Raw genomic sequence first — 57,671 nt, forward strand, 5'->3', positions numbered from 1 at the left:
ATTATGCATTAATAGTGAGTTATAAGTTATTAATCAAGGTAAATAGTGACTTAAGTGATATAAATCACCTTTGCAGTCATTAGAATTACTAATGTTTATGGGCAATTTTTCTCGTTTGTTTTACAACAGGTTTCCCAATAGAATGTGCTTGTTTTCAGGAGATAACTGCTTGCAGATATCGAAAACAAAGAACTTTTAAACTGGTGTGTTCCCAACACTTCAGTTTCTTTTCTGGTTCTTATGCTTGACTTCCTTCCTTCAATTTGTTGATTGCAAATGCATTATTTTTGCGGCCCGCTTAGTTTAAGCGGGCTTTTTTTAGCATTTCAAACACAATCCTGATTATTGCAACGGCCAAGTTTTATACATCATCGATATTACTCGTACTTATCCCACTCTCGCTTTCTGCAGTACTTGTTGAGGTGGATATGTCATCACTACAAATTAAAAAATCTCATTATTTTTACCCATACGCGCAAATTGAGCGAATCATTCGATTAAAGTGGCATACTGCCTGAACTCTCCTTCTTTTAAAAACGACAATGCCAAGTCATAAACTTGGCATTGGAAAACACTTAAAACCTAGGTAAAAAAATCACTAAAAAGGTTTACTGATCCGTATAACAACACGACGGTTACGCGCCCTTTCATCCATATCATCATTGGAAGCCACATGACGACGCTCACCATGCCCGAATGTGACAATACGATCTTGAGGAATACCACTGGCAACAAAGAACTCTTTTACCGACGCAGCTCGTGTATCCGACACTTTCTGGTTTACTGAACGGCCACCATAGCTGTCGGTATATGCATCCACCAGCACTAACTCTACCAAGGGATCATAGGCTAAATATTCTTGCACCCGAGACAGTTGTTGCTGGGAGAAACGAGTTAAATCGGTTCCGCCTTCATCGTAATTTAATACAGTAAAAGCGATATCTTCAAAGCTATAGGGCAATAAATGCGCTAGACAAGCTTTAAACTCAGTATATTTACGGCCAAAATTAGCTGATGACAAACCCACAGCTATCTTATTCGACTCGTTATACCAATCAGCATAGTAAAACGTTGGTTCCATACCGCGACTCAACTCTGCCAACATAGACCAAGCTGCACGCTTAGGCACTTCACCGTTAAAGTACTTTTGATAATGTAATGACGTGATCTCTTTCGATACCACACCAGGACGCCACTGCGGCGCGCGGCTAATTAATTTAGCCTGCGTCACTTGATCAGGTTTTACCCACATATCTAAGGTAAAAGTCATATTCTGCTGTTTACCCGCTTCACTGGTAAAAATTGCTTTACCGTATGAAGGAATATCATGCTCAAGGCGACAGACGATGGGCGTATTTTCACTCACTCGCCACTGGGAATCACTTAAAGAGGCGACATAATGGCGCAACTCTGCCATTGCAGTTGCTGGAACGCATAAAATTGATACTAATATCAGTTTTCGCCACATAGCCTTTACTCATGTTTAATCGGTTACATGGCTTTATCGGCAAACTATTTAGTTCCTTTAGCTCATAAAACCACCAATCAAGCATGACACACCCCAACACATTTAGCATAATAGCGCCCTGTGAATTTTCTTGAGTACTTTATGAGTGACATTTGCGACGCGAACAAATTGAAATACCGATTTCGAGGCTACTTTCCCGTAGTCATTGATGTCGAAACTGCGGGCTTCAACTCTCAAACCGATGCGTTGCTAGAAATTGCCGTCACCCTACTAAAAATGGACAATGAAGGTGTGATAGGAATCGATAAAACCCTACACTTCCACATTGAGCCCTTTGAAGGTGCAAATTTAGAACCCGAAGCGTTAGCATTCAACGGTATTGATCCCACTAATCCGTTACGGGGAGCGGTGAGCGAGAAAGAAGCCTTTTTAGAAATCTTTAAAGCCGTGAAGAAAGCCCAAAAAGCCTCCGACTGCCATCGCAGTATCATAGTGGCGCACAATGCGGCATTCGATCATGGTTTTGTGAGTAAGGCGATAGAACGTTGCGACTTAAAACGCTCGCCGTTTCATCCTTTTGCCACCTTTGACACAGCTACGCTTGCCGGACTCGCCATTGGTCATACCGTACTTGCCAAGGCATGCATTATGGCGGGTATTCCCTTCGATAATAAAGAAGCCCATTCGGCGCTATATGATACCGAACGTACCGCGGAGCTTTTTTGTCACATAGTGAATCGTTGGAAATCATTAGGTGGCTGGCCGTTACTGGCCGTGGATGCGCAGGATGCAGAAAGCGGTACTGTGGAATAAATTGAACAGTTAACAATAGATCTTCAGCAATGAAAAAACAAAAAAGCTGCCATTGGCAGCTTTTTTCATTTAACAGGCGACTGTGATTAGAAAAGGACTAATTACAGTGAGCTTGCGTTTTCAGACAGGTAAGCAGCAACACCTTCAGTGCTTGCATTCATACCTTTATCGCCTTTTTCCCAGCCAGCAGGACAAACATCACCGTGCTCTTCATGGAATTGCAGTGCATCGATCATACGTAGCATTTCATCAACGTTACGGCCTAATGGCAGATCGTTAACAACTTGGTGACGAACCATGCCTTCTTTGTCGATCAAGAATGAACCACGGAAAGCCACACCCGCTTCTGGATGCTCAACATCGTATGCTTTGCAGATTTCATGTTTAACATCAGCCACTAGCGTGTATTTAACTTGGCCAATACCGCCTTTTTCAACTGGGGTGTTACGCCATGCATTGTGGGTAAACTGAGAATCGATAGACACACCAATCACTTCTACGCCACGCTTAGTGAACTCTTCCATACGGTGATCAAAAGCGATCAACTCTGATGGGCAAACGAAAGTGAAGTCAAGTGGATAGAAGAATACGACGGCTGGTTTGCCTTTGATGGCTGCAGTCAAGTTAAAGCTATCAACGATTTCGCCAGAACCTAATACAGCTGCAGCAGTAAAATCAGGAGCCTGACGGCCTACTAATACGCTCATTTTATATCTCCATCTATGAGTTGAACTAAGTGTAAGGCAAGATGCCTTCTAGCCAGTATGTTCTCAACCTAGGTCAAGTTAAATCCTTACTGATTAAAAGGTGTTCTTACCAATCAAATCCTTAGGCATTATAAGTCGTGTGCTGTGCCTTACAACCTATTTAAGACCAATATCACATTTTTCAAGGGTATTTCCGTTTTGCCTGACTAAGGATAGAGCAATCTGTGTATCCAGTGTGCGGAGCAATCCACATTCAGCTAACAGACAAAAACCAGCATGATCACATTTTCAGATATTTTTCAGATAAGCCCTCAGCAAACTGGACATCCACTGCCTTTGCAGTCGAAAATAGCTCCTTTGGCTTAAAGAATTAAGAAAATTGATAATGAATGCAGTCGTAATTGCAGTGTGCTTAATGTTAGCACTCAGTTTAGCTAGGGTGAATGTGGTTATTGCCCTGACCGTGAGCGCCCTCGTGGCGGGATTGGTAGGCGGAATGGATCTGCACCAAACTATAGATGCCTTTAATACAGGCTTAGGTGGCGGCGCACAAATTGCGCTCAGTTATGCATTATTAGGCGCCTTCGCTGTCGCACTATCGCATTCAGGCTTAACGACGCTGATTTCTAGAAGCATCATTAGTAGCCTTGGACAAGATCCTAATCCCACTAACACTAACTGGGTACGCTGGTTACTGCTGTTATCGCTACTCGTTATGTCGATGGCTTCACAGAATATTTTACCGATCCATATCGCCTTCATTCCGATTTTAGTGCCACCACTCTTACATGTGATGACCAAACTGAACATCGACCGCCGCCTTGTGGCTTGTGTTCTCACCTTCGGCCTAGTCACCACCTATATGATTTTACCGATTGGTTTTGGTGGCATTTTCTTAAATGATATTCTGCTTTCCAACTTAACCAGCAATGGCTTAGCCGCTGCTCGCGAGCAAATTCCGCCAGCCATGTTAATCCCTGCCGCGGGTATGGTCGTAGGGTTACTCACTGCAGTATTCATCAGTTACCGTAAACCTCGGACTTACGACGAGGCAAAAGTGTTGGTCGCTGAACCTGAAGAAAATCTCAACAAACGCAATATCATCATTGCTGCACTGGCGATATTAGCCACTCTCATCGTACAACTTGAAACTGACTCTATGATTTTTGGTGCCTTAGTCGGCTTCATGATTTTCAGTTTTTCGGGTGCCTTGAAGCATGTCGCCGACCAAGATATCTTCAACCAAGGTGTGCGAATGATGGCCAATATCGGCTTTATCATGATTTCAGCCGCAGGCTTTGCCGCTGTAGTGAAAGAAACCGGTGAAGTGGGTACGCTTGTGGCCTCGCTTAGCGACATCATTGGGGATAATAAAGCCCTCGCAGCCTTTTTGATGCTACTGGTTGGGCTACTGATCACTATGGGAATTGGGTCGTCTTTCTCCACCATTCCAATTATCGCGACGATATATGTACCATTGGCATTGAGTTTTGGTTTTTCAGTAGCGGCCACAATCGCGTTAGTTGGCACTGCAGCCGCGCTGGGTGATGCGGGCTCGCCAGCATCAGATTCCACCTTAGGTCCCACTGCAGGTTTGAATGCCGATGGTCAACACGACCACATTCGTGACAGCGTGATCCCAACATTTATCCACTACAATATTCCACTATTAGTGTTTGGGTGGATTGCGGCCATGGTGTTGTAAGTGTTATCGCAGATGTTTACATTACCGGATTAGAAAGTAACAACAGCGCGGCATTCTCCGCGCTGTTTTTTATCTCGGGTATTCACTTTATTGCGGGCAGCTGGTTAACTCACTGATTCACTCGATAACTCACGTACTAATTAACGTAATAATTAAGATGTCGGGTCAAGTTTGCGACTCCCTTGCCTATTCTTTTTATCTTCATATAACGCTTTATCCGCCGCTTGTAGCACTGCCTCAAAGGAAGCATAATCTTGCGAATCAGCCACACCGCAGGAGACTGTCAGCACATTTAAAAACTGCCGCTCTGCGACCGCCTGACGTAAATGTTCAGCCAACAATAAGGCCCGTTCAAAAGTACAATTGGCTAAGATAACGACAAACTCATCACCGCCGGTTCTGATTAACAAATCATTTTCTCGAAATACACTGCGCATCGCATCAACAATTTGCATGATCGCCATATCCCCGAGTTTATGCCCATAGGTATCATTAATGGTTTTGATTTTGTCGCCGTCCACGCAAATCACCGCGTAATGCCCCTTAGTTGCGACATCAAACAGTGTGGTCTCATAGACTTTCTTATTATAGGTTCGAGTAAAAGCATCCAATAACATCGCTTCACTAAACCGTTGACGCTCAGTACGAAGTTTCCTAAAACGATTGATATTAATTTGAACGAAGAAGATCACGATAGATAACAAAAACCACAGGGGCAAATTCCACACAATGAAACGAAATATACTGATTTTATATGTCAGTGAAGTCATGTTATCTAAATGATTTGTCATCGAATAAAACAAGAACTCCGGCGTCAGTTCAGCCCAAAGGCTATCTGTCGTGATCACCAACTCAGTACCATAATCCGTTTTCTGCAATTCAACATGTTTATTACGCATAAAAACCGACGTCATTAAGGCCGTGTCGGCAATAACATCACCGATGAAATGATTAGGATCATTAGATGATGAAATCGGTGATGCCATCGATAAAATGACTTTCCCACTGACTTCATCTTGATAAGGAATGGATAATACGATTCCATCGGCTAAGGACTCTGGGGTCGCGTCTTTCGCGCAATAGTGCAGACTCTGACAAAACTCATTCGTTGAAGTACGGTCTTTAATCAGCCGCGCTTTTACGTCCTCAGGAATTGGGGAGGCAAAATACATGGCATCACTGCGATAAAGTCCCACATACAGGAATATATCTTCGACATTGGTCTTTTTACTGGTTTTACTGGAATAGAGATAATCAAAATAGCGTAATACTTGCTCTTCTTCTGCGGAAAGCACTCCCCCTTGCGGCAGCATTAATCTAGAAGGGTCAAGCTGAAAAAGCGCTAAAGAGGATTTATTGAAATCAATAATATCGTGCAGAGATAAGCTTTTACCAAGCAGTTCAATATAACTCGGTGTAAGTTGCTCGTTTTTTACAAAAGACACAAAGGATTTATGCTCTCTATCGATTTTAAACGGTAATAAAATAAGTAGGAGTACGACAAACAAGAGGGTCGCAAATTCAAATGATCGACGCAATAATAACCAGTTGAGAGCCGAATTTCCCATAATTCCTCTTAATCCCTGTTCTACCGACAATGTACCTTGCACAAAACGTAAACTGCGATCAATAAAATTGCAAAATAAGCCAATAAAAACAACTTCAATAGATAATTATTATTTACCTTATCCTAAACTTTAGCAGCTTAAGATAAAGTTGTTATTACTGTATTGAACAAAAACAAAAAGGGAGCCTAGGCTCCCTTACTGACCACATCCGCTCAATTGAGCATCAGCAACTCTAATTCTTTAGCAACTTTGGCTATTTAGTACCAAAGATTTTATCGCCCGCATCACCCAGACCTGGCAGGATATAACCTTTCTCGTTTAAGCATCTATCGATAGCAGCAGTATATAATTCGATATCCGGATGCGCCGCTTCTAAGGCTTTAATGCCTTCAGGCGCAGCCACTAGCACTAAGGCCTTAATTGAAGTACAACCGCGCTTTTTCAATAAATCGACGGTCGCAATCATAGAACCACCTGTCGCCAACATAGGGTCGACAACTAAGGCGATACGCTCGTTCATGTCGCTGGCCAGCTTCTCAAAATAAGGCACAGGCTCAAGAGTCTCTTCGTCACGGTAAATACCGACAACTGAGATACGCGCACTTGGAATGTGCTCGAGTACGCCGTCCATCATACCCAAACCCGCACGTAAAATTGGCACGACAGTGACTTTTTTACCTTTGATTTGATCGACTTCAACCGGACCGTTCCAGCCTTCAATCGTCACCGTTTCAGTTTCGAAATCTGCGGTAGCTTCATAGGTTAATAAACTACCCACTTCGGCGGCTAGTTCACGGAAACGTTTAGTGCTAATGTCACCTTCGCGCATTAAACCGATTTTGTGACGCACTAAAGGATGTTTAACCTCGACAACTTTCATTTTTCTCTCCTGCTTATTTTTCGGCGTATTATTTTAGGCAAATTTTTCAGATTCTAGTTGATTTGTTTACTAGGTAAAACAGAAAGTTTTGCCATTCGGTCTAATCGTGAGCTATCTCCCAAGAATAATCCCCAATCGTCTAAGATACCTACTGTGATTTACTATTTTGTGACCAAACTCAAGACCTCTAAAAATAGAATATCTCGCATTCAGACCAAAAAAACTCCGCCGAGGGGCATAAATCCAAATCATGACTTTCGACCCCTAGCACAAGCTGGTAGAATACCGCCGCATAAAATCCAATAACGATGTACCCGAGAGGATCCCTCCGTGAGCACACCTACCCCACTGAGCTATAAAGATGCCGGCGTTGATATTGATGCAGGTAATGCACTGGTAAGTAACATTAAAGCAGCCGTTAAACGTACCCGTCGTCCAGAAGTTATGGGCAACTTAGGTGGTTTTGGCGCCCTGTGTGAAATCCCCACTAAATACAAACAACCGGTTTTAGTGTCTGGCACCGATGGTGTTGGGACTAAATTACGTTTAGCTATCGACTATAAAAAACATGACACTGTCGGCATAGACTTAGTCGCCATGTGTGTGAACGATCTGATCGTTCAAGGCGCTGAGCCACTGTTTTTCCTCGATTACTACGCAACAGGCAAGCTCGATGTAGAAACGGCAACGTCCGTCGTCAACGGCATCGGCGAAGGTTGTTTCCAATCTGGTTGTGCGTTAATTGGCGGTGAAACCGCTGAAATGCCAGGCATGTATGAAGGTGAAGATTACGACCTAGCGGGTTTCTGCGTGGGTGTAGTTGAAAAAGCCGACATTATTGACGGTAGCAAAGTGGCAGCGGGTGATGCGCTTATTGCATTAGCCTCAAGCGGCCCTCATTCAAATGGTTACTCTTTAGTACGTAAAGTATTAGAAGTGAGCCAAGCAGACCCTCAACAAGATCTCAACGGCAAACCGCTGATTGAACATCTACTTGAGCCAACCAAAATTTACGTAAAATCATTGCTCAAACTGATTGAAGCATCTGATGTCCATGCGATGGCGCACATTACTGGCGGCGGCTTCTGGGAAAACATCCCACGCGTACTGCCAGATAATTTAAAAGCGGTTATCCAAGGCGATTCATGGCAATGGCCCGCTGTTTTCAGTTGGTTAATGGAAAATGGCAACATTGCAGAATACGAAATGTATCGCACCTTCAACTGTGGCGTCGGCATGTTAGTTGCGCTGCCAGCCGATAAAGTGGATGAAGCACTTGCATTACTGGCTGCAGAAGGCGAACAAGCATGGCTTATCGGTGCTATCGCACATCGTGAAGGCAATGAAGAGCAAGTGGAGATCCTGTAATGCCCCAGAGCTGTCGTGTAGTTGTATTAATTTCCGGAAATGGCAGTAACCTGCAAGCGGTTATCGACGGTTGCGACGATAATCTGCAGGCCGAAGTTGTCGGAGTCATCAGTAATAAACCCGATGCCTATGGCCTAGTGCGCGCCCATCATGGCGAAATTGATACCAGCTGCGTGATAGCTCACCAAGGTGAATCTCGCTCTGAATACGATGCACGTTTAATGACAGTGATTGAAAAGTATCAGCCCGATTTAATCGTGTTGGCGGGATTTATGCGGATCTTAACCGATGATTTCGTGAATCATTACCTAGGTCGCATGATCAATATTCATCCTTCGCTGCTACCGAAATACACTGGCTTAAACACCCATCAACGTGCCATAGACGCGAACGACAGCGAACATGGTGCCAGCGTGCATTTTGTCACGCCAGAGCTGGATGCGGGCCCAGTGATATTACAGGCCAAAGTGCCTGTTTATGAAGACGATACGGCTGATATTCTCGCCGCCCGCGTGCATGAGCAAGAACATGCTATTTATCCGCTCGTGGTGAAATGGTTTAGTCAGCAACGTCTTAACATGCAAAATGGCCAAGCCTATCTCGATGGCAACCTTATCGGCCCAAGCGGTTACGCGCCCGATTAGTTCCACTTGACCGTAAGTTGTACCAATCAAAAAAATAGAGACCTTCGGGTCTCTATTTTTTTAACTATTTTCAACAAAAGCATTGTTTTCTTAGGCAATGTGGCATTAGATAACTTAACGAAAAAGTGATTTTTGATCGGCATGACAAGAGACTATTAGATGAAAAATATTATCTGCGATATCGATGGTGTACTACTGCACGACAATAAACTGATCCCCGGCAGCGACAAATTTATCCAGCGAATTTTAGAGCAAGGCAATCCGTTAGTAATATTGACTAACTATCCCGTACAAACGGGTAAGGATCTGCAAAACCGTTTAAGTGCCGCCGGTATTGATATTCCTGAAGAATGCTTTTACACCTCCGCCATGGCCACCGCCGACTTTTTAAAACACCAAGAAGGCAGCAAGGCCTATGTCATTGGCGAAGGCGCCCTCACCCACGAACTCTACAAAGCAGGCTTTACCATTACAGTGGTCTAATACGTATTGCACTTATAGTAATGCCTCTCGCACTACTTCACAAACCTCATTTTAAAACAGCTAGTTACCTCCCTAATTCTTGCCATATCTACATAACGCGATAGAATGCTTCTAATAACATTTTGCACAGTAATAGGAGCACACATGGAAGTAATTAATAACATGAACGAAGAAAGCTTTCTAAAAAAGAATAATATCTCAACTGAAGATTGGGAAAAATCCAAAATTGACTGGCCTACGTTGCAAAAAATAGGCGCAGACCATCAAGCAAAGCTTGAGGAAAGGAAAGAAAGTGCTGAACTATTTGCACGAATGATCCAGAGATGCCCAAAGGTTCATTCTGTTAGGTGGCGAGTTAAAGATCCTGAACACTTGATGGAAAAAATTGTTAGAAAAACTATTGAAGGCAGCGACACATACAATAAAATTTACTTGGAGATTAATGCAGATAATTATCATGAAATAGTTACTGATTTAGTCGGAGTGAGAGCTCTTCATTTATTTAAAGATGATTGTTTTGGAATTGATGAATATCTTCGTAATCTTTGGACAACAAAAGAGCAACCAGTCTACTACGTAAGAAACGGAGACGACGAGACTACTGACCTTGAGAGATTTGAAGTTAAGCAGCATCCAGCAGGATATCGTTCTATTCATTATGTTTTTGAATCTACGCCATTAAAACAAAAGATATATACAGAAGTTCAAGTAAGAACAATCTTCGAAGAAGGTTGGAGTGAAATAGACCATAAAGTTAGATACCCTAATTTCTCAGATAATGAACAAGTTTCATACTTTCTGAGAATTTTTAATAGGCTTGCTGGTAGCGCAGACGAAATGGGCACTTTCGTTAAAGAATTAGTTACTGAGCTTAAAGCAACTGCATCACAACTCAATGATATTGCAAATGAAAACGCTAAAATAAAAGAAGAAAATGAAAAAAATATAGCTAAAATTGATAACTTGTTTATTAAACTTGAAGCTTCAAATGGACAAAATCGTTCGCAAAACACACTGGTTAGTCAGTTAAAAGCAGAAGTTGACAAATTAAAATCGCAATCGCATAAGGAGGTTTTTACATCAAATAGTAAGTCTAAATTATACAAATCCGAGGATATTATTACTTTGCTAAATGTCGTGAATTCAAACGTGAAAACGTTTGATTATGGGACCGTAAAAACTTCTCCACAAAATATCCATACCATCATAGGTAATAAGAAACCGCGAGAAAAGTAGGGCTATCAATTTAAGCCCTTACTAAACACATCATAAAATTGTTGTTATAGTAAGGGTAAAGCCTTCAAGTCAGGTGTCAATATCAAAGTGGTCTAATACAATCTGCACTTATAGTAATACCTCTCGCACTACTTCACAAACCTCATTTTAAAACAGCTAGTTACCTCCCTACTTCTTGCCATATCTTGCTAACGCGATAGAATGCTTCTAATAACATTGTTTTGTGAGGCATAGATGGAAAAGCAAGAAATCATTGAAAAGTTAGTTGAACTTAAAAATAGGCTTATAGAGGATGTTTATCAGGCGTATGAGCAGCAATCTTCTAGTTATGGTCGCCCACGTTTTGAATCTTGGCAGAAGATTGTTATTAAGTTTTTTACACAACACATGCCTAACGAAGTCCAACATTTTAATGAAAAAGCAAACCCAACATATGTTGTCTTTCCTCGTAAAAATGGCATGACTGATGCTGGCTACTTTTGGAAAGTAACAGGGCAGCGAATGGATGCTTATATGGGCAACTTAATCACTGACATTACCAATGATGAATATGATTTCACCCCAATCAACAAGGAAGTTCAAGACGTGAAAACAACGCCTAAAGAAAAATCAAAAAATGTGTTTATCGTCCACGGCCACAACAACGAAGTTAAAGAACGAACCGCCCGCTTCATCCATAAGTTAGGTTTTGAACCAATCATTCTTCACGAACAAGCTAGTGGCGGCAGCACTACAATCATCGAAAAAATCTTGGAGTATGCTAAGACAACTGGCTTCGCGATTGTCCTCTACACCGCTGATGATGTAGGTGGAATAAAGAATACAGAACCGAACGGTCTTAAACCAAGAGCACGACAAAATGTTGTCTTTGAACATGGCTTATTGATTGGTCTACTTGGGCGAGAAAATGTTGTGCCATTAGTTGCGGATAACATTGAGATACCAAACGATATTAGTGGTGTCGTTTACGTCAGAGATGACTGGCAAACAGCTATAGCTAAAGAAATGAAGAAAGCAGGTTACGAGATCGACTTCAACAAGCTTTTCTAAGTTTTGATTGAAAGCCCTTACTAAACACATCATAAAATTGTTGTTATAGTAAGGGTTAAGCCTTCAAGTCAGGTGCTAACATTACCGATATTAATCCCGATTTTGTGATTGTCGGTGAAACCCGCTCCTACAACTGGGAGATGATCCATAAAGCCGCAGGCTTCATCGCACGCGGCGCGCGCTTTATTGCCACCAATCCCGATACTCATGGTCCAGCCTACAGCCCTGCTTGTGGCGCACTCTGCTCGCCCATCGAACGTATTACCGGTAAAAAACCTTTCTACGTGGGCAAACCGAGTGCTTGGATTATTCGCTCAGCGCTTAATCATATTGATGGACACTCGGAAGACACTGTCATCATAGGTGACAATATGCGTACCGATATTTTGGCGGGCTTCCAAGCAGGGCTTGAAACCATTCTGGTCACCAGTGGCGTGAGTAAGCTTGAAGATATCGACAAAGAACCCTTCCGCCCGAACCATGTGTTTGCCTGCGCTGGCGATATCGACGTTGTTTAAACAATGGTCTAAACCTTTGTCTAATCCTACGTCTAGCAATTCATCCTTGCCAGACCTTTAAACATTACCTATGTAACACGCCTCGCCCAAAGGCGTATTGCATAGGGTAAAGCAACATTAAGTAACATATTCGCCTTCTTCTCAGCCTTGTGGCTCACAGCGGCTTGCTTCATGATAAGCCTCGCTTCTGATTGATTAACATAAATCTAAAATACCTTAATTAAAACAACAGTAGGATTAACCTATGCGACGTCTGTATCCACTCTGTGCGTTGGCCATGCTCAGTGCCTGTAGTCCTAATGCACCAGAGCCTGATGGCAACAACACTTTGGCTGAACTCAAACCAGTGCAGTTTAATGAAGCGCGCTTTAGAAATGATATTAAAGCCCTGTCATCCGATGAATTTGAAGGCCGCGCGCCCACCACTCACGGTGAAAAACTCACCTTGGATTATTTGACCAAAGCCTTTACAGAGATGGGACTCAAGGGCGCGTACCAAGGCAGCTTTTTACAACCTGTGCCTATGGTGAGCTATACCGCAGATGAAGCGCAGCAAGTCACGCTGGCAGGATTACCCTTTAAGTACCGAAAAGATCTGGTGCTCAGCAGTCGCCACGATAACGGTGGTATTAGTATTGAGAACGCACCATTAGTCTTCGTCGGCTATGGGGTGAACGCCCCTGAATATGGTTGGAATGATTACCAAGATCTCGACATGAAAGGCAAAATCGCGGTGATCTTAGTGAACGATCCCGGCTTTGCTCGCCCTGACTCGGGTAAATTCAACGGCAAAGCCATGACCTATTACGGCCGTTGGAGCTACAAATTTGAAGAAGCCAGTCGTCAAGGCGCACTCGGCGCACTGATTATCCATGATACCGAGCCCGCCTCTTACCCTTGGTCCGTGATAGAAAATAGTTGGACTGGACCACAGCAAGATCTGGTCCTCAGTAAAGCAGAAAAAGATAGCCGTATCCAAGTCGAAGGCTGGCTTACATTGGACGCGGCTACACAACTGTTCGATAAAGCCGGTTTATCACTGCCTAATTTAATGGCACGCGCCGCCGACAGCTCAATCAATTTACCCCTTGAGCAAACGGCCAACATCGCCTTTAAAAATAAAGCCGAATACGCGAATAGCTACAATGTGGTCGCCACACTTCCCGGCAGCACACAAGCCGACGAGCAAATCTTGTTTACCGCTCATTGGGATCACATAGGTAAAGACGAGACGAAAACAGGCGATCAAATTTATAACGGTGCCATGGATAATGCCTCGGGCACTGCTGGCATTCTCGAAATCGCCAGACAATTAGCCGACAATGCCAAACAAGGCCATGGTTTAGCGCGCTCGGTCACCTTTATCGCTACCACTGGTGAAGAACAGGGCTTACTCGGTTCACGCTATTACGCCGCTAATCCACTTTATCCTATCGACAAAACCGTGGCAGTGTTAAACCTCGACAGCACTAATATCTATGGCAAAACCAAAGACTTTACCATCGTCGGCAAAGGTAAATCTGAGTTAGAAACTTATCTTATCGATGCGGCTAAACAACAAAACCGCATCGCCATGGGTGAGAAAAATCCCGCTTCGGGCGGTTTCTTCCGTTCAGATCATTTCAGCTTTGCCAAACTTGGCGTGCCAGCGGTATTTGCTGGCGGCGGTAGCAACCCCGTTGACGAAGCCACGGCTGCTTATAAAACTCAAATGCAAGCCACGATGAAAGGCTGTTATCACAATGTCTGCGATGAATACCGTGAAGACTGGGATTTGAGCGGCGCGCTGCAAGACTTGCAAATCTACTACCAAGTCACACGCATATTGGGCAACAGTAAAGATTGGCCGGGATACTATCAAGGCGCAGAATTCAATAGCCTGCGCCCAGCCAAAACGACGCTTGTAACGGACACAAAATAACAGGCTAAGTCAGTGGCTTCTTACGAGAGACAGCTTAGTTAGTCGTCTCTTACTTGGCGCCTGCTAGTCGCACCGGTGAAATAAAGCGCCTCCTCCGCCAGCCAAAGCGCCAAACAAGACCTACAAGCACGTGAACCATTCACGTGCTTTTTTGTTTTCAGCCCACAAAAAATGCCGTTATCGCGAAATATCCATCCTGCCACACAATTCTGAATAGTCTTATGCCATTGGTTGATGTCAAACTCGGCGCATTAATTGATTAAAAATAAAACACTTAAACGGGGCAACTCATTGTTTAAGGTCTTTTTTAGCGGTTTTTCTATCATCGATACTTTTTTAAAACACATTGTGAATTCCCCAAAACCCCTCATGCCAAATCAGATAATAAAAACAAATCATCAAAAATAATGCAAATTAAATGAATTATTCTCAAATAAAATCATTAAACATAAACATCTAAATCAACAAAAACACCAATAAACAGATAAAACTTCAAAAATAGTGTTTGGCAAATACCTAAATTGCTGGCACATTAAACCTCAATTGAGACATCCTCAAATGACAGACAGTGTGGGAGTTGTACTATGTGTTCAATCTTTTCGATTTTAGATATCCAATCTGATGCCAAAGAACTGCGCCAAGTCGCGCTAGAAATGTCTAAGCTAATGCGCCACCGTGGCCCTGACTGGTCAGGTATTTATGCCAGTGATAAGGCAATTCTTGCCCACGAACGTTTAGCGATTGTTGACATTGAACACGGTGCTCAGCCGCTGCTGACTGAAGATGGCAGTTTGATCCTCGCGGTCAACGGCGAAATCTATAACCACAAAGAATTGAAAGCCCAGCTAGGCGATAAGTACAGCTATCAAACCAACTCTGACTGCGAAGTAATCTTGGCGCTGTATCAAGAATACGGCACTGAATTTCTTGATAAATTAAACGGTATCTTCGCCTTTGTGTTATATGACAAAGCCCAAGACAGATACCTTATCGGCCGCGATCACATGGGTATTATCCCGCTATACACAGGCCGTGACGCTGCGGGTAACTTCTATGTTGCCTCCGAAATGAAAGCCTTGATGCCAGTGTGTAAAACGGTAGAGGAATTCTTACCGGGCCAATATTTGTACTCAAGCGATGCCGCCGCGGTGAAATACTACACTCGCGATTGGCAAAGCTATGATGCGGTTAAAGATAACCCAGCCAGCCAAGAAGAATTGCGTGACGCATTAGAAGCAGCGGTCAAACGTCAATTAATGTCAGACGTGCCCTATGGTGTGTTGCTGTCGGGCGGCTTAGATTCATCGATCATTTCCGCCGTGACGCAAACCTTTGCTAAACGCCGGATTGAAGACGATGGCGAAACCAACGCTTGGTGGCCACAGTTACATTCCTTTGCCGTCGGCCTTGAAGGTGCGCCGGATTTAATCGCCGCCAAAAAGGTCGCCGAAGCGATTGGTACGATTCACCATGAGATCCATTTCACCTTCCAAGAAGGCTTAGATGCGATTAAAGAAGTGATTTATCACTTAGAAACCTACGATGTCACCACCATACGTGCTGCCACGCCAATGTATTTAATGGCGCGTAAAATCAAAGCGATGGGCATTAAGATGGTGTTATCGGGTGAAGGTGCTGACGAACTATTTGGCGGCTATTTATACTTCCATAAAGCGCCAAACGCACAGGCATTCCACGAGGAGTTAGTCCGCAAACTCGATAAGCTGCATCTGTTCGATTGTCTGCGAGCCAACAAAGCCATGGCCGCTTGGGGATTAGAAGCTCGCGTGCCCTTCCTCGATAAAGAGTTTATGGATGTGGCGATGCGCATCAACCCTGAAGCGAAAATGTCTAAGGATGGCCGTATTGAGAAACATATTCTGCGTAAAGCCTTTGAGCACAAATTGCCAAAAGAAGTAGCGTGGCGTCAGAAGGAACAATTCAGTGACGGCGTTGGCTACTCTTGGATTGACGGTTTGAAAGAACAAGCTGCAGCGCGTGTGGATGATTTACAATTGGCGAACGCGAAATTCCGTTTCCCATACAACACGCCAGAAACCAAAGAAGCTTATTTCTATCGCTGCTTCTTTGAGGAACATTATCCACTGAGCGGCGCTGCAGAAACGGTTCCAGGCGGTAAATCCGTCGCCTGTTCAACGCCAGAAGCATTGGCTTGGGACGAAAGCTTACGCGGCATTATCGACCCATCAGGCCGAGCAGTACGCTCTGTACACACCTCAAGTTATTAATAGCCTAACGTTGAAGGACTAAGTTCATAAATTAGGTTAATGAGCTAGATTGATGAACTGGTTAATACAGCCAACCACAAGCGCCACCCTAGGGTGGCGCTTGTATTTTAATGCTTTTTACTTTTATTGCTTACTCGCGTACAAAATGGTGACTTAGCTAAAATACCAAACTAGGCCGACAACGCACTGAATGGCTTGATTTGAGAGTGAGTTTGAGTGTGGGTTTGAGTGTGAGCGTTGGTTTGCACTTGAGTTTGAAAATAAGCATTACTCTGCGTCAACGCCATCGGATCTAAGCTTAAAAACTGCTTTCCAGCACTCAGCCCCGCATGATAATCATGGCGTAAATCCGCATCGGTACTGCCCAGCAATTTACTTTGCAAATTTTCAGCAGCAAAAATCTGCACTATCTCCACATCCTCTGGCGGATTAGCGATGAAATCCAATTCATCCTGATAGGCTTGTTCGTGCTGCACTAAGTAATCTATGGTTTTCGGACAAAAGCCAGAAACACAAATCCAAGATTTGAGTTTATGCACCCAAGCCGATTGCGCCTGAAAATCCTCGCTCACAGTACGGATCACCACAATTTTGTGGGCACCACGACGATAGGCCTCACGCACAGGTAAAGGCGCAGCTAAGCCGCCATCGAGATAAAAATCACTATCAATACCTTCGCTTAATGCTGTGCCGTGACCAGAGGCGCTATGATTAGCCGCGCCGTTATTACAGGCGTTGTCACTCAGCCAAGGCGTGAGTTTCACCCCTTGTTTATATAAAAATGGTAATGCGCTAGAAGCTTTTAGCAATTCGCGCCACTGGCCTTTACTGCTTGGACTTAAAAAATAACCCTTGCGATCACTGGCATTAGTGGTGGTGATCAGTAACTGCCGATGACCGAGTGAGGCTGTCGCCGCGTTAAGATCTAATTTAAACATCCCTTGTCGCGTCTGCTCAAAATACCAATCTAAATCGACTACATTGCCGCCGACTAACCCGCGACCGAGTCGATAGAAGCGTTTATGGCGCGATAAACCGCGGATTAAGCGTTTGGCATAACCCTTTTGGCGGGCCAAAAAACTACTGAGATTCTGTGAACCTGCTGAGGTACCGATAAATAAATCAAAGGGATCGAATCCGCCATCAAGCCAGGCATCGAGCACGCCTGCGGTGAATATACCTCGCTGACCACCACCTTCTGCAATCAGGGCCACCAGTGGGCTAGCGTTAGATTGAGTGTCTTTGGAGGCTAAGTGGCTGACGGCGTGCATAGGGAAACCTTATCGAATAATTCATATAAGGCGAGTCTAAACAAGCTGAATCAGAAAGGATAGCGGATAGAAACTATCATCTTAATAGGTAAACACTATTAAGATGATAAGTCACACAAGGTTAATCCATGCTCAAGGCACGAATACAGACAGAGAGCTACGGCGGTTATTCGCACAAGATTAACCCATTCGCTCCAGCTTGCTCATCATCCTTAACGAACAAGCTATTTTTACATCAATGCATTAAAACTTATGACTCAGTTCAAGCGTGATATTACGCGGCTCACCAGGGAAATGGCCATTACGCTCGCTAAAACCACTGACGGCATATTCTTTATCAAAGATATTTTTAAGATTTAAGCGAACTTGAGTTTGATCCCACTGGGTCGTCCAGCTCATGTCAAAAATCGTATGGGGCTTCACCGTTTGGCCATCGAGGCTGAACTGCTCGCCCACATAGTCCATACCAAAAGCAATCGCCGAATCGAGTGCATTGATATCGTAACGGGTCCATATCCCTGCTTGATGGCGCGGCGCATTGGCAAAGTGCTTACTATCAAACGTATTGGTTAAACTATCGTTCGTTACCCCTTTAACCACTTCGGTCTCGTTATAGGCATAGTTTGCCGTGACGGTCAGGTTATCGGTTAAATCCCCCACCAGCGTCCATTCAATGCCTTGACTGTGTACTTCACCCAAATTAAGTAAAGCGGGAATACCATCGTCATCACCAGTATCTAAAGGGTTAGCTTGGGCGACATTTTGTTTTTCAATCCGATACACAGCGAGCGTGGTCATAAACTGGCCATCAAGCCATTCATTTTTCATCCCAAGTTCAATTTGATTGCCCGTTTCTGGATCGAGGAAACCGTCACCAATATCTTCTGCTTGATTGGTTAAAGATGCTGGATTGAAGCTCTCTGAGTAATTCAAATAAAAGGACATTGAATCGATTGGACGATAATTAAGCCCTGCTCTTGGCGTTATCGCGTTATCGCTGAAGGAGAACCCGGTATTTTTATCATAATCATCAAACTGGCTAAAACGCAGACCGGCAATCAATGACCACTGTTCATTAAAGTGCAGATGTTCCTGTACATAAATGCCGTAACGGTTAGCGCGGGTACCATCGGTATTTTTATCCTTCAAGTTGTAACTATTAGGGTCGGTTTCACCATAGTTAAGGTCAAAAATATTCAAGTTACCAACACCATCCTTATCAGTCGCCAATTTGTACTGATATTCGGTTTCGACATAGTGATAGTCGCCGCCGAACAGGAATTCATGTTCAAAACCTAAAGCATCGAATGTATAGACAAAATCATTGGTTAAACTGATTTCATCATTAGCCCGTGCTTGAACTCGGTATTCACGCTTAATGGTGCCATCACCCATAATGGGCTTTTTATTGGCATCTAAGGTCGCCCAACCTCTCGATTCATGATATTGCTGCGTCGAATCATTATTCAGATAACGGATCTGAGTCTTGACCGAGAAATTATCGGTAAATTGATGATCGAGAATCGATTGCAGCACCAGTGCATCCATCTTCTGGAAGTCACTCTTCTCATTGGCATTATAGGAAGGTGCGACAAGGAAATTGCCCGCATCATCGACGGGAACACCGCGAAGTCGGTTACCGCCTAAATCCTGCTTAATAATATCGAAAGTGGTGGTGAGCTTAGTATCATCACTGATTTCGTAGAGTAACCCACCCGCCACTTCGGCATTTTGGCTATCGGCATTATTCCGAAAGCTATCTTCCTGCTGATAATAGGCGCCAAAGCGATAGGCAAGATTTTGGGTTAAGCCACCGGTGAAATCCAGCGAGCCGCCCATCATATCCTCGCTGCCCGTGCTTAAGGTTAGCTCTTTGCTCTCAACAAAGGTCGGTTTTTTAGTGACATAGTTGATCATGCCGCCAGGTTCACCACCGCCATAAAGTGCGGATGCAGGGCCTTTTAACACTTCAACCCGCTGCACGTTAAAGAGTTGCGGCACAGAAAATCCCGAATAGGGATCGCCCCTTACCCCATCATAAAAGACGTTGGCATCGTCACGGAAACCGCGAAAGGTTACGCCAGAATAACTAAACTCACTCACACCCGCGATTGAGCGATATAAATCGGTAATATTGCGCGCCGCTTGGTCGACGATTAACTGCTCGGTCAGCACTTGCACCGACTGCGGCAATTCCATCACATTAATCGCCGTCTTAGTGCCAACCGTCGTTTCTTTATCGACGTACATTTGCATTGCACGGCCATGGACAGCAATACGCTCAGGTGCTGCGAGTTTTATCTCCCCATCAGCTGCGGATTGAGTCGATACAGGACTGGGGACTGGTGAGCTCGTAGACAAGGTCTGCTGTGGAGCCTCTTTATCGAGTACAGTTTCAGCGGCGAATGCCGACTGATGTTGAGCGAGTGCAAGTGCAATTAATGAGTAGGCGAAACGAGTCTTCACAGAATGTTCCCAGCGCGAGCGCATAAAAATGGCATAAACCAAAGGGTTTACAAATGTATTCAAACGAATTGTCCGTCATTATAAAGAATGATTTACGAATGACAATAATTATCATTTGAATTTACACAATTGTGAAACGCGTTTAATAAATCATCGACATCAACCCACATAATCCTCGTTATGTTTGGTTATGACTCAAACGAAAGAGAGCGCCAGTAACACAAACCTTCGATGGAAGTTTTAATGTGGAATGAAATAGAGACTCACAGCATCAAGCTGAGTATTTGCGTGCAGCTTAATAAAAACAATAAGTTAAAAATTTAAACGATATAAAAATAAAAACCAGCGACAAGACGCTGGTTTTGACTGTTGTTGAGCTGTTTTTAAGCAAAGGCTTAACTCAGCCTATAAGGTGAATGCTTAAAAGATAGCTTCATCCAATTGAGTTAGCATTTCACTCGCCTGCTCAATTTGCTTACGCAGACTGCGACCTTGCACCGCCCAGTAAGCCATGTAGAAATCAGCAGTTTTCAATTTAGCTTGGTAAAATGCGGTTTCTTCGGTGCCCTGCTCCAACGCCGCTAATGCCACCGCGGCACTTCTGGCCCACATCCATGCCAGTGCAGTCACGCCGAACAACTCCAAATAAGCCATAGACGCTGCGCCGATAATGTCAGGATTGGTCGCTGCCTGCGTAGCTAAATAACCGCTAGCCTTTTGCAAATCACCCGCACAATCCATTAAACCACTCACATAGGGTTGCATCGCCGCATTCGTGCTATGTGACTTAATAAACTCTGTCACTAACGCCGACCATTGCTGCATCGCCGCGCCGCGGTCGCTAAGCAGCTTACGCCCCACTAAATCCAATGCCTGAATACCGTTAGTGCCTTCATAAATCAGCGCAATACGGCTATCACGCACAAATTGCTCCATGCCCCACTCATGAATATAACCATGCCCACCAAACACTTGCTGTGCATCAACACAGGCATTAAAACCACGGTTAGTGATAAAACCTTTCACTACGGGCGTGAACAGTGCCGCTAATTGGGAAGCAACTTTGGCTTTGACGGGATCGGTATGACGCTCAGCTTCATCTAGCCACAAAGCTTGTTGTCCAACTAAGGCTCTTGCGCCTTCATTAAAGGCTTTTTGCGAGAGCAACATGCGGCGCACATCGCCATGAACCAAAATCGGATCGGCGGCTTTTTCGGGTGCTTTGGCACCGCTTAAGGCGCGGCTCTGTAATCTATCTTTGGCATAGGCCAGCGCATTTTGATAGGCAATCTCAGAGACGCCCAGCCCTTGCACGCCCACACCTAAACGCGCTTGGTTCATCATAGTAAACATGGCTCGCAGTCCTTGGTGTGGCTCGCCGACAAGCTCACCCAATGCACCTTCAAATACCATTACACAAGTTGAGTTACCGTGAATGCCCATCTTATGTTCAAGGCCACTGGCATATAAAGTGTTCGGTGCGCCTAAACTACCATCGTTATTCACTAATACTTTAGGCACTGCGAACAAAGATATGCCCTTCACGCCTTCAGGCGCATCCGGCAAACGAGCTAATACGAGGTGCACTATGTTGTCGGTGAGTTGATGATCGCCTGAGGAGATAAAAATCTTCTCGCCAGTAATGGCAAAAACGCCTTCGGATACTGGCACGGCTTTGGTGCGTAATAAGGCTAAGTCAGTACCGGCGTGGGACTCAGTCAAGTTCATGGTTCCCGTCCATTCACCGCTGACTAATTTGCTTAAATATTTTTGCTTGAGCGCATCACTGCCGTGGGCATGGATGGCGGCATAGGCGCCATGGGTCAAACCGGGATACATGGCAAAGGCCATATTGGTTGCCGTTTGTATCTCAGTGGCAAAAATCCCCACCACTTCGGGTAAGCCTTGGCCGCCATATTCAGGATCGCAGGTCAGCGTCGGCCAGCCATTATCAACAAACTGCCGATAGGCATTATCAAATCCTTCCGGTGTAATCACCTTACCATCGACCAACTTACAGCCTTGCAGATCGCCGACACTATTGAGCGGTAACATCACTTCACTACTAAAGTCGGCCATACCTTGCAGGATCGCATCGACAAGATCTGGATCGATTTCATCGAACCCCTTGAGAGCATCTTGCTGATAAATATGTAACATTTCATTGAGGATAAATTGATAGTCGCGCAGCGGCGCTTGATAAACTGGCATAATCGCTTCCCTTTTCTTGTTAGACTGCAACTCAACTAAGTGATCTGACCACTTTGGTGCTCTGACCACTTTAGCTAAATCTGCCGAAAAAGAAAGCACCTCAGTATCTGCCACAGACTTTTGTTTACACAAACGAACAGCGAAACCGTAAATTGATCGCAACAAAGCCTTATGTTATCGCGGAAAACTTTGTAAGCTAACTGCCTGTTTTTCTGATATGTCAGCAGAGTTAAGGATATTGTTACTATGGGTTCTGTCACTACTAAAAAGCACGCCAACGGGCTCGATTATGTCGAAGTGAATACGGCGTTATGTCAGGCAAGAATTTTTTTGCAGGGCGCGCAAATAGACTATTTTCAACCCGTAGGCAAACCACCTTTGCTGTGGGTTTCATCGGCTGACGATTATCAACCCGGTAATGGGATCCGTGGCGGAGTACCCGTATGCTGGCCTTGGTTTGGCATGAGTAGTGAAGTGAACTTTCCCCAACACGGTTTCGCCCGTACCCGCATTTGGGCGCTGGAATCGGTAGAAATGCGTAATCAGTTAGTGGATTTACATTTTAGCTTAAAAATCAGTGAGCAAGATAAAATCTATTGGCCGCATAACACTGAGGTCAGCGTGTTATTCACCCTAAGCGACACTCTAAGCATTAGCCTTGTGAATACCAACTTAGGCGATGAAACCGTCACACTTACCCAAGCGCTGCACAGCTATTTCCCGATTGAGGATATCCACCAACTCAAAGCCAGCGGTTTTAGTGGGTCAAAATACATCGAATTTGCACAAGGGCCTTATCCGCAAACCACGGATGAAGTGCTGTTTGATCGCGAGACAGATCGTGTCTATACCGATCTGGGCCCAGTGCAGTTATTGCATACGCCGCAGGGGACAATCGAAGTCAGCCGTGAAAACAGCCAATCCGCCGTATTATGGAACCCATGGATTGAAAAGTCACAACGCCTAGGCCGATTTAATCCGGAGGATTATCTGACCATGGTCTGCCTAGAAGCGGCCAATGTATTAGAAGATAAAGTCGTGCTTGCTCCAGGTGAAACTCACAGTTTAGTGACCCATATTCGCTGGAAAGACTAATGATTAAATATCCTAGCTCTTAATGTCCTAGTCAAAAAACGATACACACAAAAATGCCCAGTCCTATTTGCCAACGCAATCGGGACTGGGCATTTTTATCACTGCAACACCTGAGTGTTTATCACTGCAAAACCAGAGTTTTATCACTACGAAACCTAAGTTTTTATAACGATGAAACTTAAGGTAAAACTTATTTCGCCGATTTCTCTAAGCGCGCCAGCAAGCTAGACGTATCCCAACGGTTACCGCCCATGCCCTGAACTTCTGAATAGAATTGATCCACCAAAGCGGTCAATGGCAAGTGTGAACCATTGCGGCGGGCTTCTTCTAAGGCGATGCCTAAGTCTTTACGCATCCAATCGACGGCAAAACCAAAATCATAGCTCTGGCCCCACATCGTCTTGTAGCGATTTTCCATCTGCCAGCTTTGCGCCGCGCCTTTGCTAATCACTTCAATGACTTTCTCGCCATCGAGTCCCGCTTTACGGGCAAATTGCAGCGCTTCCGCCAAACCTTGCACCACACCCGCGATACAAATTTGGTTCACCATCTTAGTTAACTGACCTGCACCAACCTCACCTAAACGCTCGGCGCAGCGGGCAAAGGCTTCAATCACAGGTTTAACACGCTCAAATACCGCTTCATCGCCGCCGACCATCACAGTCAAGGCGCCATTTTCAGCGCCCGCTTGACCGCCAGACACAGGCGCATCGAGGAAATCAATGCCCTTTTCCGCTAACACTTGATGAAGCTCACGAGCGACATCGGCCGAAGCCGTAGTATGGTCAACCAGCACAGTGCCCTTTTCCATCCCATGAATAACGCCATCACTGCCGAATACCACTTCCCGCAGGTCGTTGTCATTGCCCACGCAAGTAAACACTATATCTTGACCCTCGGCCGCTTCCTTTGGTGTTGGACAGCAGCGACCACCATAGGTGTCGACCCAAGTTTGCGCCTTGGCAAAAGTACGATTATAAACAGTGACCTCATGGCCTTTGTTCAGTAAATGCCTCGCCATGGGATATCCCATTACGCCTAAACCAATAAATGCGACTTTTGCCATGAGCTGATCCTTAAATAGATAAACAAAATGAATCGATTCAAAATAGTGGCCGCAGTTTAACATCCATCAACGGTAACGTCAGAGTGAAATCGGAGCGAGTGATAAACGCACTTTTCGCTAGAAACAACAAAGGCGCCTTAAGCGCCTTTGCTGATTTAATTTATGGGGCTATTTCACCACATGGGCTTCCATTTCGGCGCCAATCTTTTTACGCATTTCCATCAAGCGCAGTGCTGAATCCCGCAAATGAATATCATGTTCCGTCTGTGGTATCCACTCAGGCACAGGCGTAGGTAAGCCATCTTCATCAACTGCGACCATGATCACAATACAATGGGTAGTGAGATGACGCTCAGAAACTTTAGGATCGCCCGCTCGCACATCGATACCGATATGCATAGAAGTTTTACCCGTATAAATCACTTTTGCGCTGACTTCAACAATATTGCCCACCAAAATGGGTTGCACAAAACGAATACCGCCCGCATAAGCAGTAATACAATATTTACCGCTCCAGCCCGCTGCACAGGCATAGGCCGCGAGATCGATCCACTTCATCACAGCGCCGCCGTGAACTTTACCACCAAAATTCACATCCGCAGGCTCTGACAAAAATCTCAGGGTACTTTGTCTATCTATACCAGCCATATAACCTCAACTTATTCAGCCACTGTGGCTCAATGTTTCGTGCAATAGGCTGAGTTTACGATAGAAAGCCCCATTAGCGTAAAAATAATTACGATTGACCTCGTCAAAAAATTCGATTTAACCAAAGTAGCTAATAAGCACGCAGCAAAGCAATAAACTCGGCAACGCTAAACGATAAATCCATAGCTGAAATTCACTACTGACGAAACGCGTACCCTTAGCAAAAGTGTAAACGCCTAAGCCAAACATAAAGAAACCCAGCACTTCGAGGCCCGAAGACATATTGCTATCGCCACCGACGTTAATCGCCGTCACCAATAAGGCAAACCAAACCACCACGTAAGCAGCGATTGCTAAGGTAAAAGTCTTGATCCCAATGTCCATGTTTGGATGCCACACTTTAAACTCACCACGGATCAATTCGGTTAGATTGGCAGTTAATGCGCCAATGAGGGGAACAAGCGGGATCACCGCGGGATTTAACATGACACACTCCATTAAGATTGAATATGTCTGTCATTATCTGTGGTCATTAGAATTAAACAAGCTTGATGAACAAATGTTAACACTATGGATATCATGCAGTTAGAAAGTGACATCTATCACAATAAAGCCATAAGATAACGGAGTTCAACTCACATGAGCAATGAATTTGCCCCATAAAAAATGCGCCCTCAGGCGCATTTTTTCACTGTTTTTTACACCATAAATGCGTGTTTTACACTTTCTTGAACAGTAATGAACCGTTAGTCCCACCGAAACCGAAGGAGTTACACAGAGCGTAATCCATCTTCACGTCACGGGCTGTATGGGCAACAAAATCTAAGTCACAACCTTCATCTGGATTATCCAAGTTAATGGTTGGCGGTACGGCTTGGTCGCGCAGTGCTAGCAAAGTGAAAATCGCTTCAACCGCACCCGCAGCACCTAACAGGTGACCCGTCATCGATTTAGTCGAGCTAACCAGTACTTTATAAGCGTGGTCGCCAAATACTGACTTAACCGCTGCCGCTTCCGCTTTATCACCAGCTGGCGTCGAAGTACCGTGGGCATTGATATAACCAATTTGCTCCAGTGATAACTTAGCGTCATTAATAGCATTGACCATAGCCGCCGCAGCGCCTGCTCCGTCACTTGGAGGCGATGTCATATGGAACGCATCACCGCTCATACCAAAACCGACTAATTCGCCGTAAATGGTCGCACCGCGCGCTTTTGCATGTTCGTACTCTTCCATCACCATCACACCAGCACCATCACCGATCACAAAACCATCACGGTCTTTATCCCATGGACGGCTCGCCGCAGTCGGATCGTCATTGCGTGTCGATAACGCTTTCGCTGCACCAAAACCTGCCACGCCTAAAGGAGAAGTGACATCCTCTGCACCGCCGGCAACCATCACGTCTGCATCACCATAGGCAATGGTACGCGCCGCGAAACCGATATTATGCACGCCCGTAGTACAAGCGGTCGTCACGGCAAAATTTGGCCCTTTCATGCCAAACATGATCGACAAGTGGCCCGAAATCATATTGATGATGGTACTAGGTACGAAAAAAGGAGAAACCTTACGCGGGCCACCATTCATCAATGCGCTGTGACCTTGTTCAATCAACCACATACCGCCCATACCCGCACCAATAGCAGTACCGACACGACCAGGGTTTTCTTTACTCATGTCCAGACCTGAGTCTTGGATAGCTTGGATGCCAGCCGCCATACCGTATTGAATAAAGAGGTCCATCTTACGGGCGTCTTTTTTCGTTACGTATTGCTCAACATCGAAATCTTTTACTGAACCACTGAAACGAGTGGTAAATTCACTGGCATCAAATTTGGTTATCGGTGCAATACCACTCTTACCCGAAAGCAAAGCCTTCCAAGTAGTATCGACAGTATTGCCCACTGGAGTTACTAACCCCAAACCGGTTACCACTACACGACGTTTAGACACGGCAGTCACCTTTAAATGCTAATTTGTTAATTCAGATAGAGGACACAGGGTTTTCTATCATTAGACAATTTCTTAAATAATTTTTATTTAGAAAAATTCGCCAATCTGCGGCGAGCATCTCGTGGATAACAATTAAAACACGATCCAGAGACGATTGAATGGCACGGAGGCAGAATTTGACGGGGGTAAAACAAAAACAGGCGGCAAAAATGCCGCCTGTCTTCAAGAATTCAGAATTACTGATTCTTAGAAACGTAGTCGATCGCTGCTTGAACAGTAGTGATCTTTTCAGCTTCTTCATCAGGGATCTCGGTATCAAACTCTTCTTCCAGAGCCATAACCAACTCAACAGTGTCCAGAGAATCTGCACCCAGATCGTCAACGAAAGATGCCGCTGGCTTAACGTCTTCTTCTTTAACGCCCAGTTGCTCTACAATGATTTTCTTTACACGTTCTTCGATGTTGCTCATTAGTTTTCTTTCCTATTCAAATTACGCACTTGCGTAAGATTGCGAGTAGTTTATTAGATTTGGCTGACAATGCAAGCTTAGTTTTCGTGGTCTAACCACGAAATTTCACTATCAATTGATACAGATCACTACTCAGTTGCGACAGAAATCCCTGCCATTCGCCCTTAAACCATGTACATGCCGCCATTCACATGCAAAGTTTCGCCTGTGATGTAAGCGGCTGAGTCCGAGGCCAAAAAGAGCACTGCATTGGCAATTTCTTGCGCTTGCCCTAATCGTTCCATCGGAACCTGTGACATGATAGCTTTTTGCTGCTCTTCGGTCAGCTCATCTGTCATATCGGTCTGGATAAATCCAGGAGCGATAGCATTAACTGTAATTTGACGAGATGCAACCTCTCTTGCAAGAGATTTTGTAAATCCAATCAAACCCGCTTTTGCTGCCGAGTAGTTAACTTGACCTGCATTGCCCATGGTGCCTACCACTGAACCGATATTGATGATTCGGCCAAAGCGCTTTTTCATCATGGTACGCATCACAGGTTTTGACAGTCTAAATAACGATGTCAGGTTGGTGTCGATAATATCCTGCCATTCATCATCTTTCATCCGCATCAGCAGATTATCACGGGTTATACCCGCGTTGTTGACTAGAATATCAACATCACCCGCTTTTTCTTTGATCGAGGCGAATAAATGTGTAACAGATTCACTATCTGTGACATTAAGCACTAAACCAAAACCTTTGTCACCCAGATATTCTTGGATCGCCGCAGCGCCCTTCTCACTGGTTGCGGTTCCAATAACCACTGCGCCCGCTTCGACCAGTGTCTCAGCGATCGCACGGCCAATACCGCGGCTCGCACCTGTCACCAAAGCCACTTTACCTGTTAAATTCAGGTTGAAACTCATATAAACTCCTTACTCAGTTAATGCTGCTAATGAAGCAACATCATTAACCGCTTGGGCTGATAGTGATTTATTAATTCGTTTTGCTAATCCTGTCAATACTTTACCAGGACCGCATTCCACCAGTTGGGTAATGCCTTTTTGGGCCATTAGCTCAACAGTTTCGCTCCAGCGGACAGGACAATATAACTGACGCACTAACGCATCTTTAATGTCATCAGCAGAGGTGGGTGATGCCACATCAACGTTATTAATCACTGTAATTGTTGGGGTATTAAACTGTACATCGTTTAATGCCACGGCCAGTTTATCCGCCGCAGGTTTCATTAATGCACAGTGTGATGGCACGCTGACAGGTAACGCCACCGCCATTTTAGCGCCTGCTGCTTTACAAGCTGCTGCAGCGCGCTCAACTGCGTCTTTTTGACCTGCAATGACCACTTGACCAGGACTGTTAAAGTTAACTGGACTCACCACGTCACCTTGAGCCGCTTCGGCGCAGGCATTGGCGATACCGTCATTGTCTAACCCAATAATGGCATACATGGCGCCTGCGCCAGCTGGAACCGCTTGCTGCATCAGTTGACCACGTAATTCCACCAACTTAATCGCGTCTTTAAAATCCATCACACCGGCGCAAACTAAAGCAGAATACTCGCCTAAGCTGTGACCCGCTAGTATAGCTGGCATAGGTTTGCCTGAAGCCACGTAGGTACGCCAAATCGCCACGCTCGCCGCTAATAGGGCTGGTTGAGTTTTATCGGTTTCATTTAAGCTTTCAACAGGACCTTGCTGAACCAATGCCCACAGATCATAACCTAAGACGTCACTCGCCTCAGCAAAGGTCTGTCCAACAACAGCATGAGATTCGGCAAGCTCGGCTAACATGCCTAGGGCTTGTGAACCTTGACCCGGAAATACAAAAGCAACATTTTCCATATTCAAATTACCTATGGCTAACTTAATTTATTGAAAAATCATGTGGAACACACATGTAGAACTTAGAAACGAATGAGCGCACTGCCCCACGCAAATCCAGCACCAAAGGCCTCAAGCAGCAGTAGTTGTCCGCGCTGAATACGGCCATCACGTACGGCTTCATCCAATGCAATGGGCACTGACGCGGCAGAAGTATTACCGTGTTTAGCTAAGGTCAATACGACTTTATCAAGACTCATATCAAGCTTTTTCGCGGTGGCATTAATAATACGGAAATTAGCTTGGTGTGGGACTAACCAGTCAATTTCTGACTTATCGATATTGTTGATGCGCAAAGTCTCTGTCACAACATGGGACAATTGAGTCACAGCCACTTTAAAGACATCGTTACCTTTCATGGTCATAAAGCCGACCGCTTCTGAGGTTTCGCCTTTACGTGGTGGAAATGCGCATTTCAATAAGTCGCCTTGGCGACCATCGGCATAAATGTGGGTCGAAATGATCCCTGGCGTTTCAGATGCGCCAATCACAACCGCGCCCGCACCATCACCAAATAAAATAATGGTTGAACGATCTTCTGGCTCACATAGTCGAGACAGCACATCGGCACCAATCACTAATACTTTTTTTGCCGCGCCCGTTTTTACAAATTGGTCGGCGACAGATAAAGCATAAACAAAGCCTGAGCAAGCCGCAGCGATGTCAAATGCTGGAATGGTATGCACGCCAAGCATGGCTTGAATTTCACAGGCCGCAGCCGGAAAAGCATTGGGAGCACTGGTGGTGCCGCAAACGATCATGTCTAAATCTGATGCTTCTATGCCAGCCATTTCTAGCGCTTTTAATGCCGCTTGGTAGCCCATAGTTGAAACGGTTTCATCGAAAGCCGCAATGCGACGTTCTGATATACCTGTACGTTCAACAATCCATTGGTCAGTGGTTTCCACCATTTTTTCCAAATCTTGATTGCTACGCACCTGCACCGGTAGATAACTACCAGTTCCGAGAATTTTTGTATGCATAAGGAGGGATCAGTTATTTATATCTAAAAGAATCGACTCCAAACGATCTTTTATCATTTCAGGGAGTCGACGTTGAGCTTCCGTTACTGCCAAACTAATTGCTTGTAAATAGGCAGTTTCATCCGCGTTTCCATGGCTTTTTACAACTATTCCGCGCAATCCTATCAGACTTGCACCGTTATAGTGGTCGGGGTTCATCTGACTAAGGACCGCCTGGATACGAGGGGCGATAAGTTTAGCCAGAAAACGAACGAATAAACCTTGGGTTAGTCCCCGTTTTAACTGATGTACTAATAACTTGGCAATACCTTCTGAGGTCTTGAGCGTGATGTTACCCACAAACCCATCACAAACAATCACATCCACATTACCGGAATAGATTTCATCCCCTTCGATAAAACCTGTGTAATTGATTTGTTCTGTGTGTTGCAGCAACTGCGCGGCTTGCTGAACTTGGTCATTACCTTTAATTTCTTCAACGCCCACATTGAGCAAGGCGACTTTTGGCCGAGATTTCTTATCTACCGCTTCGCACAGGACTGAGCCCATCACGGCAAACTGAAATAAGGTTTCAGAGTCACAGGAAATATTCGCGCCCAAATCCAACAAATAAACCGGTTTTTGAGTCACCGCAGGTAAACAACTGACTAATGCTGGTCGATCAACACCAGGCAAGGTCTTCAGCAATACTTTCGCCATTGCCATCAGCGCCCCTGTGTTACCGGCACTCACACACGCTTGTGCGCGGTCGTCACGCACTAACTCAATAGCCAATCGCATGGAACTGTTTTTACGTGTACGCAAGGCATGCACAGGCCTATCGGACATACTAACGACTTCATCGGTATGAATGATTTCTGTGCGCGAAAGTAAACTCGCTTCGGCTTGACGTAGATAGACATCAATTTCAGTCTTGTCACCGACTAAAATGATTTTAAGAAAAGAATGTAATTGTAGTGCCCGCAAGGCTGCAGGCACCGTGACGTGGGGGCCATGATCACCACCCATTGCATCTAACGCAAGCGTCAGATTCGTCATTAGGAAACCAACAAATTACTTGTTGATTACCTTTTTACCGCGATAGAAGCCATCTGCAGTCACATTGTGACGCATATGGATTTCACCGCTGGTAGCGTCTACAGACAGCTGAGCAGTGCTCAGTGCGTCATGTGAACGGCGCATTCCGCGCTTTGAACGTGATTTTTTGTTCTGTTGTACAGCCATTGGCCTGTCTCCTCGATTACTTGCTCTTCAGTTTTTCTAACACTGCAAACGGATTTGGACGCTCCTCTTGAGCGGGTTCTATCTCGCCTACAACCATGTCTTTAGATCCTGCACTGCAATCAATTTCTTGATGCATTGGGATTATTGGCATAGCGACTATCAATTCATCTTCGATCAATTGATGTAGACGCACTTCGCCAATTTCATTGCACTCAATTGGGTCATACGCATCCGGGAGCTCATCGATTTCTGCTTTAGTCCGGCATGGACCAAAACAAAACTCGACCGTAACCTCAGTGGTAAATAGCGTCATGCAACGTTGACATATCAGAGTGAGCTCCGTCACAGCCTTCCCTTTCAGGTAGACTATCCCCTGTAAATCTACGCCACATTCAAGCGACACTGCCACATCGGAACAGTCGCCGGCACATAACTCAGTTAATCTTTTCAGTTGCACACCAGGAACAACGCCCTGATAAACTAGGCGACTCGAGGCGGCGCGAAATGGATCAATTGAAACCGGTATCTTTACTGTTTGCATAAGGCGCGCATATTATAGTTTGAAAACGCTAGAGTCAAAGAAAAAATACTAACTTAAGTCCCAGTTTGCGACTTAAGCCTTTCCCCTGCCCCAACATTGAAATTGACGGAAGCGAAATAGTACCCAAGCATGGGGCCGCATACAAGCGCAAGCCGCCTAAAATAGTCGCATTCATTGAAAAGAAACCGTAAAAGACGAAACTCTTGCACTCTCTCGCATTGATTGGTCACAATATGAGTCACTCTTTTGCGGATATCTCATTATGCCAACCCCATTAATCTTAGCTTCGACGTCTGTATATCGACAATCTTTACTGCAAAAACTCGGGTTACCCTTCGAATGCTGCAATCCTAATATTGACGAAACGGCGTATCTCGAAGAATCGGCCCATGCTTTAGTGCTGCGATTAGCCAAAGCAAAAGCCGTCGCGGGGGCAGAACAATTCCCCGATGGTCTGATTATTGGATCCGATCAAGTTGCCGTCATTGATGGCAAGATTATCGGTAAACCCCATCATTTTAATAATGCCGTCGCGCAGCTCACTCAAGCCTCAGGCAAGGCCATCACCTTTTATACTGGTCTTGCACTCTATAATGCCAAAACTGGCGCTATGGCCGCCGAGGTTGAACCCTTTACGGTTCATTTTAGGCATCTTAGCCATGCGCAGATTGTGGCTTACATTGAAAAAGAAGAGCCCTATTATTGCGCGGGCAGTTTTAAGAGCGAAGGTTTAGGTATCGCGTTATTTACAGCGCTCGAAGGTCGCGATCCCAATACCTTAGTTGGCTTACCACTGATATTACTGACGGAAATGCTGTTAGCCCAAGGCGTAGACGTACTCGCTTAAACGTTTACCAAGGCTTTGCTCTATTTGCTCAGTTTATTGAATCGATGACGCGCATCAAAAATACCGGGTTACTGAGTCGTTTCATCGACGAGAAGATGAGACGTAAATAAAAGTGATAAGAAAGTCTCATGCGCAGCGGCATGTATTGCCGCTTCAGCATTAAATAGCAGTATTAGAGGTATTGCAGTAATTGCTTTGGTGAATCAATCAAGGCGATAGGTTTTGCCCGCAGCAACTTTTCGGCACTGTGAGCGCCATAGGTCACGCCAACGCTATCAATCCCTGCATTGGCCGCCATGGTTAAATCCAGCAGAGAATCACCCACCATTAAGGCTCTGTTCGGTGCAATATTCAATTCTTTCAGCAAGCTTGAGATCATTTCAGGGTGGGGTTTGCTGTGCACTTCATCGGCGCAGCGTGACGCAACAAAGTATCGACCTAAGCCCGTTTGCGCAAAAACGCGATCAAGTCCCGCACGGGCTTTACCAGTTGCGACGGCTAACTTATAGCCCTGGCTATGCAAGTCATCAATTAACGCTGGAGTTTGTACAAACAAGGGCGTTGGCGTGGTGTCTAAATGCAAATATTGTGCTTTAAACTCAGCGCGCATCTGCTGATATTGATCATCTTCGTCTAGGTTGAATGCGTTTTTAGAATGTAGAAGCTGAGAATATACAGAAGAAGCGCTGCAATTAAGCCCCTGTGGGAACAGGACTCGAAGCGCTTCTGTCATAGAAAGACCAATAATATCGCGAATGTCACTTTCAGTTGGGATAGGTAACTGCAATGCCTTAGCCATATTTTCAATACAAGTGATAATTTTACCGATGGAATCCATCAGAGTGCCATCCCAATCGAAAATCACTAAATCGTATTGCTTTATCTTCATCCTTGAAACCTATCCCCGTCGATTACGCACGCTTTAACTTATCGAGTAATTGCGACAAATTTTCATCTAAAGGCGCTGAAACCCGCATCACTTCATCATTTTCTGGATGAATGAACATCAATTCAGCGGCATGTAAAAAGAGTCGAGTTAAGCCTAATGCACGCATGCTATCGTCAAATCCTTGCTCGCTGTACTTATCATCACAGGCGATTGGATGACCGGCAAATTGACAATGCACCCGAATTTGATGAGTACGTCCAGTGACAGGGCTTGCCTTCACTAAAGTACAACCTTGGTAACGCTGCATAATTTTAAAGCGCGTTTCTGAAGGTTTACCCTCAGCATTAACACGCACAATGCGCTCACCGGATTTAAGGGTGATTTTCAATAAAGGCTGTTTAACGGCTTTATCTTGAACAGACCATTCACCTTTAACTAAGGCCAAATAGTCTTTCTGCATCTTTTTATACCGAAGCTGATCATGCAGATGTTTAAGCGCGCTACGCTTTTTCGCCACCAACAACACACCCGAAGTATCTTTATCGAGACGATGTACTAGCTCTAAAAACTTTTGTTGAGGACGCAGTGAACGCAATGCTTCAATCACACCGTAATCGACTCCACTACCACCATGCACGGCAATGCCAGCAGGTTTATTCAGCACGATCAAATGATTGTCTTCATGCAAAATACGATCTTCAAGTTGCGAGACTTTGCTTAAGTTCGCCGATGGTGCGGTACGGTTATCCGGCTCTGCCACGCGGACTGGCGGAATACGTACTATGTCGCCAATCTGCAACTTGTACTCGGGTTTGATGCGTTTCTTATTCACTCGAACCTCGCCCTTGCGGACAATGCGATAGATCATGCTTTTCGGCACGCCCTTCAGCTTGGTCATTAAGTAGTTATCGATACGCTGTTCGAAGTGATCTTCATCAATCGTGATCAACTGAACCTGTTGTGGGGTGGATTCTATATTCATGATGCGCCATCTAATTATAACGGCCGCCATTGTACAACAACTGAGAAGAATTGTGCCTTTCCATTGCTGAATTTTTTGATTATTGCTATATTTCACCAGCGATTAGGGATAAGCCGTGAATAAAGTGTTCACAACGCCCTGATCCCAAGCGGAAAATTTAACGGATAAAAAAAGATTTTCTTGATAGCAAATCATTGATTTGCAAATCGTATACAGAGTAAAAATACCACAAATGCGTTTTTTACGATTAAATCGAGAAAGTCACCTTACTTTAATAAGGTTTACCCTAGGTTTTCCTCCCCGATTTCGAAGGATATTTTAACTTGTCGTCAGACAAACCGATTCGACTTGGGCATTACCGGAACGAAACTAAAGAATTTATGGGGTTGGTTGATGTTTTACAACGAATTCCTTGTTTTTGTAATCATTAAAAAATAAGCCATAAATAGGATGCGACACGCAGCGACTGCGTCTAACAGCAATGCGCACCTCTTGCCTAGCCACCAGCCGTGAGGCTCAGTTGACCTACTGCTAGGCCCGTAATGCAGCGAAGCGCGATGTTTGATGACCTCTATTTAAAGAAGAATGACGTCATCATGAAACGTATGTTAATCAATGCAACTCAATCAGAAGAGTTGCGTGTTGCCCTTGTTGATGGGCAACAACTGTATGATCTAGACATTGAAAGCCCAGGTCATGAGCAAAAAAAATCAAACATTTACAAAGGTAAAATTACCCGCGTAGAACCGTCTTTAGAAGCCGCTTTCGTCGACTACGGTGCCGATCGTCACGGCTTTTTGCCACTGAAAGAAATCGCTAGAGAATATTTCCCGAAGGGATATTCGTTCCAAGGTCGCCCAAATATCAAAGAAGTGGTCAGTGAAGGACAGGAAGTTATTGTCCAAATTGACAAAGAAGAACGCGGCAATAAAGGTGCAGCCTTAACGACCTTCATCAGCCTTGCAGGCTCTTACTTAGTATTAATGCCAAACAACCCACGTGCTGGCGGGATTTCTCGTCGTATCGAAGGTGATGAACGCACTGAGCTAAAAGAAGCGATGGCTGACTTAGAAGTGCCTGCGGGCATGGGTCTTATCGTGCGTACTGCGGGTGTAGGCAAAGAATCTGCCGAGTTAAAGTGGGACTTAAAAGTTCTACAACACCACTGGGCGGCGATCACCGAAGCTTCACAAGTTAAAGGCGCACCTTTCTTAATTCACCAAGAAAGCAATGTGATAGTTCGCGCTATTCGTGACTATTTACGCCGTGACGTGGGCGAAATCCTCATCGATCATCCACGTATTTTTGAAGAAGCGAAGCAACATATTGCCTTAGTTCGCCCTGATTTCGTTGAGCGCGTAAAACTGTACGAAGCTGAAGTGCCATTGTTCACTCACTTCCAAATCGAATCACAAATTGAATCCGCCTTCCAACGCGAAGTGCGTCTGCCATCTGGCGGTTCAATTGTTATCGACCCAACTGAAGCGTTAACCTCAATCGATATCAACTCTGCCCGTGCCACTAAAGGCGGCGATATTGAAGAAACAGCACTTAACACTAACCTCGAAGCCGCCGATGAAATTGCCCGCCAATTGCGCCTCCGCGACTTAGGTGGCTTAGTGGTTATCGACTTTATTGATATGACGCCTGTGCGCCATCAGCGTGAAGTTGAAAACCGCTTACGTGATGCTGTGCACCATGATCGTGCTCGCGTGCAGTTAGGTCGCATTTCTCGTTTCGGTTTGATGGAAATGTCGCGTCAACGTCTGCGCCCCTCTTTAGAAGAATCTGCAGCGCATATCTGCCCTCGCTGTCATGGCCAAGGCACGATTCGCAGTACCGAGTCTTTAGCACTGTCAATTTTACGTTTGATGGAAGAAGAAGCCATCAAAGAAAACACCTCACAAATCGAAGCGATTGTGCCTGTGGATGTTGCAGCTTTCTTGTTAAACGAGAAACGCAAAGCCATTCGCATCACAGAACAGCGTCACGATGTCGAAGTGTATGTGATCCCTGACGCACACATGATGACGCCTGATTACCGCGTGATCCGTCACCGTAGTGATGATGAAATCAGTGAATCAAGCTATAAGCGTATAGAGCATCCTGAAGCCAAATTGTATGAGCCACGCAAACTGGAACGTACTGCGGCGCCTATTCCGGCATTAAAAGGTTTTGCAGCGCCACAAAAAGTAGAACAAGCCCCATCACCAACGGTGAAAGTTGAAGCGCCACAACCAGGCTTCTTCAGCAAGCTTGTGAGTGCAATCAGTGCCATGTTTGCGCCAAGTGAAAAAGCTGAACCCGTAAAAGTTGTTGAAACTAAAGCAACTGATACCAGTGCGGCTAACGCCAATCGCCGTAACCGTCGTAATGACACTCGCCGCCCACGCAATGCCCAAGATGCCGACAAAGCAAAAGAAGGCACTCGTGAGCCGCGTAGCCGCAATCCAAAAAAACCGGCTGATGCCGTAGTCAGCACACAAGAACGTCCAGTACGCGAAAAAGAAGAAGCGGCTAAACGTCCAGCTAAAGCTGAACCAAAGCCTCGCGTACAAGCGCCAAAAGATGTTGTTGCCGACATTGAAGCAGATGATGCCCCTAAGCAAGAAGTCGCCCGTGAGCGTCGTCAGCGCCGTAACATGCGTCGTAAGGTGCGTATCGATAATGGCCATAATACGCCAGATAATGCGATCCCAATTGCACCTGAAGATGCCGCAGAAGTGTTAGCGGAAATTGCAGCCCTTAACGCCGCAGCGGCAAGCACTATCAGTGTTAATGCCAAAGCTGAAGTCATTGCCCAAACGCCAGTAGAAACTAAAGCGCCAAGAACACGTCGCCAGCCTCGTAAGGAAGCGGCACCGGCTCAAGAAGCGCAAGAAAATATTGTGCTAGAAGAGACAACTGTAATTTCTACTGTAGTAGAAACACCTGCTGTTGATGCTGTTAACGTAGCTGAAAACTCCTTGGTTGACATAGCAGCTCATACTGTAGCAGCGGATGCTGTATCGCAAGATAGCGAAGTTGATGCAGACAACGAAAATGCTAATGCAGATGATCAATCAAAACGCGAGCAAAGAGATGGTCAACGTCGTAGCCGTCGTAGCCCTCGCCACCTTCGTGCAGCGGGTCAACGTCGTCGTCGCGACGAAGATGACCAAGGTACATCAACGCCAGCGCAATTCGTTCCTAATGACGAATTAGGTGCTGACCAAGAGTACCCAAGCGAAATCGTCAGTGTTCGAGTGGAAACTCCTGTTGTTGCAACTCAAACAACAGCGGTAACTGAACCGGCCGTTAAAACTGATGGCGTCGAAATAGCTGAAACAAGTTCAACTCCAACTGTTGAAGCTCCTGCTGTTGTTAAAGTAGAAGCAAAAGTTGAGCCTCAGCCTCAAGCAAATGACGTTGCAGCAGTTGAAACTCAGCAAGTTGAAACTAAACCTGTTGTGACTAAAACCACTGAAACGAAAGCGGAAGAGCCAAAGGCTGCTGACGTAAAAGTTGACCTTGCGTCAATCGTTGAAACTCAGGTGACCAGCGTTACTGCTGAAGCCGTAGTCGTTGCAGTCCCATCAGTTGAAAGCTCAGTGACTAAATCAGTAGCAGTACCCAAAGCTGAAGCAGCTAAAACCGAAACACTTGTCGAGCCAAGTGTTGCACCGAGCGCTGAAGTAAAAGAAGCCGTGAAAGCAACAGCCTCTGCGCCAATGGCCAGACCGGCAGCTATCGCTAAGCCTCAAGCCACAATACAAACGGCTCCAACAACACCGCAAATCACGGATGCAGTTGTTGTCAGCAAGCCGAAAGCCGCCAGCCGCTTTGGCTCTATGGTGTCTTCGGATATGACCAAGCCTGTCGTTGAAGTGAGAGAACAAGTGGCAGTCCCTAAAGGACGAGAGTATGAGAATACTGCGAACGAAGAGTCTACTGCCAAAATCAAACTCGCTAATGGTGCAGAGTCTGATATGGCACGTCCATAATCACTTAAGCTAAACCAGAAAAGCCATGCAATTGCATGGCTTTTCTATTTACACTGTAATACTCCACAATATTTAAATTTAGCTCAATCCATTTTTCGGCTTAATCGTAGCCCCCCTTGAATAACATAACCCATCAAAAGATCCTCAGTATATAGTTATCAACTTTAAATATTCTTGTGTTGTCACTAACGTCACATTAGAAGCAATAAACATGCTAACAAAATATCAGGCCAATACCCGCCAGTAGAAAGGGCTCTTAATCCATTTACTGCTAACTGTAGACCCCTCCTTTATAAGTTAGGAAAACTAGTCAAGGGAGAGCATTATTCCGCTATAAAGTAGCCGATAATTAAGTTGGATTAGCAGCCTAAAGCTTCTGTCGGAAATACTTAAATATACGAAATGCAAGGCATCTCAATAGCCATATTCGTTTTTTGGTCGGCTCCAAACTACATCATAAATAAGCTAGTGTTCTTTAATATCAAGCACTAAATGCTTTGCCAGCCTCAACTCTTGACTACAAGGCTTTCAGCCTTAGGTGCAGCTTAGTATATGTAGAATAACTAAGTGCAAGAAATGTAAATGCACCAATCATATTCGGCAATATCTGAAGTCACTGATTTACAACAAATGAATGATTAGACACATTCGCGTTCGACATTGAATATAAGATTACGCAAAAAATAAACTCGATAAGAGTAAGCGTTAAGCGTTAAGCGTTAACATATAATGGAATTGAATGTTACAGGGGTAAAAATAAGGAGAGTGTATCAAATGGTTTTATTGAAAATCTTGGAGATATCAGAATTGGGTTCTAACAGAGAAAGATTAGAGGATTAACTTCAGATTTAAGCATTAAATTAATGCGACATGTTAAGTGGATCTCGTCGCTTTACTGGATTCAACAATCTAAACTAAATGAAATTTCATCTTTCGCACAAATAAAAAGAGCCACGGAATTAACCATAGCCCTTTAATCCATTGCTATCAGCTCTAGGCTAACAGCACCGAAAATTAACCAATGATAGTTACGTTTTCAGCTTGTGGACCTTTTTGACCTTGAGTCACAGTGAAAGACACTTTTTGGCCTTCATCAAGAGTTTTGAAACCGTCAGAGTTGATCGCACGGAAGTGTACGAATACATCTGGACCAGATTCTTGCTCAATGAATCCGAAACCTTTGTCAGAGTTGAACCACTTAACAACACCAGTAACTTGAGACATAATATAAATCCTGTAAATAAAAAATTAAAGCCTTAACGGCGGGTGGAGCTGGAAAATGCCGGTATTACTTATGTTTACAGGACGAACTGGTCGTATTGAACACATAAATATAAGCCCAACCTTCAAGCTGATAAGACTATAAACCATTCTAAAGATAAGTCAACACACTGCGACACTTTGGATTATTTATTTTGCCTAAATCTACTTTACGGTTTTGCAACCGGCTAGCAGAACACTAGGTTCATGCTGTTTAGCCGGTACAGTTAAGCATTTTAAATAATTTATTTCAATAGCTTAATCTTATCGCTTACTTTGAAATCCGATGCACTTCAATTTGGAAATCCAATTCACAGTTCAGTCCTTGCAACGCAAATGCTTGCTTTTGGGCATGAGTAAACTTCCAGGCATAGGGCGTCATTTCTAAAAAATGAGCGATATGTTCACTATTTGCCAGCTCTAACTGGGAGATTAAGCGTTCCTGATGAAGACACTCAAATCCAGCAATATGCGCTGTGGAAACGGGATGTAATCTTGGCTCAGCATAAATTTGTTGTTTCAACGCAAAATGGTGTAAAGGTCCCGGAGAAACCGTTATCAGTAAGCCTCCATCAGCCATAATTCGTTGTAACTCTTCTACTTTTGAAGGGGCATAAATACGAATGGCAAGATCGACACTTTGGGATGCGATTGGCATTTCATAGGCACTTGCGACACAAAATTGCAAATTAGGGTAACGTTTAGCTGCATATTTAATCGCAGACTTAGAAATATCTATACCTTGTAAATTGCAATCATGGTGCTGGCTCAACACATGGAATAAACGTTGACTGTAGTACCCTTCCCCACAGCCTATATCGAGGATTTGTTTTGCTTCGGCACCAAACTCAAGTGCGAGCTCATTCACTCTATCACTCAAACCTTGATAGTAACCCGCGTTTAAAAATTCACGCCGAGCAAACATCATCTGTTTATTATCACCAGGATCTTTTGAGTTTTTCTTCTGTACAGGCAATAAGTTGACATAGCCTTCTTTGGCCATATCAAACTTATGTTGCTGTGAACAACCCCAAGTTCGCTCCGTTAACGTCAGTGGGGCGGCACACAGGGGACATAAATAATACATAATGGACTCTTATCATTTAGCTAAATTTGGGTAAAAAGTTTATGTTTCGTCTTCCATCAATCGATCTACCATCAGGGTCAATTCCGGTGAAGCGAGTAATTCATAACACTCTAATTTTCTTAATAGCTTATCAGTGTTATCAACATCATTAGCAGCGCGGCTGTAGTTTGGTCGCTCAAACATATGGGTATAGGTTCTAAATAACCATTGTTGTTTTTGCAGTAGCAAGGGATCGATCCTTAATACTTCATCAGCAAGGCTGGCATGACATTGACCAAGCTCCCCACGCATAAACGCCTGCAATTCTAATCTAACCTGCTCGATTTCGGTCATGTAAATTGCAAGAGATTCAGATGATGCGGCATAGTCGTAGTGCCTTGCTAACAGTGCTTTAGCAACCATTAACGCTTTGGGCTCATGCAAAACCCGCAAATCCGCTTCTAAGGGTACTAACTCAAACTTTGAATTGGCTTGTAAGGCAAAAGTTAAGTAACTATCTGCACCTATTAAGTCATTATCTGCATCTAAATGACGAGTCGTATCTAAGGTAAAAGATACACCTCGCCTCAATTCAGCCGCACAAAATTTCGCAGCAGTTCCCATCCGTGTATAAAGCCTAAAACCTTGCCCAAGGCTGCGGGTTATTGGTGTATTGAAAGCCTGAGGACTTTGCGGTAACGATTCGACCTTAAGACCCATAAACGGCTGGAAGCGGATGACTATATTTTGCTGAATTCCGGCTTCAGCTATAACGATAATCTCTAGTAAAGGGGCATTGATCGCCTGTGACACAATAAAATCACTCACATCGTCGGGTAGTCGTAATGTGAGTATTGATGCCTTTTCAATATCAAGCACCATAGGTTCATTTAGAAATTGATGGTACATAAGACATTATTCTCCTATTTAACCGCAATTGTACCGTCCAATACCAATTAAAATCACCCCGTAAACCATTACCCTCGCAAGATATGACTTAATCTTCATGATGCCGTAAATCGGCATTCGAGAAATAGTAGTGACATTGCGTGGTAGCATATTTATGCCTCCAGTGATCTATAACGTTAAGCACAGGAAGATGTAAGTGACGTATACAATGAACTTCACGTAACCATTCACCCAATGTAAAACTCACGATGCACCCAGCCCAGAAAGTGGCGAGCCTAGTCAGCATTGTTAGACATTGCTCGGCTTAGCGCCAGAAAACCATTCTGTATGCTGGTCACCTTGACGGCCAAAATAGGTTACACGTTTACCTCGCAAAAACACGAAATAACCTTGAACTCCAGCATTCATAGCGCGCTGGCAGAAAAGCCGAAAATTTTGCCCATGCTGCTGACTATCCAAGATGGCGGCTCTGAGTTCAATCACATTAAAATTTTCAGCAATTAATGGAAGCCCCTCAAATGATAAAGGTGCTTGCACTGTAGAACCTGCTGCGCTATAGAAAGTAAATGACTTCGTGGCATAGTCTACATAGTAATACTCGACACCTTCAGCAATAAGATTGCCGACAATTTGAGGAAATGGTGTTAACCCAGACAAGGTTGCTTGCGCAGATTCTAAAATTTTATCTGAGTTCATTGATGTCCTCTCTGGGTCTTGAGTGGTCAATTTATATGTTTAACATCAGCAGTAGAGCCAAAGTGATAGCACTGTAAAAACGTGGAGCATGCGCCAGCGCTGGTTAAACGCTCAAAGCACGTACTCATAAATGATTAACGCAATAAACACGACCTTCAAACTTCCCCAAAATCGTTGCCAGACTACAAACACGTTTATGCATATATAACGTAAAGCCATATTAAAAACACTATGGCCAAACAACATAAGGACTTTAAAATATTCTGCGAGCCACTCGCACCCAGTGCCAACACCGTTGGGCTGTCTAAATTGATTTACAACTCACATAAACCCAAACTAAAAAAATGTATCATTTACGCTCATCATCAGTTTCTTTATCCCGCAAGCCACCTAGGCTACTGCTAAAATAAGCACACCGAATCAATTTCAACCTCTAGTAATGAGTTTATTGATGGATAATTTACAGCGACTGGGCATTATTTTTTGTATTCTTTCCCTGTGGGTCTTGGCAAACATACCCGTCACTTATGCTAATGATCAATTCATTATCAATCAGTCAGAATCCAAGCTTGATCACAGATATCAGTATACTTATGACCTTTTACAATTAGTTATTGATGCAACCAAAGCCGATTTTGGTGAAGCATCACTGCAAGTCTCAGATCTAATAATGAGTCGAAATCGTATCTTCAGAGCATTACAAGAGGGTGAAACCATCAATGTTATTGCAGAAGCCTCTAACCTACAGTGGAATAAACAGCTTATTCCAATAAAAATTCCTATTAGAAAAGGCATTCAGGGATTTAGAATTTTTATTATTAAAAAGGAAAATGTACCTAGGTTAGCCCAAATCACCTCGCTAGCGCAGTTAACTGCTCTTGATACTGGTTCAGGTAGCCAATGGTCAACTAAAGTTGCCATGCAACAAGCAGGATTTAAGATTATAGAAAGCAATCAATATGACAGTTTATTTAATATGTTATCAAAAGGACGGTTTATAACATTTGGCCGCGGAGTGAATGAAGTCTTTCAAGAGGTTAAGCAGTTTAATCAACAATATCCAGATCTCGTTGTTGATGAAAGCATCATGCTACATATTCCGCTAGCGACATATTATTATGTTTCACCTAACAAACCTCGCTTAGCTCAGCGAATACAAATTGGCCTCCAGAGAATTATCGATAATGGTCAATTTGACCAGTTATTTTATCAACGCCATTGCGATTTTTTGATAAAAAGTAAATTTAATCAACGATTAGTTTTAAAAATTGACAATCCTTTTATATCTGAATCAGAAATGACTTCCATTGTCGGTAAAGATTTCTTACTCAATCCAATGGATGACTTTTCCATATTATGTAAGAAATATCATTGAATAGGCTTCATCAGATAAACGCTTTGGGTCCGTCATGACTTAAAAAAATCTCTCGGAAAATGGGATAAAAAACAGCAAGTCGCGGCTTGAATTGAAGGAGGTTAGATTTTTGGCCTTGGGTATCTAGAAATCAAACGAAAACCTTCAAGGCCATTAGCCTTGAAGGAAACTTTTTAGAATTGCACTCTGACACCAATAGCCACTGAGCGACCTGGCATAGGGGATAAATGCCTTAGGAAACTGTTATGTGGGCGCGCATCTACATCGGTAAGATTATCTAAGCTTAGGTAGAATTGAGTCGGCACTTTCGAAATGACTTGATCTAAAGTGATATTGGCTCCGAGCAAAGCATAAGATTCAGAGGGCCTCTCAAATCTGCTAACGTCACCTTGTGAATGATAGCGAACATAATCGATGGACACAGTAAGCGCATCATACTGCCAATTTAGTGCAGTGCCTGTTTTGGATTGTGGTGTTCGAGGTATTGAAGTGCCTTCTAACCTGCGGCGAAAGTATTCGTCCCGCTCACCAGCGAGAGGTGGACGAGTACTAAAGATGTCGTAACTACCATCGTATTGATATCGAGGAGTATTTCTCACTCTGTCAGTAAATGCGCTAAGCTCAAAAACTCCCCACCTTTGCCACGGGAAGGTATAGATAGCTTGTACCTCTAACCCTTGATTGTTTGTATCTGCTTGGCGCCATTCACGAACATAAGTACCATTACGCTCGATGCCTGTACTACCAAGATAAATAAAATCATTGAATTGATTTTGATACCAACTTGCCATTAGCTGTAAATCGGCGATTTTAGCGGTGGTATTTATTTCAAAGGAGTGATTAATTTCCTTTTTAAGATTTGAGCTGCCCTGTTCTTCAATTAACAGAGCATAGTGTGGGTTACTGGCGTAAAGCTCATTCATTTCAGGAGCACGCTCGGCATGAACGTAATTGACTCGTGTTGACCAATTTTGCAATATGTCCCATTGCAGTGATCCTGAGTAGCTTTGGAGATAAAAATTTCTATCTTTAACATTCGCTCCTGAGCCTCGACCTACCTTGTAACCCTCTGCGTTTACTTGGTGCTTAATCGCATCATAACGACCTCCAAACTCAAAAGTAACCGGACCAAAGTGCAGGGTTTGTAGCGTATAGGCTGCATAGTTTTGACTATCGACATCAGGCATGTAATTGTCATAGCCCTCCCCTTTATAGGCTTTAGTGTCGTACTGTAATCCTAAGACACCATCGAAGTTTGATGTCCAACTATGATAGAGCTTAGGGCTAATGACCCAAGAGGTAAGTTCGAATTGGTTGACGGATACTTCTGCCATATGCTCATCATCGACTTGATTCGAATAGGCGCCATCGAGACTAAATGAGTTTATCCAATTGTCATCCCAGTTTTCGACATACTTCATATCTACGCGATCACCACGGGAGAAAATTCGAATATTACCCCGTTGATCAAAATCCACTGGTGCGCTGCTGCCACGACGCATAAATCCCGGAATACCGCGATGAGTGTCCGTATAACCATAAGCCAAACCCAAAAGACGTTGTTGGCCAGTGTAGCTTCCGCCTGCCGAGAATGATGATGTGTGGTGGCTGCTGTTAAGTACAGTGCCATTACTGTCTATTGAGTAGTCGGTGATAATTTGTTGTTCTAAAGGTGTAGCATCTTCATAGCGTTTTAATTGATTGTTCATCTGCCACACAGGTTGCGCATATTTGATTTGGCATAGATCGGCAAACTGTGCGGCACCTACGACTTTTGACCACGTTTTACAATCGCTGTCTTTAGAATATCCAGGGATATCGTAGTCACCACGGTCTTTGTTGATCATATTCAGCGCAAAGTTAAAAGATTCATTCCCTGCGGTAAGTTTTGCCAGTGCGGTACTTGTACTATTGAAGCCAGCTTTCACTTCAGCGCGACTGTTAAACCCATTGATTGGGCTCAATGGAATACGACCATCTTGGAGATCAACAATACCTGCCATCGCTTGCCCACCATAGGCAATAACAGCTGTAGGACCTTTAATGACCAAGATACTGTCAGCAAGAAAGGGCTCGATGGGGATGTATTGATCCTCACTCACCGACGACATATCCTCAACTTGAGTTCCATTGAGCAACATTTTAACCCTGTTTCCACCAAATCCACGGATTTGTGGCCTACCCGATGAGCTACCAAAAAAACCACTGTCTACTCCCGGTAATTGGCTTAAAGTTTCTCCTAAGGTATCGGCTTTACGATTATTTAGTTCATCGCCGCTGAGTTCGATTTTACTGGCTTGTATTCTTTGGCTTAATGGTTTTTCTAAAGCATGCCCAGTGACATTGATACGTTCAATAGGTTCTGCTGAAACAGCTAAAGTGCCAACACCTAATAACAGAAGGTATTTGTGGGAATTCATTTTGTGGGTCGTCTCCATATGATTACTGCTAAAAAATGATATGTTACAACATATCATTGTGTATCAGTCGAGTTCAATATGAATGAAAGCAAATTAAGTTACTGATTGTAAATGGCAATCAGAACAGCACTCGGTATGGTGACTGATGATTGCTAACAAAGATTGTCATTAGAAGGGGTGGATCAGGTAAACTGTGCAAGTATGATCATTTCAAAAAAATTGGCAGTTCTATGACGGGAAAAAATCTTGATTTACTGCGTGAAGTAGTGAAAAAGTGTGAAGAAAAAGGCATCAATCTTACCAGTAAGCGCAAAAAAGTACTTATCGTATTACAGGAACATGATGTTCCTTTGTCTGCCTATGAAATTGCCGATGTGTTAAAACAAAGTTTGGGCGAGAGTTTACCCATAATGTCTATCTATCGCATGTTGGATTTCTTAGTACAGGAACAATTAGTGCATAAGTTATTAACGGTGAATAAGTATATTGCCTGCCATCATGTATGCGATCATCACATTCACAATCAATTTTTAATTTGTAATACTTGTCAAAAAGTCACAGAGATAGCATTGCCCACTGCTCTTGTTGAACAGTTACAGTTGAATGTTAGCCAAGCAGAATTTACCTTATCGAGCCCACAGCTTGAATTAGCGGGTTGGTGTCATGAATGTCAGCAGCAACATAATAGTTAAGTTATGTACATTAACTAATTTGGAACGCTATTTATCATGGTTGCTGAACTTATCCCATACTCACAGTAACGCTATAAATTCCCCAGCTTCCGATATTCTGGTCGATAATGTCCGTCTAAAATCGTGGATATGCCAGTCTTGGTTTCATATCGCGGACCAGCTCATTAATGGAAGCAACATTACCCGGTCGCTTGCCGTGGGAAAGCGCCATGGCGAGTGATATAAGTTCCACTGTTCTTATAATATCTCGAGTAAAGCAGAACTGATCGGCCTTCGAATGTGTTAAGCGGTTTCCAAAACGCATGGGGATCTATAATATTTACCCATGAATTTAGTCACGCAGGGACCAGCTTACATGCGTCAGCAAGTCCTAAATCCGGGTAGAGACCAAAGGTTAAGCACCCTGATGGATTATCAATCCTAAATCGATACTGCCATGTTATAGTCCCTGCAGGGGTAATACGAACGCTTAAGCCGTCGCGGTCTGCAAGCTCTGGTTTCTCTAAATATGGTTTGCCGTTTATTGCACGTAACCAATTGTCAGATAAAGACATTTTAATTACCCTGTGTACATGTGATTTTAGCTAATCTGACGCAGAACCCAATATATACAGATATGTACTCACATCTAAGTTGTAGCAAACTAAATTGATGTGAATGACAACGAATCCAATTAAAGAAATGTAACTATTGATAACATGAAGTTACATGCTTTAGAGAACGAAAATAAATGAAGATGAAAGACGATAAAGCAGGGTCAATATTTTAGCACGACTACGGAAACATGTAATATTAACCATTGATTTATAATAAATATATGTACAAACTTCGTTTAAGAACCTTCCAATATCACAGCTGCTAAACAACAAAATCACTTCTAAATTCGATACTATTTTTAATTGCAAAAAAATGTTGTCTAATTATGTTTATCTATTAAAAAGTGGTGTGCATGACAAGTGCTTAAGAACTTCCGGCTCCATACTTCTGATTACTTTAGCAGAGTGTTCTAATTCTAAATTAAGCTCAGACCAACCATCAGTGCTCATAAACTCTGCCAGTAGATAACAAATCCTAGGTGTAACGGCTCACAATCGAAATTCCTTGTGCTCGCAATTAGCGCAATCTTCGGCTCAGATTAAGTGACAATAAAATCTTACTGAGCTCACATTAAGTGATAGACAGATGACGGTCAGCTTTATTGGTAGTGCTTAATTTCAATGCAGTGTTCAGTTTACAATAGTGTTCTGTCGCGCAGAGTTTGCGTCAGCAAGGCGAGCTCCTGATCTTTGCTTCAAACCCGAGCATAACCGTAAAAGGCCATTGTTATTAAAAATGTCTCGTTAGGCTTTAGATGAGGAAAACATAACATCCAAATGAGACAGAAAAACCGTCTCATTTGGATGTATGCTTTAGGTATACTCAAAACATACATTAGCATCAGAGATAAAATTTAATAATCTCTTAGTAGAGTGCGAGGCTGACTTTTTGGGCTACGGACTTCTGTTACAGTTATACCTCGAAAAACTCAATCTTACCGCCAGTAAGGTGATACATACTACCAACGATTTTAATTTTATTCTGGTCTTCCAGCTGTTTCAGTACCGGGCTGTTTTTGCGGATATTCTCGATAGTCAGTTCAACATTTTTCCTTGCCACAGCATCGACAAAATCGTAATTACTCCCTTTACGCTCTCCGGTGTACTCTGTTTTTTCAATAGCAGGTTTAATTTCATTCAGCAGGCCCGTCAGGTTGCCTAGTTCTGCATTATCAATAGCGCCACGTATCGCACCACAGCGGGTATGCCCCATAACCAGCACCAATTTCGCACCAGCAAGAGCACAGGCGAATTCCATACTGCCCAATATATCGCGATTACTGATATTACCCGCAACACGAGAATTGAACGTTTCGCCGATCCCCGCATCCAGCACAATTTCCGCTGGCGCACGTGAGTCAATGCAGCTAAGGATCACTGCAGCAGGATACTGACCCGTGATACTGTTGCGTTTCTGCGCCAAATAATCATGTTTCGCCGTGCGATTCTCCCGGAAGCGCAGATTGCCCTGCTTAAAATGTTCAATCACAGCCTCAGGTGTCATACCATCACGTTCATCTTTACTGAGGGATGCCGCAAAAGAGATAGAGGGCACCGATAAGGCCGCCAGCCCAGTTACCGAAAGGGCCGAGACAGCAAGTGTTTGTTTCAGGATTGTCCGGCGTGAGGGTTGAGCCGGTTGGTTATTTTTCATAATGTTCTGCAGTCCAGTTTGTTGAGTTAACAAAGGTTGTTGCGATAGTACTGTTAAACAAATCACAGCTTCAACCTAATGATAGTGGAGACCCAGTCAACGCGATTAAATACGGGCGGCAGGGTTACAGGTATGGCGTTTTTCATTTGCAGTTATTGTGAGCCAGAAGCAATGGATAGCTAGCCCGAGGGATTTCGATTGCGAGCCGCCATACCTAGGTTCTTCCACTGATGCCTGTAACATTCCTGATAAACGAAATATTCCAAAATTTGTATGAATACGATTATCGAAAATTTCTTCATATGCTGCCTATAATTTCGCAGCTCAACTACCATAAGTCTAACAAAGCTAAGAGAAAGGGCGCATAAAGCAAAGATCAAAAGATCACAAAATAGATCTGTCAAAGTTGTTGTTTCCCGCATACCTACTATTTTCAACTTCTGAGCAGAAAAACAAAATAACAACGTAAAATCAATACAATACACAGAGCTTGAAATTATGAGTACACTAAAACCTAATGGCGACATTTACCTGCAAGAACGGTAAAATGCCCCCATTGTCATTGGGGAGTAGTCATCCTTAGCCTCCCACTAAGGAGTCCACGTCAACAAAATTGAGGTCTAACACCTCATGGCGTGGTCAGCCTCTGCGAATGCGGAGAGCTAGGCGAGACCTTTGGCCGCAATACGCTTTCCCAGCCGGGCGAGCAGTGTTGTCGTGCCATTGGATTATTGCTCGCCCGGCCGGATTGCTCACATGATCCTTACTCTTACTCTGTTTTTCATCTCAGCAGGTACCATTTATTTGGCCTGCGAATACTTCGTCAACGGCATCGAATGGTTCGGCCGCCGTTTGAATCTTGGCGCGACAGCAGTGGGTTCAGTACTTGCTGCCTTCGGTACAGCACTACCTGAAACGGCGGTGACCTTCATTGCCGTTGTCTTCGGCAAAACACCAGAGCAAAAGGACATTGGCGTCGGCGCAGCCATGGGCGGTCCGCTCGTGCTCGCTACCTTAGCCTATGCAGTGGTCGGCTTGGCACTGATTTACCACCATCGCCGCCTTCAACGGGAAACGTATCATGTACGTGCCGATCACGCCCGTATGAGTCACGACCAGCTCGCCTTTCTCGCAGTGTTTGTAGTGAAAGTGGCACTTGGCCTAATCGCCTTTGCCATCAAGCCGTGGCTGGGTGTCTTGTTTCTCGTAGCCTACGCAATCTATGTCTGGCGCGAAATTCAGGAGAGCGACACAGCGCCTGAAGATGAAGAGATTGAACCTCTCAAAATTCAACCTTCCGTGACGGAGCCATCGTTAAAATGGGCGGCGCTGCAAGCCGTGTTGTCCCTGATCGTCATAGGCATTGCATCCCATATATTCGTAGGTCAACTTGAGGCCATTGGTACAGCGCTACAATGGTCACCACATTTGGTAGCATTGCTGCTGAGTCCGGTGGCGACGGAGCTGCCCGAGATGATGAACACTCTCATATGGATACGGCAAGGAAAGGAACGCTTGGCATTGGCCAATATTTCTGGTGCCATGATGATTCAGGCAACGATTCCCAGTGCGTTGGGTATCTTCTTTACGCCATGGCTTTTTGATGGCTCACTGATGGCGGCAGGAGTCATTACTGCTTTGGCTATTATTTTTCTATGGCAGCTATTTCGACGAGGCGTTGTAGATGCGCGTGCATTGGTCGCCGTAAGCTCATTGTACGGCGTATTTGCCTTGCTGATTGCGTTCTACTTCCCTCTCTAAGGAGCAAAGTGTCAGAGAACGCAGTGTGGTATGGCTTTCCTATTTGGCTAAATTTGCCCTACACGCCAAGAGTGTAATATTAAATTTTGTAAATGTTGCAAAAAATTGATTTAAATGAATTAGACTTTTCAGCGATCCTTGTGACCATCACTAGTGATGATCAATGTATATGTCTCGTCACAAAAGCACTACGCACAGCGATACACCGCCCGAACGATTTGGTTGCGCACTATGGTGGTGAGAAATTTATTTGTCTATTACCGGATACTCAGCATTTAGGCGCGATGAACATAACTCATCGTCAACGCAGTGCTCGCTTTACATTTACTCTAGTTTCCAAGCGGTCACCATTAACTGGCGTTGTGCGTATTCAACCTCATCGGCATTTGAAATGGCAAACGCTTATCGAATCCGCAGATAAGCAATCATACTTAGCTAAAAAGCATGGACGTAATCAAGTCAGCAGGGCCAGCTTGCTACGGTAAACAGCATTATTGAGTGCCAATCGTAAATTTTGATTTTTTGAAATTATCAAAGTTGAAATGTGAAGTGGGTCACGTAGCATTTGGATAAATGGAATCATTGACTACAAGACCAAAATGCATCATGCATTTGACGATTTCTAACTGACAATTAGGCTTAGTGAAGTATCATTTTAGAGCTGGCGCAGTCATTAAAAGCTCTGTAATGGTTTAATTTCCCTACATTAATTAAAGAGAAACTATTTATGTTTGTGATCGATCAAATTATTCTCCTCGCCGCGATTTTGATTATTCTTGGTATTTTATCCAGTAAATTGTCTGCGAGATTGGGTTTACCCGTACTGGTGCTCTTTCTCATGGTGGGCATGTTAGCTGGTGAGGATGGCCCTGGAGGTATTGTTTTTGATAATGCACAAATTGCTCACGCGCTTGGGTCTTTAGCTTTAGCCATTATTTTGTTTGACGGTGGTTTGCAAACACCCATCGCGTCGATTAAGCAAGTGTGGAAGCCTGCTTCTGTGTTGGCGACTTTAGGCGTATTGGTGACAGCCATGATCACTGGTGCTGCAGCGGCTTATATTCTAGATGTTTCCTTACTTTACGGTTTACTGATTGGTGCCATTGTTGGTTCAACCGATGCTGCCGCCGTATTCTCATTACTGCGTAATGCAGGTATTCATATCAACCCACGCCTTAAAGCCACATTAGAAATTGAAAGTGCGACTAACGATCCTATGGCAATTTTTTTAACAGTTGGCTTATTGGAGATCATGGTCAAAGGGCTTGAACCAGGGACTGGATTATTGATGCTGTTTATCCAGCAAATGGGTATCGGCTCCGCAGTGGGTTTAGCGGCAGGCTGGTTATCAGTACGTATTATTAATCGTATCCATCTGACGACCTCTGGATTATATCCTGTGATGGTCGCGGCATTTGGTTTACTGTCCTTTGGCGTAGCAGCTAATCTTGGCGGCAGCGGCTTTTTAGCTATTTTTATCGCTGGTGTGGTGATAGGGAATAGTCGTTTTGTTTTTCAGCGCAGTACCTTTTTATTTCACGATGGTTTGGCATGGTTAGGCCAGATTGTTATGTTTGTTTTTTTAGGCTTGCTGATTAATCCTTCGTCTTTGCTGGATGTCTGGCAGGAAGGACTGATGATTGCAATCGTCCTGACCTTAATCGCGCGACCCTTGTCGGTAATCCCTGTACTGAAGATTTTTGGCTTTAATGCGCGTGAAATTACCCTAGTATCCTGGGTTGGGTTACGTGGTTCGGTGCCTATTATTCTGGCTATATATCCGCTGATTTATGGTCTGCCTGGTGCCAGTCTTATTTTTAGCGTGGTGTTTTTCGTCGTGTTAATTTCAGCGACAATACAGGGGTCAACATTACCCTGGGTTGCACGCGCTTTAGGACTTACGGAACCGCCTCCTGCGACACCTGCAGCGACACTGGAAATTACTGCTTTAGGCGATGTGGATGCTGACATTGTCGAGTATCAATTGGGCGATACCTCACGGGCTTCTGGTCGTCGTTTATCCCAAATGGCTTTACCTGACGGTACAGTAGTGGCGATGATAACCAGAGGAAACAATGTAATTCCACCTAGGGGATCAACCTTCCTGTATGCTGGCGATCATTTATTTATTGTGATGAAGCCCGATGTGCGTGAGTTTGTTGATCTGGTTTGCTCTGGTGTTGCAGAAGCCAATCATTATGAATTACCTACGGGTGAATTGAAGTTGAAAGGCTACACCAAAGTAGCAGATTTAAAGCACTCCTACGGTATTGAACTCTCTGCTAATGATAATTTGTCATTAGATGAAGTGCTACGTCAGAGCTTGACTGACGAGCCGACCTTAGGTGCAAGTAAAGATTTTGGGGAAGTAATATTGCATGTTCGTGAGATGGTGGGTTCGAGGATTGCGACAGTGGGTATCGTACCGAACTCAGCCAATGAAAACTGATACCAAAACAATAATTTGTAAAAGCATAGTTTCATTGTGGTCAATATAGAGATCACACCTAAGCTCAGTGCATCATTTAATCGCGAATGAGTTTGCATAGGTATCTGTCCGAACTTTTGATAAAATCCAGTCAACGGGTTAGCAATCTTGGTGGACAACCGTCTAACCCGCCAGCCCTCGCAAGAGGGCGTTCCTTCTAATTCATCCTATCCAGCAGTGCCATTTCGGCTTTTCTTAGCCAGAAGATATAAGACTTTTTTCTGTCAAATCCCATTAAAGCCCACTGCTCTTTACACAAGTAATGGGCGCGAATAGCACGTTTGCAGTTAATCGATAACTGTTCAACGAGCTGGTCAAAATGGGCGACGTGGGCAGGCACGTTGAGTTCATGCTTTAAGTTGCCACCGCCCAAGGCTTCGCCTAAACGGTCGCAGGCGCTGCGGTTCGAAAACCCCTTGCCCAATTCTTGGTACACCCAATAACAGCCCCAGCGATATAACCCTAACCGTAACGCCTTAATGTTCATCCTCTGCTCGGGTTCATCGCTAAAGGCCATTAGCCACCTCATTTATCTTCTTAACCGAAAGCTTAAACACATCAATGCATATCGATGTCACATCGTCATAGGGCGCATTAGTGCGGCCATTTTCCCAACGTTGGTAAGTGCTGCGACTGATGCCGTAAATCTCAGCCACTTCGTCTTGGGTCATGCCCCGTAAACGGCGCCCTACTTTCAGTAAATCCGCGGCGCGACTAGCCATAAATCCTCCTGCGTGAAGTCCATAACCCAGTTGTGCTATTTGTTATTGTCATTGTCATAACCATCCCACTAACATTGGCTCGTCCGTCTCAGTGGTCGATTGGCGCATAATCTCGGGCGCCACATCATCAAACCCTAGTGTGATTAAGTGTGTGTGGGAGGTAAATGCCTTAAACCGAATCGTTTCACTCCAATATTGCGCAGTGCGAATGCTCACCGGCCCTACATCGTAAGGGAACAAAACGCTCATACGACGGACATTGAAGCGGTGATCTGCATCGGCGAGGCGTTTTATTGCAACGCGGCGGGCCATTCACAAAAGCAAGCTGACATTGCGCAGCACAATGCTAAGGCCGAAGCCTTTAAACAGCGACTGTTATCACTGCGCCCTGCTCTCACCTTCACGGCGTTTAACAGCACCAAGGAGAAATCGGCATGAAGCAATCTGCAGTCATCAAAGACGCTTTACGCCAGTGTTATACCCTGCCCCGCAAACAAGTCGGCAGCTGCCAACAATTTTTAAAACGACTCGCCGAGGAATTGGCAAAGGAAGGTAAATGATGATTTCGACCCAATCGACCGTGGATCAGCAAATGCAAGTGCCGCTCTTTCTTACCACTAAGGAAGTCATGACACGCTACCGGATTAGCTCATCAGCAACGCTTTGGAAGTGGCGAAGAAACGACGGTTTCCCTGCTCCTATCCATAATGGCCGCCATTACTTAAAAGCGTCGCTCGATAAGTGGGATGAAAAACAGCAAGTCGCGGCTTGAATTGATTTATTAAGCCTTAAGATAAAGCCCCATTTTTGGGGCTTTATTTTTAGACCTTTATCGATGGTCTGTTAGGCCATAAACTCATCGCCTTCGACATTACAGCCTTTACTACCGCAGTTAGTGCCTACTGCTACAGCATCAGCGATGATAGCGGCAAGTCCTGTGCCGACCAGTACTATTTGGGCAATTAACAAGACACCATCGGTTGATATCCATGCGACCACTGTCGCGATGAATGATACCGCAGCGACTATGGCTCCAAACCAGCTTAGGCCATTGACGATTGTTTTAATGACGCCTTTAATAAACCCTATATTGAATAGTTGCGAGATAAACTGAAATATCAATGTCGCCTTTTTCAGCGTGGTAGAAGCACTGCTGATACCCGTGATCAGTCTCTCCAAGCCAACAGCTTCAGCCCCCAACGCCTGTACTGCCGCTTTTACCATGCTGTCAGTTCGCATAATGCGTATGCTTGCAAGTTGCAGAGCAAGCAATAACACATCAATACAGAATGTTGCGATTGATTTAGTGCAAGGGGAAATTGCCTCTAGATCAATTGCTTCTATTGCTACACTTTCGTTCTCCGTTAACGTTAAAAAACTTTGCATTTCAGTGGCCGCTTGCATTTCGACATTACTGGGCTGTTGGCCTGTGATTATGGCTGCCACAAGCTTCTCTATCTGTGCAGGTGTAGGTTGTGAGTCTGGGAACCACTGTCCAAGAGTCTCAACTGACTCTTTAAGGACTGCACCTAGATGAAATTGCTCATAAGGTCCGACAGAGGCTTGGCAATTTACGGTACCAAACCCTGCAGCATTAAACGAGGGAGATTGCTCTCCGGCCATACGAAGATAGTTACTTGGAAACGCATTTGACGCTATGGAGGTTAAGACCCCACTGGCGCTGTCGCTTAGAACTGCGACATTGAACTTTTCCCAAGGACCAATCGATGCTTGGCAGTTTACGGTTCCAAATCCATTCCCATTAAAAACTGGCGAAGCTTCACCCGCCATTCGTAAATAGTTACTCGGAAAGGCCATAGACTCAAAGGAGACTGTGCCATCGCCGTTACGAATAGCGTTAAAAATCTCCCATGGGTTTTTATCTGGATCATTTTGGTCTGCCTGACAATTAACGGTACCAAAGCCATTACCATTGAACTGTGGTGAATCCTGTCCAGACATTCTCAATAAGCATTGTGGAAATTGATTGGATCTGATCATAACAGGAAATGTTGAGGGGAATATTGGATCACTATTTGAGGCAGAAGTGTTAAGCGTGCTCATAACAAAAGTCCTTTTTAGTTAACTAACAAAGCTATACATCGTCATTGATAACATAGCGTTTTAATGAGCTGAAAAACTGCATCTAGCAGCCCCTAAAAGAAGGCTGTAGCGATCAGTTCATCATTTTTAAGGTTAGTTCAAATGTGACTTTTAACAAAGGCTCGCTTCGCTGGATGTTCAACAACAATCGCGTTAGTGGCAATAGTGAACTGATTGAATCATTCATGCGATATTTTGATGTTTTACCGTCCCATTTTATCGGGCTGCAGCCGAGACGTTATGTACTCTAAACCTGCTTGATAGCCTGCGGTTTCTGTTGTGTCACCGTTTTTGGCTATTAAATAAGTGGCTTTAAACATCATCAGATTACAGACGGTAAGATAATAAAAATCATCGTCTTGCTTGAAAGCACAAAACTTTTTCCACGGTATGGTGATGGATTTACCGCTAGGGGGCACAAACGTTAGCGTCGAGGCTGTGGCGGTCACTGTATGGCACCCTTCTAGGCTCGCAAGGCTCTGTAAGGTTGTGTTTTCAATCGTTCGATCCAGAGTGGTTATCTTGCCTGCAAATTTGTTAGCTTGATTTTCGGCGATGTTTTTTAATACTAATTGCCACACAATAAGGTAAGCAATTGCACATATTGCGATTGCGATATATGTCTCTGGAGTGTGACTTTCTGCGAAAAAATAAAACAATAGCAACGGGGATAATAACGGGATCCATAGGAGTAATGCACGCACGATAAAGGCATGCATCCGCTTAGCTAATCGCGCATGGTTTGCAATGCGTGCTGAATCTATTCTTTCCGCGATTGTGATTAATTGTTCCCGCGTGAT

Annotated in this window: 50 protein-coding genes, 2 pseudogenes and 1 riboswitch (1 of these 53 running past the window's edge); of the genes and pseudogenes, 20 read left to right on the top strand and 32 right to left on the bottom strand. The window is 44.3% G+C overall.

The annotated features are described in order from the left end of the window. Positions 1 to 598: 598 nt before the first annotated feature. Positions 599 to 1,468: a flagellar protein MotY gene (gene motY, locus L5L91_RS01035; RefSeq protein ID WP_028760352.1), complete on the bottom strand. Its 870-nt coding sequence runs from the start codon at positions 1,466 to 1,468 to the stop codon at positions 599 to 601. Between the two features lie 141 nt (positions 1,469 to 1,609). Here motY and rnt point away from each other — a divergent pair, with 141 nt between their 5' ends. Then, the gene (rnt, locus tag L5L91_RS01040) at positions 1,610 to 2,281 is read left to right on the top strand and encodes a ribonuclease T (protein ID WP_105252848.1); all 672 of its coding nucleotides are present in this window, start codon (positions 1,610 to 1,612) and stop codon (positions 2,279 to 2,281) included. Between the two features lie 101 nt (positions 2,282 to 2,382). Here rnt and L5L91_RS01045 read toward each other — a convergent pair whose 3' ends face one another. Then, positions 2,383 to 2,988, bottom strand: a complete 606-nt coding sequence (locus L5L91_RS01045) for a peroxiredoxin C (protein ID WP_006081247.1) — start codon at positions 2,986 to 2,988, stop codon at positions 2,383 to 2,385. A gap of 385 nt (positions 2,989 to 3,373) precedes the next feature. On the opposite strand from L5L91_RS01045, the gene L5L91_RS01050 reads away from it, so the two are divergent. Continuing rightward, positions 3,374 to 4,693: a Na+/H+ antiporter family protein gene (locus L5L91_RS01050; protein ID WP_168823896.1), complete on the top strand. Its 1,320-nt coding sequence runs from the start codon at positions 3,374 to 3,376 to the stop codon at positions 4,691 to 4,693. 152 nt (positions 4,694 to 4,845) lie between these two features. Here the strand turns inward: L5L91_RS01050 and L5L91_RS01055 are convergent, their stop codons facing one another. Together L5L91_RS01055 and upp are read right to left on the bottom strand one after the other, a co-directional pair. Beyond that, positions 4,846 to 6,261: a GGDEF domain-containing protein gene (locus L5L91_RS01055; RefSeq protein WP_263138223.1), complete on the bottom strand. Its 1,416-nt coding sequence runs from the start codon at positions 6,259 to 6,261 to the stop codon at positions 4,846 to 4,848. A 253-nt stretch (positions 6,262 to 6,514) separates the two neighbouring features. Beyond that, positions 6,515 to 7,141, bottom strand: a complete 627-nt coding sequence (gene upp, locus L5L91_RS01060; RefSeq protein ID WP_011789711.1) for a uracil phosphoribosyltransferase — start codon at positions 7,139 to 7,141, stop codon at positions 6,515 to 6,517. Between the two features lie 330 nt (positions 7,142 to 7,471). Between upp and purM the strand changes: the two genes are divergently transcribed. The 8 genes and pseudogenes from purM to asnB all read left to right on the top strand — a co-directional run bounded on the left by purM (position 7,472) and on the right by asnB (position 16,610). Continuing rightward, positions 7,472 to 8,509 (top strand): phosphoribosylformylglycinamidine cyclo-ligase, encoded by a 1,038-nt coding sequence (gene purM / locus L5L91_RS01065; protein WP_263235470.1) that lies wholly within the window; start codon positions 7,472 to 7,474, stop codon positions 8,507 to 8,509. Next, on the top strand, positions 8,509 to 9,153 hold the full coding sequence (gene purN / locus L5L91_RS01070; protein ID WP_263235472.1) for a phosphoribosylglycinamide formyltransferase: 645 nt from the start codon (positions 8,509 to 8,511) through the stop codon (positions 9,151 to 9,153). Before purM ends, purN begins: the two co-directional genes overlap by 1 nt. 159 nt (positions 9,154 to 9,312) lie before the next feature. Next, positions 9,313 to 9,627: pseudogene (locus L5L91_RS01075) on the top strand (UMP phosphatase); the annotation flags it as partial. 153 nt (positions 9,628 to 9,780) lie between these two features. Further along, the gene (locus L5L91_RS01080) at positions 9,781 to 10,872 is read left to right on the top strand and encodes a RelA/SpoT domain-containing protein (protein ID WP_263235475.1); all 1,092 of its coding nucleotides are present in this window, start codon (positions 9,781 to 9,783) and stop codon (positions 10,870 to 10,872) included. A 234-nt stretch (positions 10,873 to 11,106) separates the two neighbouring features. Next, positions 11,107 to 11,922 carry a nucleotide-binding protein gene (locus L5L91_RS01085; protein WP_263235478.1) on the top strand — a complete coding sequence of 272 codons (816 nt, stop codon included), beginning with the start codon at positions 11,107 to 11,109 and terminating at the stop codon, positions 11,920 to 11,922. A 62-nt stretch (positions 11,923 to 11,984) separates the two neighbouring features. Further along, a pseudogene (locus L5L91_RS01090) lies at positions 11,985 to 12,440 on the top strand (HAD hydrolase-like protein); the annotation flags it as partial. 244 nt (positions 12,441 to 12,684) lie between these two features. Further along, positions 12,685 to 14,361: a M28 family metallopeptidase gene (locus L5L91_RS01095; RefSeq protein WP_263235481.1), complete on the top strand. Its 1,677-nt coding sequence runs from the start codon at positions 12,685 to 12,687 to the stop codon at positions 14,359 to 14,361. 584 nt (positions 14,362 to 14,945) lie between these two features. Continuing rightward, complete coding sequence (asnB, locus tag L5L91_RS01100; RefSeq protein WP_105252850.1) at positions 14,946 to 16,610, top strand: asparagine synthase B; 1,665 nt, start codon at positions 14,946 to 14,948, stop codon at positions 16,608 to 16,610. 170 nt (positions 16,611 to 16,780) lie between these two features. Here asnB and L5L91_RS01105 read toward each other — a convergent pair whose 3' ends face one another. The 3 genes from L5L91_RS01105 to L5L91_RS01115 all read right to left on the bottom strand — a co-directional run bounded on the left by L5L91_RS01105 (position 16,781) and on the right by L5L91_RS01115 (position 22,558). Beyond that, the gene (locus L5L91_RS01105) at positions 16,781 to 17,881 is read right to left on the bottom strand and encodes a patatin family protein (protein ID WP_263181071.1); all 1,101 of its coding nucleotides are present in this window, start codon (positions 17,879 to 17,881) and stop codon (positions 16,781 to 16,783) included. A 243-nt stretch (positions 17,882 to 18,124) separates the two neighbouring features. Further along, the gene (locus L5L91_RS01110) at positions 18,125 to 20,371 is read right to left on the bottom strand and encodes a TonB-dependent siderophore receptor (RefSeq protein WP_263235652.1); all 2,247 of its coding nucleotides are present in this window, start codon (positions 20,369 to 20,371) and stop codon (positions 18,125 to 18,127) included. Positions 20,372 to 20,767: 396 nt separating this feature from the next. Then, entirely contained in the window at positions 20,768 to 22,558 is a 1,791-nt protein-coding gene (locus L5L91_RS01115; protein WP_263235654.1) for an acyl-CoA dehydrogenase C-terminal domain-containing protein, read from the bottom strand. Between the two features lie 246 nt (positions 22,559 to 22,804). Between L5L91_RS01115 and L5L91_RS01120 the strand changes: the two genes are divergently transcribed. Continuing rightward, on the top strand, positions 22,805 to 23,653 hold the full coding sequence (locus tag L5L91_RS01120) for a D-hexose-6-phosphate mutarotase (protein ID WP_263235483.1): 849 nt from the start codon (positions 22,805 to 22,807) through the stop codon (positions 23,651 to 23,653). 190 nt (positions 23,654 to 23,843) lie between these two features. On the opposite strand, the gene L5L91_RS01125 is transcribed toward L5L91_RS01120, so the two are convergent. The 11 genes from L5L91_RS01125 to yceD all read right to left on the bottom strand — a co-directional run bounded on the left by L5L91_RS01125 (position 23,844) and on the right by yceD (position 32,428). After that, positions 23,844 to 24,719: an NAD(P)-dependent oxidoreductase gene (locus tag L5L91_RS01125; protein ID WP_105252854.1), complete on the bottom strand. Its 876-nt coding sequence runs from the start codon at positions 24,717 to 24,719 to the stop codon at positions 23,844 to 23,846. A gap of 168 nt (positions 24,720 to 24,887) precedes the next feature. Beyond that, positions 24,888 to 25,367 (bottom strand): acyl-CoA thioesterase, encoded by a 480-nt coding sequence (locus L5L91_RS01130; RefSeq protein ID WP_105252855.1) that lies wholly within the window; start codon positions 25,365 to 25,367, stop codon positions 24,888 to 24,890. A 117-nt stretch (positions 25,368 to 25,484) separates the two neighbouring features. Then, entirely contained in the window at positions 25,485 to 25,853 is a 369-nt protein-coding gene (locus tag L5L91_RS01135; protein ID WP_263144557.1) for a hypothetical protein, read from the bottom strand. A gap of 232 nt (positions 25,854 to 26,085) precedes the next feature. Further along, positions 26,086 to 27,324: a beta-ketoacyl-ACP synthase II gene (gene fabF, locus L5L91_RS01140; RefSeq protein WP_006087466.1), complete on the bottom strand. Its 1,239-nt coding sequence runs from the start codon at positions 27,322 to 27,324 to the stop codon at positions 26,086 to 26,088. Positions 27,325 to 27,560: 236 nt separating this feature from the next. After that, a complete protein-coding gene (gene acpP, locus L5L91_RS01145; protein ID WP_006081231.1) occupies positions 27,561 to 27,794 on the bottom strand; it encodes an acyl carrier protein in 234 nt (77 codons plus the stop codon). A gap of 164 nt (positions 27,795 to 27,958) precedes the next feature. Continuing rightward, complete coding sequence (gene fabG, locus L5L91_RS01150; protein WP_006081230.1) at positions 27,959 to 28,705, bottom strand: 3-oxoacyl-ACP reductase FabG; 747 nt, start codon at positions 28,703 to 28,705, stop codon at positions 27,959 to 27,961. A gap of 9 nt (positions 28,706 to 28,714) precedes the next feature. Then, positions 28,715 to 29,641 carry an ACP S-malonyltransferase gene (fabD, locus tag L5L91_RS01155; RefSeq protein ID WP_263235486.1) on the bottom strand — a complete coding sequence of 309 codons (927 nt, stop codon included), beginning with the start codon at positions 29,639 to 29,641 and terminating at the stop codon, positions 28,715 to 28,717. Between the two features lie 62 nt (positions 29,642 to 29,703). Beyond that, positions 29,704 to 30,663 (bottom strand): beta-ketoacyl-ACP synthase III, encoded by a 960-nt coding sequence (locus L5L91_RS01160; RefSeq protein WP_028760369.1) that lies wholly within the window; start codon positions 30,661 to 30,663, stop codon positions 29,704 to 29,706. Between the two features lie 9 nt (positions 30,664 to 30,672). Next, positions 30,673 to 31,701 carry a phosphate acyltransferase PlsX gene (plsX, locus tag L5L91_RS01165; RefSeq protein ID WP_263205564.1) on the bottom strand — a complete coding sequence of 343 codons (1,029 nt, stop codon included), beginning with the start codon at positions 31,699 to 31,701 and terminating at the stop codon, positions 30,673 to 30,675. A gap of 15 nt (positions 31,702 to 31,716) precedes the next feature. Then, positions 31,717 to 31,887, bottom strand: a complete 171-nt coding sequence (gene rpmF / locus L5L91_RS01170) for a 50S ribosomal protein L32 (protein ID WP_006081226.1) — start codon at positions 31,885 to 31,887, stop codon at positions 31,717 to 31,719. 16 nt (positions 31,888 to 31,903) lie between these two features. Further along, on the bottom strand, positions 31,904 to 32,428 hold the full coding sequence (yceD, locus tag L5L91_RS01175) for a 23S rRNA accumulation protein YceD (protein ID WP_028760371.1): 525 nt from the start codon (positions 32,426 to 32,428) through the stop codon (positions 31,904 to 31,906). A 262-nt stretch (positions 32,429 to 32,690) separates the two neighbouring features. Between yceD and L5L91_RS01180 the strand changes: the two genes are divergently transcribed. Continuing rightward, positions 32,691 to 33,275: a Maf family protein gene (locus L5L91_RS01180; protein ID WP_263196023.1), complete on the top strand. Its 585-nt coding sequence runs from the start codon at positions 32,691 to 32,693 to the stop codon at positions 33,273 to 33,275. Positions 33,276 to 33,447: 172 nt separating this feature from the next. On the opposite strand, the gene L5L91_RS01185 is transcribed toward L5L91_RS01180, so the two are convergent. Together L5L91_RS01185 and rluC are read right to left on the bottom strand one after the other, a co-directional pair. Further along, positions 33,448 to 34,164 (bottom strand): HAD family hydrolase, encoded by a 717-nt coding sequence (locus tag L5L91_RS01185; protein ID WP_263211685.1) that lies wholly within the window; start codon positions 34,162 to 34,164, stop codon positions 33,448 to 33,450. A 22-nt stretch (positions 34,165 to 34,186) separates the two neighbouring features. After that, positions 34,187 to 35,146 carry a 23S rRNA pseudouridine(955/2504/2580) synthase RluC gene (gene rluC / locus L5L91_RS01190; protein WP_263211683.1) on the bottom strand — a complete coding sequence of 320 codons (960 nt, stop codon included), beginning with the start codon at positions 35,144 to 35,146 and terminating at the stop codon, positions 34,187 to 34,189. A 542-nt stretch (positions 35,147 to 35,688) separates the two neighbouring features. Here rluC and rne point away from each other — a divergent pair. Next, on the top strand, positions 35,689 to 39,129 hold the full coding sequence (gene rne, locus L5L91_RS01195; RefSeq protein WP_263235488.1) for a ribonuclease E: 3,441 nt from the start codon (positions 35,689 to 35,691) through the stop codon (positions 39,127 to 39,129). A gap of 1,014 nt (positions 39,130 to 40,143) precedes the next feature. Here rne and L5L91_RS01200 read toward each other — a convergent pair. From L5L91_RS01200 to L5L91_RS01215, 4 genes are all read right to left on the bottom strand, one after another. Beyond that, the gene (locus tag L5L91_RS01200; protein WP_011789734.1) at positions 40,144 to 40,353 is read right to left on the bottom strand and encodes a cold-shock protein; all 210 of its coding nucleotides are present in this window, start codon (positions 40,351 to 40,353) and stop codon (positions 40,144 to 40,146) included. 307 nt (positions 40,354 to 40,660) lie between these two features. After that, on the bottom strand, positions 40,661 to 41,476 hold the full coding sequence (gene rlmA, locus L5L91_RS01205) for a 23S rRNA (guanine(745)-N(1))-methyltransferase (RefSeq protein WP_263235490.1): 816 nt from the start codon (positions 41,474 to 41,476) through the stop codon (positions 40,661 to 40,663). Between the two features lie 39 nt (positions 41,477 to 41,515). After that, positions 41,516 to 42,364 (bottom strand): hypothetical protein, encoded by an 849-nt coding sequence (locus L5L91_RS01210; RefSeq protein ID WP_263235493.1) that lies wholly within the window; start codon positions 42,362 to 42,364, stop codon positions 41,516 to 41,518. A gap of 288 nt (positions 42,365 to 42,652) precedes the next feature. Continuing rightward, positions 42,653 to 43,060 (bottom strand): DUF1398 domain-containing protein, encoded by a 408-nt coding sequence (locus L5L91_RS01215; protein WP_263235495.1) that lies wholly within the window; start codon positions 43,058 to 43,060, stop codon positions 42,653 to 42,655. 451 nt (positions 43,061 to 43,511) lie between these two features. Here L5L91_RS01215 and L5L91_RS01220 point away from each other — a divergent pair, with 451 nt between their 5' ends. Continuing rightward, a complete protein-coding gene (locus tag L5L91_RS01220) occupies positions 43,512 to 44,435 on the top strand; it encodes a hypothetical protein (protein WP_263235497.1) in 924 nt (307 codons plus the stop codon). A gap of 173 nt (positions 44,436 to 44,608) precedes the next feature. Here L5L91_RS01220 and L5L91_RS01225 read toward each other — a convergent pair whose 3' ends face one another. Beyond that, positions 44,609 to 46,855 carry a TonB-dependent receptor gene (locus L5L91_RS01225; protein WP_263235498.1) on the bottom strand — a complete coding sequence of 749 codons (2,247 nt, stop codon included), beginning with the start codon at positions 46,853 to 46,855 and terminating at the stop codon, positions 44,609 to 44,611. A 230-nt stretch (positions 46,856 to 47,085) separates the two neighbouring features. Between L5L91_RS01225 and L5L91_RS01230 the strand changes: the two genes are divergently transcribed. Then, positions 47,086 to 47,547, top strand: coding sequence for a Fur family transcriptional regulator (locus L5L91_RS01230; protein ID WP_049821724.1), 462 nt, complete (start codon positions 47,086 to 47,088; stop codon positions 47,545 to 47,547). 335 nt (positions 47,548 to 47,882) lie between these two features. Here L5L91_RS01230 and L5L91_RS01235 read toward each other — a convergent pair whose 3' ends face one another. Both L5L91_RS01235 and L5L91_RS01240 read right to left on the bottom strand, forming a co-directional pair. Beyond that, the gene (locus L5L91_RS01235) at positions 47,883 to 48,101 is read right to left on the bottom strand and encodes an Arm DNA-binding domain-containing protein (RefSeq protein ID WP_263163179.1); all 219 of its coding nucleotides are present in this window, start codon (positions 48,099 to 48,101) and stop codon (positions 47,883 to 47,885) included. Positions 48,102 to 49,056: 955 nt separating this feature from the next. Then, positions 49,057 to 49,797: a carbonic anhydrase gene (locus L5L91_RS01240; RefSeq protein WP_219252817.1), complete on the bottom strand. Its 741-nt coding sequence runs from the start codon at positions 49,795 to 49,797 to the stop codon at positions 49,057 to 49,059. A 552-nt stretch (positions 49,798 to 50,349) separates the two neighbouring features. After that, positions 50,350 to 50,461, top strand: a riboswitch (yybP-ykoY riboswitch). An 11-nt stretch (positions 50,462 to 50,472) separates the two neighbouring features. On the opposite strand from L5L91_RS01240, the gene L5L91_RS01245 reads away from it, so the two are divergent. The 3 genes from L5L91_RS01245 to L5L91_RS01250 all read left to right on the top strand — a co-directional run bounded on the left by L5L91_RS01245 (position 50,473) and on the right by L5L91_RS01250 (position 54,007). Beyond that, entirely contained in the window at positions 50,473 to 51,558 is a 1,086-nt protein-coding gene (locus L5L91_RS01245; protein WP_263163181.1) for a sodium:calcium antiporter, read from the top strand. A gap of 92 nt (positions 51,559 to 51,650) precedes the next feature. Further along, on the top strand, positions 51,651 to 52,043 hold the full coding sequence (locus L5L91_RS22730) for a diguanylate cyclase domain-containing protein (RefSeq protein WP_263238335.1): 393 nt from the start codon (positions 51,651 to 51,653) through the stop codon (positions 52,041 to 52,043). A gap of 242 nt (positions 52,044 to 52,285) precedes the next feature. After that, on the top strand, positions 52,286 to 54,007 hold the full coding sequence (locus tag L5L91_RS01250; RefSeq protein ID WP_263163183.1) for a potassium/proton antiporter: 1,722 nt from the start codon (positions 52,286 to 52,288) through the stop codon (positions 54,005 to 54,007). A gap of 196 nt (positions 54,008 to 54,203) precedes the next feature. Here L5L91_RS01250 and L5L91_RS01255 read toward each other — a convergent pair whose 3' ends face one another. The 3 genes from L5L91_RS01255 to L5L91_RS01265 are packed head-to-tail and all read right to left on the bottom strand — an operon-like array spanning position 54,204 to position 55,080. Then, positions 54,204 to 54,563 carry a hypothetical protein gene (locus tag L5L91_RS01255; protein ID WP_263163184.1) on the bottom strand — a complete coding sequence of 120 codons (360 nt, stop codon included), beginning with the start codon at positions 54,561 to 54,563 and terminating at the stop codon, positions 54,204 to 54,206. After that, positions 54,553 to 54,768, bottom strand: a complete 216-nt coding sequence (locus L5L91_RS01260; RefSeq protein ID WP_168823718.1) for a helix-turn-helix transcriptional regulator — start codon at positions 54,766 to 54,768, stop codon at positions 54,553 to 54,555. The genes L5L91_RS01255 and L5L91_RS01260 overlap by 11 nt, the downstream gene beginning before the upstream one ends. 54 nt (positions 54,769 to 54,822) lie before the next feature. Further along, the gene (locus tag L5L91_RS01265; RefSeq protein WP_251073342.1) at positions 54,823 to 55,080 is read right to left on the bottom strand and encodes a hypothetical protein; all 258 of its coding nucleotides are present in this window, start codon (positions 55,078 to 55,080) and stop codon (positions 54,823 to 54,825) included. A 122-nt stretch (positions 55,081 to 55,202) separates the two neighbouring features. On the opposite strand from L5L91_RS01265, the gene L5L91_RS01270 reads away from it, so the two are divergent. Then, a complete protein-coding gene (locus L5L91_RS01270; protein WP_263163186.1) occupies positions 55,203 to 55,328 on the top strand; it encodes a hypothetical protein in 126 nt (41 codons plus the stop codon). Further along, entirely contained in the window at positions 55,325 to 55,540 is a 216-nt protein-coding gene (locus tag L5L91_RS01275; RefSeq protein WP_105252880.1) for a helix-turn-helix transcriptional regulator, read from the top strand. Before L5L91_RS01270 ends, L5L91_RS01275 begins: the two co-directional genes overlap by 4 nt. A gap of 71 nt (positions 55,541 to 55,611) precedes the next feature. On the opposite strand, the gene L5L91_RS01280 is transcribed toward L5L91_RS01275, so the two are convergent. Then, positions 55,612 to 56,730 carry a fascin domain-containing protein gene (locus L5L91_RS01280; protein ID WP_263163187.1) on the bottom strand — a complete coding sequence of 373 codons (1,119 nt, stop codon included), beginning with the start codon at positions 56,728 to 56,730 and terminating at the stop codon, positions 55,612 to 55,614. A gap of 344 nt (positions 56,731 to 57,074) precedes the next feature. Next, positions 57,075 to 57,671, bottom strand: the 3' portion of a protein-coding gene (locus L5L91_RS01285; protein WP_263235500.1) for a hypothetical protein. Its footprint extends 18 nt past the window's final position; 597 of the gene's 615 nt are visible here — the last part of the coding sequence; its start codon lies beyond the right edge, outside the window; its stop codon occupies positions 57,075 to 57,077.

It is taken from the genome of Shewanella sp. SM55 (assembly GCF_025654025.1).
Classification (GTDB): Bacteria; Pseudomonadota; Gammaproteobacteria; order Enterobacterales; family Shewanellaceae; genus Shewanella; species Shewanella oncorhynchi.

What these genes read in the sequence shown, in the direction of transcription:
- L5L91_RS01260 (WP_168823718.1), bottom strand. Translation starts at nt 54,768, where the DNA reads ATGGCTAGTCGCGCCGCGGATTTACTGAAAGTAGGGCGCCGTTTACGG.
- upp (WP_011789711.1), bottom strand. Translation starts at nt 7,141, where the DNA reads ATGAAAGTTGTCGAGGTTAAACATCCTTTAGTGCGTCACAAAATCGGT.
- L5L91_RS01055 (WP_263138223.1), bottom strand. Translation starts at nt 6,261, where the DNA reads ATGGGAAATTCGGCTCTCAACTGGTTATTATTGCGTCGATCATTTGAA.
- L5L91_RS01210 (WP_263235493.1), bottom strand. Translation starts at nt 42,364, where the DNA reads ATGTACCATCAATTTCTAAATGAACCTATGGTGCTTGATATTGAAAAG.
- purN (WP_263235472.1), top strand. Translation starts at nt 8,509, where the DNA reads ATGCCCCAGAGCTGTCGTGTAGTTGTATTAATTTCCGGAAATGGCAGT.
- L5L91_RS01045 (WP_006081247.1), bottom strand. Translation starts at nt 2,988, where the DNA reads ATGAGCGTATTAGTAGGCCGTCAGGCTCCTGATTTTACTGCTGCAGCT.
- plsX (WP_263205564.1), bottom strand. Translation starts at nt 31,701, where the DNA reads ATGACGAATCTGACGCTTGCGTTAGATGCAATGGGTGGTGATCATGGC.
- yceD (WP_028760371.1), bottom strand. Translation starts at nt 32,428, where the DNA reads ATGCAAACAGTAAAGATACCGGTTTCAATTGATCCATTTCGCGCCGCC.
- L5L91_RS01180 (WP_263196023.1), top strand. Translation starts at nt 32,691, where the DNA reads ATGCCAACCCCATTAATCTTAGCTTCGACGTCTGTATATCGACAATCT.
- rnt (WP_105252848.1), top strand. Translation starts at nt 1,610, where the DNA reads ATGAGTGACATTTGCGACGCGAACAAATTGAAATACCGATTTCGAGGC.
- fabD (WP_263235486.1), bottom strand. Translation starts at nt 29,641, where the DNA reads ATGGAAAATGTTGCTTTTGTATTTCCGGGTCAAGGTTCACAAGCCCTA.
- L5L91_RS01110 (WP_263235652.1), bottom strand. Translation starts at nt 20,371, where the DNA reads ATGCGCTCGCGCTGGGAACATTCTGTGAAGACTCGTTTCGCCTACTCA.
- L5L91_RS01050 (WP_168823896.1), top strand. Translation starts at nt 3,374, where the DNA reads ATGAATGCAGTCGTAATTGCAGTGTGCTTAATGTTAGCACTCAGTTTA.
- motY (WP_028760352.1), bottom strand. Translation starts at nt 1,468, where the DNA reads ATGTGGCGAAAACTGATATTAGTATCAATTTTATGCGTTCCAGCAACT.
- L5L91_RS01120 (WP_263235483.1), top strand. Translation starts at nt 22,805, where the DNA reads ATGGGTTCTGTCACTACTAAAAAGCACGCCAACGGGCTCGATTATGTC.
- rpmF (WP_006081226.1), bottom strand. Translation starts at nt 31,887, where the DNA reads ATGGCTGTACAACAGAACAAAAAATCACGTTCAAAGCGCGGAATGCGC.
- L5L91_RS01185 (WP_263211685.1), bottom strand. Translation starts at nt 34,164, where the DNA reads ATGAAGATAAAGCAATACGATTTAGTGATTTTCGATTGGGATGGCACT.
- L5L91_RS01275 (WP_105252880.1), top strand. Translation starts at nt 55,325, where the DNA reads ATGATGATTTCGACCCAATCGACCGTGGATCAGCAAATGCAAGTGCCG.
- L5L91_RS22730 (WP_263238335.1), top strand. Translation starts at nt 51,651, where the DNA reads ATGTTGCAAAAAATTGATTTAAATGAATTAGACTTTTCAGCGATCCTT.
- L5L91_RS01215 (WP_263235495.1), bottom strand. Translation starts at nt 43,060, where the DNA reads ATGAACTCAGATAAAATTTTAGAATCTGCGCAAGCAACCTTGTCTGGG.
- L5L91_RS01250 (WP_263163183.1), top strand. Translation starts at nt 52,286, where the DNA reads ATGTTTGTGATCGATCAAATTATTCTCCTCGCCGCGATTTTGATTATT.
- rluC (WP_263211683.1), bottom strand. Translation starts at nt 35,146, where the DNA reads ATGAATATAGAATCCACCCCACAACAGGTTCAGTTGATCACGATTGAT.
- rlmA (WP_263235490.1), bottom strand. Translation starts at nt 41,476, where the DNA reads ATGTATTATTTATGTCCCCTGTGTGCCGCCCCACTGACGTTAACGGAG.
- L5L91_RS01280 (WP_263163187.1), bottom strand. Translation starts at nt 56,730, where the DNA reads ATGTCTGGACAGGATTCACCACAGTTCAATGGTAATGGCTTTGGTACC.
- fabG (WP_006081230.1), bottom strand. Translation starts at nt 28,705, where the DNA reads ATGAGTTTCAACCTGAATTTAACAGGTAAAGTGGCTTTGGTGACAGGT.
- L5L91_RS01265 (WP_251073342.1), bottom strand. Translation starts at nt 55,080, where the DNA reads ATGGCCCGCCGCGTTGCAATAAAACGCCTCGCCGATGCAGATCACCGC.
- L5L91_RS01095 (WP_263235481.1), top strand. Translation starts at nt 12,685, where the DNA reads ATGCGACGTCTGTATCCACTCTGTGCGTTGGCCATGCTCAGTGCCTGT.
- L5L91_RS01270 (WP_263163186.1), top strand. Translation starts at nt 55,203, where the DNA reads ATGAAGCAATCTGCAGTCATCAAAGACGCTTTACGCCAGTGTTATACC.
- rne (WP_263235488.1), top strand. Translation starts at nt 35,689, where the DNA reads ATGCAGCGAAGCGCGATGTTTGATGACCTCTATTTAAAGAAGAATGAC.
- acpP (WP_006081231.1), bottom strand. Translation starts at nt 27,794, where the DNA reads ATGAGCAACATCGAAGAACGTGTAAAGAAAATCATTGTAGAGCAACTG.
- L5L91_RS01225 (WP_263235498.1), bottom strand. Translation starts at nt 46,855, where the DNA reads ATGAATTCCCACAAATACCTTCTGTTATTAGGTGTTGGCACTTTAGCT.
- L5L91_RS01115 (WP_263235654.1), bottom strand. Translation starts at nt 22,558, where the DNA reads ATGCCAGTTTATCAAGCGCCGCTGCGCGACTATCAATTTATCCTCAAT.
- L5L91_RS01235 (WP_263163179.1), bottom strand. Translation starts at nt 48,101, where the DNA reads ATGTCTTTATCTGACAATTGGTTACGTGCAATAAACGGCAAACCATAT.
- L5L91_RS01240 (WP_219252817.1), bottom strand. Translation starts at nt 49,797, where the DNA reads ATGAAAAATAACCAACCGGCTCAACCCTCACGCCGGACAATCCTGAAA.
- L5L91_RS01200 (WP_011789734.1), bottom strand. Translation starts at nt 40,353, where the DNA reads ATGTCTCAAGTTACTGGTGTTGTTAAGTGGTTCAACTCTGACAAAGGT.
- L5L91_RS01080 (WP_263235475.1), top strand. Translation starts at nt 9,781, where the DNA reads ATGGAAGTAATTAATAACATGAACGAAGAAAGCTTTCTAAAAAAGAAT.
- L5L91_RS01255 (WP_263163184.1), bottom strand. Translation starts at nt 54,563, where the DNA reads ATGGCCTTTAGCGATGAACCCGAGCAGAGGATGAACATTAAGGCGTTA.
- L5L91_RS01105 (WP_263181071.1), bottom strand. Translation starts at nt 17,881, where the DNA reads ATGCACGCCGTCAGCCACTTAGCCTCCAAAGACACTCAATCTAACGCT.
- L5L91_RS01160 (WP_028760369.1), bottom strand. Translation starts at nt 30,663, where the DNA reads ATGCATACAAAAATTCTCGGAACTGGTAGTTATCTACCGGTGCAGGTG.
- L5L91_RS01130 (WP_105252855.1), bottom strand. Translation starts at nt 25,367, where the DNA reads ATGGCTGGTATAGATAGACAAAGTACCCTGAGATTTTTGTCAGAGCCT.
- L5L91_RS01135 (WP_263144557.1), bottom strand. Translation starts at nt 25,853, where the DNA reads ATGTTAAATCCCGCGGTGATCCCGCTTGTTCCCCTCATTGGCGCATTA.
- asnB (WP_105252850.1), top strand. Translation starts at nt 14,946, where the DNA reads ATGTGTTCAATCTTTTCGATTTTAGATATCCAATCTGATGCCAAAGAA.
- L5L91_RS01085 (WP_263235478.1), top strand. Translation starts at nt 11,107, where the DNA reads ATGGAAAAGCAAGAAATCATTGAAAAGTTAGTTGAACTTAAAAATAGG.
- L5L91_RS01220 (WP_263235497.1), top strand. Translation starts at nt 43,512, where the DNA reads ATGGATAATTTACAGCGACTGGGCATTATTTTTTGTATTCTTTCCCTG.
- L5L91_RS01230 (WP_049821724.1), top strand. Translation starts at nt 47,086, where the DNA reads ATGACGGGAAAAAATCTTGATTTACTGCGTGAAGTAGTGAAAAAGTGT.
- L5L91_RS01125 (WP_105252854.1), bottom strand. Translation starts at nt 24,719, where the DNA reads ATGGCAAAAGTCGCATTTATTGGTTTAGGCGTAATGGGATATCCCATG.